Annotated in this window: 49 protein-coding genes, 1 tRNA gene and 1 pseudogene (1 of these 51 running past the window's edge); 21 read left to right on the forward strand and 30 right to left on the reverse strand. The window is 70.3% G+C overall.

Annotation, left to right across the window (positions count from 1 at the left end; translation table 11 throughout):
- A tRNA-Arg gene (locus B1L11_RS12890) sits at positions 1-66 on the forward strand; it begins 8 nt to the left of the window's first position.
- 2,694 nt (positions 67-2,760) lie between these two features.
- On the opposite strand, the gene B1L11_RS12895 is transcribed toward B1L11_RS12890, so the two are convergent.
- From B1L11_RS12895 to B1L11_RS53920, 3 genes are all read right to left on the reverse strand, one after another.
- Positions 2,761-3,273, reverse strand: a complete 513-nt coding sequence (locus tag B1L11_RS12895; RefSeq protein ID WP_079314684.1) for a hypothetical protein — start codon at positions 3,271-3,273, stop codon at positions 2,761-2,763.
- A 26-nt stretch (positions 3,274-3,299) separates the two neighbouring features.
- Complete coding sequence (locus B1L11_RS53915; protein WP_306291645.1) at positions 3,300-3,647, reverse strand: hypothetical protein; 348 nt, start codon at positions 3,645-3,647, stop codon at positions 3,300-3,302.
- A 127-nt stretch (positions 3,648-3,774) separates the two neighbouring features.
- Complete coding sequence (locus tag B1L11_RS53920) at positions 3,775-4,035, reverse strand: hypothetical protein (protein WP_306291646.1); 261 nt, start codon at positions 4,033-4,035, stop codon at positions 3,775-3,777.
- An 867-nt stretch (positions 4,036-4,902) separates the two neighbouring features.
- On the opposite strand from B1L11_RS53920, the gene B1L11_RS12905 reads away from it, so the two are divergent.
- The 4 genes from B1L11_RS12905 (at position 4,903) to B1L11_RS46760 (ending at position 7,071) form a co-directional block, all read left to right on the forward strand.
- The gene (locus B1L11_RS12905; protein WP_079314685.1) at positions 4,903-5,463 is read left to right on the forward strand and encodes a GNAT family N-acetyltransferase; all 561 of its coding nucleotides are present in this window, start codon (positions 4,903-4,905) and stop codon (positions 5,461-5,463) included.
- Positions 5,464-5,639: 176 nt separating this feature from the next.
- Entirely contained in the window at positions 5,640-5,801 is a 162-nt protein-coding gene (locus tag B1L11_RS46755) for a hypothetical protein (protein ID WP_179155114.1), read from the forward strand.
- Between the two features lie 717 nt (positions 5,802-6,518).
- The gene (locus B1L11_RS12910; RefSeq protein WP_079314686.1) at positions 6,519-6,833 is read left to right on the forward strand and encodes a hypothetical protein; all 315 of its coding nucleotides are present in this window, start codon (positions 6,519-6,521) and stop codon (positions 6,831-6,833) included.
- Positions 6,834-6,882: 49 nt separating this feature from the next.
- A complete protein-coding gene (locus tag B1L11_RS46760) occupies positions 6,883-7,071 on the forward strand; it encodes a hypothetical protein (protein ID WP_079314687.1) in 189 nt (62 codons plus the stop codon).
- Between the two features lie 22 nt (positions 7,072-7,093).
- On the opposite strand, the gene B1L11_RS12920 is transcribed toward B1L11_RS46760, so the two are convergent.
- The 4 genes from B1L11_RS12920 to B1L11_RS12935 all read right to left on the reverse strand — a co-directional run bounded on the left by B1L11_RS12920 (position 7,094) and on the right by B1L11_RS12935 (position 10,439).
- Positions 7,094-7,930, reverse strand: coding sequence for a MerR family transcriptional regulator (locus tag B1L11_RS12920; protein WP_079314688.1), 837 nt, complete (start codon positions 7,928-7,930; stop codon positions 7,094-7,096).
- Positions 7,931-7,989: 59 nt separating this feature from the next.
- Positions 7,990-8,481: a VOC family protein gene (locus tag B1L11_RS12925; RefSeq protein WP_079314689.1), complete on the reverse strand. Its 492-nt coding sequence runs from the start codon at positions 8,479-8,481 to the stop codon at positions 7,990-7,992.
- A 170-nt stretch (positions 8,482-8,651) separates the two neighbouring features.
- Positions 8,652-9,140, reverse strand: coding sequence for a hypothetical protein (locus B1L11_RS12930; protein ID WP_079314690.1), 489 nt, complete (start codon positions 9,138-9,140; stop codon positions 8,652-8,654).
- A gap of 384 nt (positions 9,141-9,524) precedes the next feature.
- The gene (locus B1L11_RS12935; protein ID WP_079314691.1) at positions 9,525-10,439 is read right to left on the reverse strand and encodes a DNA-3-methyladenine glycosylase; all 915 of its coding nucleotides are present in this window, start codon (positions 10,437-10,439) and stop codon (positions 9,525-9,527) included.
- A gap of 338 nt (positions 10,440-10,777) precedes the next feature.
- Here B1L11_RS12935 and B1L11_RS12940 point away from each other — a divergent pair, with 338 nt between their 5' ends.
- On the forward strand, positions 10,778-12,190 hold the full coding sequence (locus B1L11_RS12940; RefSeq protein ID WP_079314692.1) for a condensation domain-containing protein: 1,413 nt from the start codon (positions 10,778-10,780) through the stop codon (positions 12,188-12,190).
- Here B1L11_RS12940 and B1L11_RS12945 read toward each other — a convergent pair.
- The 6 genes from B1L11_RS12945 to B1L11_RS53925 all read right to left on the reverse strand — a co-directional run bounded on the left by B1L11_RS12945 (position 12,150) and on the right by B1L11_RS53925 (position 19,471).
- Positions 12,150-12,782 (reverse strand): LysE family translocator, encoded by a 633-nt coding sequence (locus B1L11_RS12945; protein WP_179155115.1) that lies wholly within the window; start codon positions 12,780-12,782, stop codon positions 12,150-12,152. The genes B1L11_RS12940 and B1L11_RS12945 overlap by 41 nt on opposite strands.
- Before the next feature lie 387 nt (positions 12,783-13,169).
- A complete protein-coding gene (locus B1L11_RS46765) occupies positions 13,170-13,706 on the reverse strand; it encodes a hypothetical protein (protein ID WP_179155116.1) in 537 nt (178 codons plus the stop codon).
- Between the two features lie 127 nt (positions 13,707-13,833).
- Complete coding sequence (locus B1L11_RS12955; RefSeq protein WP_179155117.1) at positions 13,834-14,631, reverse strand: IclR family transcriptional regulator; 798 nt, start codon at positions 14,629-14,631, stop codon at positions 13,834-13,836.
- Positions 14,632-14,768: 137 nt separating this feature from the next.
- Positions 14,769-16,139 (reverse strand): family 2B encapsulin nanocompartment shell protein, encoded by a 1,371-nt coding sequence (locus B1L11_RS12960; protein ID WP_079314695.1) that lies wholly within the window; start codon positions 16,137-16,139, stop codon positions 14,769-14,771.
- Positions 16,140-16,372: 233 nt separating this feature from the next.
- Complete coding sequence (locus B1L11_RS12965) at positions 16,373-17,485, reverse strand: polyprenyl synthetase family protein (RefSeq protein ID WP_079314696.1); 1,113 nt, start codon at positions 17,483-17,485, stop codon at positions 16,373-16,375.
- A 150-nt stretch (positions 17,486-17,635) separates the two neighbouring features.
- Entirely contained in the window at positions 17,636-19,471 is a 1,836-nt protein-coding gene (locus tag B1L11_RS53925) for an ABC transporter permease (RefSeq protein WP_079314697.1), read from the reverse strand.
- Positions 19,472-19,544: 73 nt separating this feature from the next.
- Here B1L11_RS53925 and B1L11_RS53930 point away from each other — a divergent pair, with 73 nt between their 5' ends.
- On the forward strand, positions 19,545-20,180 hold the full coding sequence (locus B1L11_RS53930) for a TetR/AcrR family transcriptional regulator (protein WP_079314698.1): 636 nt from the start codon (positions 19,545-19,547) through the stop codon (positions 20,178-20,180).
- A 3-nt stretch (positions 20,181-20,183) separates the two neighbouring features.
- Here B1L11_RS53930 and B1L11_RS12980 read toward each other — a convergent pair whose 3' ends face one another.
- On the reverse strand, positions 20,184-21,506 hold the full coding sequence (locus tag B1L11_RS12980; RefSeq protein ID WP_079314699.1) for an MFS transporter: 1,323 nt from the start codon (positions 21,504-21,506) through the stop codon (positions 20,184-20,186).
- A gap of 177 nt (positions 21,507-21,683) precedes the next feature.
- Between B1L11_RS12980 and B1L11_RS12985 the strand changes: the two genes are divergently transcribed.
- From B1L11_RS12985 to B1L11_RS13000, 4 genes are all read left to right on the forward strand, one after another.
- Positions 21,684-22,196 carry a VOC family protein gene (locus tag B1L11_RS12985; RefSeq protein WP_179155118.1) on the forward strand — a complete coding sequence of 171 codons (513 nt, stop codon included), beginning with the start codon at positions 21,684-21,686 and terminating at the stop codon, positions 22,194-22,196.
- Positions 22,197-22,271: 75 nt separating this feature from the next.
- Complete coding sequence (locus B1L11_RS12990) at positions 22,272-22,697, forward strand: Zn-ribbon domain-containing OB-fold protein (protein ID WP_079314701.1); 426 nt, start codon at positions 22,272-22,274, stop codon at positions 22,695-22,697.
- A complete protein-coding gene (locus tag B1L11_RS12995; RefSeq protein ID WP_079314702.1) occupies positions 22,694-23,821 on the forward strand; it encodes a thiolase in 1,128 nt (375 codons plus the stop codon). Before B1L11_RS12990 ends, B1L11_RS12995 begins: the two co-directional genes overlap by 4 nt.
- Positions 23,822-23,925: 104 nt before the next feature.
- Positions 23,926-24,183: a hypothetical protein gene (locus tag B1L11_RS13000; protein ID WP_372974669.1), complete on the forward strand. Its 258-nt coding sequence runs from the start codon at positions 23,926-23,928 to the stop codon at positions 24,181-24,183.
- 18 nt (positions 24,184-24,201) lie between these two features.
- On the opposite strand, the gene B1L11_RS13005 is transcribed toward B1L11_RS13000, so the two are convergent.
- Positions 24,202-25,653, reverse strand: coding sequence for a hypothetical protein (locus tag B1L11_RS13005; RefSeq protein WP_218671066.1), 1,452 nt, complete (start codon positions 25,651-25,653; stop codon positions 24,202-24,204).
- Positions 25,654-25,867: 214 nt separating this feature from the next.
- On the reverse strand, positions 25,868-26,317 hold the full coding sequence (locus B1L11_RS13010) for a DUF2690 domain-containing protein (protein ID WP_143737222.1): 450 nt from the start codon (positions 26,315-26,317) through the stop codon (positions 25,868-25,870).
- Positions 26,318-26,472: 155 nt separating this feature from the next.
- On the opposite strand from B1L11_RS13010, the gene B1L11_RS13015 reads away from it, so the two are divergent.
- The 6 genes from B1L11_RS13015 to B1L11_RS13040 all read left to right on the forward strand — a co-directional run bounded on the left by B1L11_RS13015 (position 26,473) and on the right by B1L11_RS13040 (position 34,199).
- Positions 26,473-27,045, forward strand: coding sequence for a hypothetical protein (locus B1L11_RS13015; RefSeq protein ID WP_079314704.1), 573 nt, complete (start codon positions 26,473-26,475; stop codon positions 27,043-27,045).
- Positions 27,042-27,923: a hypothetical protein gene (locus B1L11_RS13020; RefSeq protein ID WP_143737223.1), complete on the forward strand. Its 882-nt coding sequence runs from the start codon at positions 27,042-27,044 to the stop codon at positions 27,921-27,923. The genes B1L11_RS13015 and B1L11_RS13020 overlap by 4 nt, the downstream gene beginning before the upstream one ends.
- Before the next feature lie 598 nt (positions 27,924-28,521).
- A complete protein-coding gene (locus tag B1L11_RS13025) occupies positions 28,522-29,094 on the forward strand; it encodes a hypothetical protein (RefSeq protein ID WP_079314706.1) in 573 nt (190 codons plus the stop codon).
- An 88-nt stretch (positions 29,095-29,182) separates the two neighbouring features.
- Positions 29,183-30,985, forward strand: a complete 1,803-nt coding sequence (locus B1L11_RS13030) for a sensor histidine kinase (RefSeq protein ID WP_143737224.1) — start codon at positions 29,183-29,185, stop codon at positions 30,983-30,985.
- Complete coding sequence (locus B1L11_RS13035; protein ID WP_079314708.1) at positions 30,982-31,614, forward strand: response regulator transcription factor; 633 nt, start codon at positions 30,982-30,984, stop codon at positions 31,612-31,614. The genes B1L11_RS13030 and B1L11_RS13035 overlap by 4 nt, the downstream gene beginning before the upstream one ends.
- A 320-nt stretch (positions 31,615-31,934) precedes the next feature.
- Positions 31,935-34,199 carry a hypothetical protein gene (locus B1L11_RS13040; RefSeq protein ID WP_079314709.1) on the forward strand — a complete coding sequence of 755 codons (2,265 nt, stop codon included), beginning with the start codon at positions 31,935-31,937 and terminating at the stop codon, positions 34,197-34,199.
- A 93-nt stretch (positions 34,200-34,292) separates the two neighbouring features.
- On the opposite strand, the gene B1L11_RS13045 is transcribed toward B1L11_RS13040, so the two are convergent.
- Together B1L11_RS13045 and B1L11_RS13050 are read right to left on the reverse strand one after the other, a co-directional pair.
- A complete protein-coding gene (locus B1L11_RS13045) occupies positions 34,293-36,422 on the reverse strand; it encodes an acetate--CoA ligase family protein (RefSeq protein WP_256862491.1) in 2,130 nt (709 codons plus the stop codon).
- Positions 36,419-37,588 carry an acyl-CoA dehydrogenase family protein gene (locus B1L11_RS13050; RefSeq protein ID WP_079314711.1) on the reverse strand — a complete coding sequence of 390 codons (1,170 nt, stop codon included), beginning with the start codon at positions 37,586-37,588 and terminating at the stop codon, positions 36,419-36,421. Before B1L11_RS13050 ends, B1L11_RS13045 begins: the two co-directional genes overlap by 4 nt.
- 141 nt (positions 37,589-37,729) lie before the next feature.
- On the opposite strand from B1L11_RS13050, the gene B1L11_RS13055 reads away from it, so the two are divergent.
- The gene (locus B1L11_RS13055) at positions 37,730-38,404 is read left to right on the forward strand and encodes a TetR/AcrR family transcriptional regulator (protein WP_079314712.1); all 675 of its coding nucleotides are present in this window, start codon (positions 37,730-37,732) and stop codon (positions 38,402-38,404) included.
- Positions 38,405-38,443: 39 nt separating this feature from the next.
- Here B1L11_RS13055 and B1L11_RS13060 read toward each other — a convergent pair whose 3' ends face one another.
- Together B1L11_RS13060 and B1L11_RS13065 are read right to left on the reverse strand one after the other, a co-directional pair.
- Positions 38,444-39,289, reverse strand: coding sequence for a MaoC/PaaZ C-terminal domain-containing protein (locus B1L11_RS13060; protein WP_079314713.1), 846 nt, complete (start codon positions 39,287-39,289; stop codon positions 38,444-38,446).
- Position 39,290: 1 nt separating this feature from the next.
- Positions 39,291-40,214, reverse strand: a complete 924-nt coding sequence (locus B1L11_RS13065; RefSeq protein ID WP_079314714.1) for an SDR family oxidoreductase — start codon at positions 40,212-40,214, stop codon at positions 39,291-39,293.
- 117 nt (positions 40,215-40,331) lie between these two features.
- Here B1L11_RS13065 and B1L11_RS13070 point away from each other — a divergent pair, with 117 nt between their 5' ends.
- Positions 40,332-41,795 (forward strand): MFS transporter, encoded by a 1,464-nt coding sequence (locus tag B1L11_RS13070; protein ID WP_256862492.1) that lies wholly within the window; start codon positions 40,332-40,334, stop codon positions 41,793-41,795.
- Here the strand turns inward: B1L11_RS13070 and B1L11_RS13075 are convergent.
- The 3 genes from B1L11_RS13075 to B1L11_RS13085 all read right to left on the reverse strand — a co-directional run bounded on the left by B1L11_RS13075 (position 41,788) and on the right by B1L11_RS13085 (position 43,896).
- Complete coding sequence (locus B1L11_RS13075; protein ID WP_256862493.1) at positions 41,788-42,687, reverse strand: pirin family protein; 900 nt, start codon at positions 42,685-42,687, stop codon at positions 41,788-41,790. The genes B1L11_RS13070 and B1L11_RS13075 overlap by 8 nt on opposite strands.
- Before the next feature lie 76 nt (positions 42,688-42,763).
- The gene (locus B1L11_RS13080) at positions 42,764-43,102 is read right to left on the reverse strand and encodes a GNAT family N-acetyltransferase (RefSeq protein WP_079314717.1); all 339 of its coding nucleotides are present in this window, start codon (positions 43,100-43,102) and stop codon (positions 42,764-42,766) included.
- A 23-nt stretch (positions 43,103-43,125) separates the two neighbouring features.
- The gene (locus B1L11_RS13085) at positions 43,126-43,896 is read right to left on the reverse strand and encodes a pirin-like bicupin family protein (protein WP_079314718.1); all 771 of its coding nucleotides are present in this window, start codon (positions 43,894-43,896) and stop codon (positions 43,126-43,128) included.
- A 96-nt stretch (positions 43,897-43,992) separates the two neighbouring features.
- On the opposite strand from B1L11_RS13085, the gene B1L11_RS13090 reads away from it, so the two are divergent.
- Complete coding sequence (locus B1L11_RS13090) at positions 43,993-44,445, forward strand: MarR family winged helix-turn-helix transcriptional regulator (RefSeq protein WP_079314719.1); 453 nt, start codon at positions 43,993-43,995, stop codon at positions 44,443-44,445.
- Here the strand turns inward: B1L11_RS13090 and B1L11_RS13095 are convergent.
- From B1L11_RS13095 to B1L11_RS53935, 7 genes and pseudogenes are all read right to left on the reverse strand, one after another.
- Positions 44,442-45,047, reverse strand: coding sequence for a CBS domain-containing protein (locus tag B1L11_RS13095; protein ID WP_079314720.1), 606 nt, complete (start codon positions 45,045-45,047; stop codon positions 44,442-44,444). The two genes, B1L11_RS13090 and B1L11_RS13095, sit on opposite strands and share 4 nt — an antisense overlap.
- Before the next feature lie 12 nt (positions 45,048-45,059).
- Positions 45,060-46,196 (reverse strand): CapA family protein, encoded by a 1,137-nt coding sequence (locus tag B1L11_RS13100; RefSeq protein WP_079314721.1) that lies wholly within the window; start codon positions 46,194-46,196, stop codon positions 45,060-45,062.
- Positions 46,193-46,927, reverse strand: a complete 735-nt coding sequence (locus B1L11_RS13105; RefSeq protein WP_079314722.1) for a hypothetical protein — start codon at positions 46,925-46,927, stop codon at positions 46,193-46,195. The genes B1L11_RS13100 and B1L11_RS13105 overlap by 4 nt, the downstream gene beginning before the upstream one ends.
- 38 nt (positions 46,928-46,965) lie before the next feature.
- Positions 46,966-47,583, reverse strand: coding sequence for a ribose-phosphate diphosphokinase (gene prs / locus B1L11_RS13110; RefSeq protein WP_256862494.1), 618 nt, complete (start codon positions 47,581-47,583; stop codon positions 46,966-46,968).
- Between the two features lie 61 nt (positions 47,584-47,644).
- Positions 47,645-47,914, reverse strand: a pseudogene (locus B1L11_RS50600) (ribose-phosphate pyrophosphokinase-like domain-containing protein); the annotation flags it as partial.
- Between the two features lie 108 nt (positions 47,915-48,022).
- Positions 48,023-48,835 (reverse strand): methyltransferase domain-containing protein, encoded by an 813-nt coding sequence (locus B1L11_RS13115; RefSeq protein WP_079314723.1) that lies wholly within the window; start codon positions 48,833-48,835, stop codon positions 48,023-48,025.
- Positions 48,727-49,242: an MMPL family transporter gene (locus B1L11_RS53935; protein ID WP_079314724.1), complete on the reverse strand. Its 516-nt coding sequence runs from the start codon at positions 49,240-49,242 to the stop codon at positions 48,727-48,729. Before B1L11_RS53935 ends, B1L11_RS13115 begins: the two co-directional genes overlap by 109 nt.
- A gap of 158 nt (positions 49,243-49,400) precedes the next feature.
- Between B1L11_RS53935 and B1L11_RS13125 the strand changes: the two genes are divergently transcribed.
- Positions 49,401-49,518, forward strand: a 118-nt coding sequence (locus B1L11_RS13125) for a helix-turn-helix domain-containing protein (protein ID WP_256862501.1), incomplete at its 3' end; no start/stop codon positions are given.

The raw sequence follows: 49,518 nt of genomic DNA on the forward strand, positions 1-49,518 counted from the left end.
AGCTCAGCTGGATAGAGCATCGGACTTCTAATCCGACGGTCGGGGGTTCGAATCCCTCAGGGCGCGCTCCCCCACCCAGCCCAGATGCCCTCTGAGCTGGCCCTTCACATGATCGGGCTGTCGCCGAGGATGCAGCCGGACGCCACCAGATGCAACCTCAGGCGGCCACTCCCGGAATATCTCCGGAATGATCTTGGCCACGTTTCCGCAGGTCGCCAGGCGGATTCCGCCAACTTCCGGAACGATTCCGAGACCCCGAGCATTCGGAAGGGTGCCAACCCGAGTCGGCCACCCTGACGTTGTCCCAGCTTCAGAGGGGAACCTCCGGCGCTGCGGTGATCGGCAGGACGCATGGGCCCGTCACCGCACAGAAGGTGGCTACGGTAACGGCTGATCCCTCCGTCGTCGGCTTGGGACCTGCCGAGGCACCAAGGTCAGGCGATCAAGGGCGGCGCTACGCGCCGCTCGCGGCCCTACGCCCGGCCGCACGCTGCGCGTGCGGCCTGGAGGCCGTTCTCGCGCGCGGCCGGCTCGGGCCGCCCAGCGCGCGAGAACGCTCCTCTACTCCTGAGACTGGCTTTCAGGGGGCTCGATACCGAGCGCGGCTCTCACCGTCTTCGGGCCAGCCTGCCATCGCGCCAGTGAATCCATGACAGCGGGAACATCTGACGCCTTTGCCTTCTTCAGCGCCTTCGCCCCGAGGATCAGCCGAACAAGCTGTCCGGGTAGGACCCGAATCGACCAGACGACAACTCCCGCAAGGACTACAGGAACACCATCGAGGACATGCCCAACCAACTCGGGCATCATTTGAGCCTTCTCCCGGCCCCTGAGCCAAGGGCGCAGATCCCGAGAACAAGTTGGGCCAACGCGAAGGCCCGCACACCGGGGTCTGCGTACTCCCTATGGCTTTGGGACGTACGTGTCACGTACGACGTGGCAGCCGGGCAGCCACCACGAAACAGGAAGTAAGCGTTGAGATCAGCATAAGAGATCGCGGCCTCTGGCGGGGGCACTCCGGCTCCGGGGTGATCAACAGAGGCCTGCTCACCATGGCCGGCCGTAGCTGGTTGAGGTAGGAGCCTGATCACCCCGTCCGCCATCGACCCAGGACAAGCCGAGCAGACCAAGGCCGCCGGGTCCAGGTCGTTCGTCCAGTCGGGCGCTCCACCTGGACCCGGCGGCCTTGGCCCGCTTCCCCTTCGGGCGGGTCGACGGCAGACGGGGTGATCAGGAGGCGGAGGCGTGCGCACCGCGCGGGAAAGGCCAGGTCACGGGCTGATCGTCGTGCCATTAGGCAGGGTGACGAGGGGGCAACCACGGTCACTCATGATCGGCTTCACGCCCAGGTCAGCGCCCCTACAGACCTGATCCATGCAATTCCCAAGCTGACAGCCCGGGTTTGGTTCGGCCGAAACAGGCCACAGGCGGGCAAAGGGACAGCGTGTCCCTGCAGGCTATGCGATGCCCGCCGCCTCTCCTGTTCCCCGAGGCCGGTCGAGCTGCGCAGGCTCTGACAAGAGGTCCGGGGCATGCTATATGGGTGCCCCAGGCGTGCACTAAGTGCCATACTCCCGTTCCATGCCCCGCACCGATCGTGTCAGCCTGACCCGGGAAGCGCTTGCAATGCCCGCGGTAGATCACCTTTCGAATAACGGTACGCTCAACGTTCTCCTGGATCGTGCCCTCTCGGGTCTTCCGTCTGGCCTCCCACCGGATCGAACGACGGTTGGCCTATTCACGAATTTCGTCAGATTGACAGATAAAGCACTCCGGGAATACGACGCGGCACGAGCTGAATTGCTGGTCTTCGTCTCGCCTCATTCTGGACTGCGCACAAGCCCCTACCTTAGAGCTATCGACCACATGGAAAACTGTGTGAGCGCAACTCATCGTGCAGTTCTGACTGCGCGAGCACTTCGAGAGAATAAGGTAGGCCGAGGAGCGCCAACTCTAACGCAACGCCAGGAAGAGCGCCTGAAGTTCCTACGTAACGCCATGGAACACTCCGACGAAAGATTCTCGGTAAGCAGAAGTATAAAAATAGCCCGATTTTCGATAAGGCTGATCCATATTCACTTCGATTGTCGAATGCATCCATGGTGATCGGTCCACACATCCTAACGTACAAGGAGCTCGTGTCGGCGATGACAAAGTGTCACCGGACGATCGAGAAGATACGAGGGGTCCCTACAGGCACACCTAGTCCCGACTTTCCTAACGCGAAGCTACGTACTACAACCGTGGACGGCGCAACTCGAAGATCAAGCGGATTTCAACCTAGCGACTACCTTAGAGAGTTGACCCGACTCATCGTCACTCACTCCTGACAAGATCGTCGTGCCAACCTCTGGATCGTTCCTCTGGCCGGACCACAGACCAAGATCCGGAATGTGCTCGGAATCACCTTGCCCCGTCCGGAAGCATCGGAGAGATCACGCGCAGGTCAGCCCTGCACCGGGACGAGAAACGGCGATCCCACTTCTAATCCGACGGTCGGGGGTTCGAATCCCTCAGGGCGCGCTCCCCACCTAGCCTGGTTGGCCTCTGACCTGGGCTTCTGCTTGATCATGTGGTGATCGCGTACGCCGCCGAGAGCCGCCGCTTGTCGCCAGTCACGGGATATACGCGGGATGATGTTGGTCGCGTTCTCCCAGGTCGCGCGGCGCTTTCCGGAACCTCTGCGGGATGAGACCCACCCGAAGAATGCCGAAGGGCCCCGGAGTGACCCGAGACCCTTGGCTGGCGCGGTTCCCACTTCTACGAATCCTGATCTTTCAACGCCTCAAGCCGGTGGCTTGCGGCGTCGGCGATCTTTCGTGCTTGCTCGCGGAGTTCGTCGTCGCTCGGTGGAGTTGCCCGCCCTGCCTCCCAGTCGTCGATAAGCATCATCAGCCAGAAGATCCCCTCGGGACCGTCGCACTTGTCTCTGAGTTCGAGGATCAGGAAGTCCGCACCCTTACCGATGGGGAGTGTGCCTTCGGCTATGCCCTGCGCTACATCGCGGGCGACCTCCCACGGCTTGCGCTGCACATCGATGGGTGGGAAGCCGCTCTCCGTCATCACCTCGCGGATGAGCGGCTCAACCTCCGTCATTGATCCGGTGGACAGCGCACAGCCCGCCAGCTCCCACACCGCTGGAGAGTCGAGCCCCGCTTCGATCAGTTCGCAGGCCAGCCAACCGGCCTCCGGGGCGGTCCCGGAGAGGCGTCCCCAGAGGAGATCACCTCTCAGCTCAGCCAGACGATTCCTGAGCTCGGGGGAGAGTTCCACCAGATCAGTATTCCGCGATTGATCACTCATGAGGCCAGGGCGCCATCTATGCGCTGGTTGGCGATCTCACGTTGCCCGTCGATGCACTTGGCATAGACGCGCAGCATGACGTCCACGCCGTGACCGGCGCGCTCAGCCGCCTCCGGCGCGTGGACTCCTGCGTTGAGCCACAACGAGACGGCCGTGTGGCGCAGGTCGTACGGCCGGGCCGCGAGCGGCGAGGCGACCTGCTCTGGAGTGAAGGCGTAACTGCGGGCTTGCTTCCAGATCTTCGCGTACGCCGAGCCCGTGATCACGCCATCCGTCCTCGTCCGGAACAGCCGGCCATCCTTCGCCATCCCGAAGGTTTCCAGGTGCGTGCGCAGGATCTTCACCAGTTCCGGCGGCGGGAAGGGAACGTCTCGCGTCGTCGTCTCCTCCCGATACTGAGGCCCCGTTCGTCGTGGCCCTCTCCCGAATCGGTGAACCGCTTGTTGCTCTGGGGGCGAGCCTTCTCCAGCGTCAGCAGGCCCCATCCGGATTCGGGAAGGTGGCAGTCCTTCGCACGCAGCCCGGCCGCCTCGGCAGGTCGCCGAAGTACATGCAGGCGAACATTGCCACGAGCATCGGCCCACGCTTACGACCGCAGTAGGTGAGCGCGACGAGGAGTTCCCGCGCCTGGGCCGGATTGACGACGACGGGCCGGTCTATCTCGCCGTTCGTCTTGGTCCGGCGCAGCTTAAACCGGTCGAGCGGATTTGCCGAAAGCTCTTCCAGTTCCACCGCGTACTCCAGGGCGTGATGGAAGACCCGGGACAAGCCGAGCAGACCAAGGCCGGTCGACGGCGGACGGGGTGATCAGGAGGGCGGGCTGTACGCGCCGCGTTGTCAGGCCACGGGTCGGCTCCTTCTCGTACGCTGACCTTCGTGGATCTCCAATCCGTGGACTGGGCTGCAATTCCCGGCCCGAAGTGGTACTCGCCCCAATGTGTGACGGAGGCGTTCAGGGCCTTGATGCGGACGACATGGGCTGACAAGGATCGGGGCCGCGGTATTCGCTCAGTCGTCGGTAATGATCACGCCGGCACCCTCTACCCGGCCGCTGTCGCAGGCACAGACGTATTGCTGCACATCATTGCCACCTGCCCCGGCGCGCCAAGGAACACCGCCCTATGCGTCCTTTCGGATTGGTGGGGATGCTTCCAACCCGAACCGGGTTTCGAGGCGTACACAGATCAGGATGGACACCGAGTCGAGATCATCCCCGCAATAATGCAGCGGGTAGAGCAAGCAGCCGACACCATGCGCACCATCGCAGAGCACGACACACAGGCACGAGGGCTGGTCCAAGAACTGCTCCGCAGCCTCGGCCGAGGATGGACCGTCGAGGAGTAGCAGACGGCCGACAGCCAGATCGCCGGTACGGGGCATTAAGGAGGGTAACGAGGGGGCAACCACCGTCACTCGTGACCGACCCCACCCCAGGTCAGTGACCCTGACGGCCGTGATCCATGCCATTCCCAAGCTGACAGCGCGGGTTCGATTCCCGTCACCCGCTCCACACGGAAGCCGGGTCCCCAACGGTCCACGAATACAGGTTCTGATCCTGGCTGACCTGATCAAGTCCACCCCTGAGAAAATCGCTGGGTGATGAGCCCTTTGATCCGTTCAAGAACCATCAAGGATCTGCGTGCCTGCATCGATGCTCTCGCCACCGTGCATGCTTCCGATCGCTACCCGGTGGACTGGCCCGCCGATCCCGGGCGATGGCTGACACCTTCCAACCTTGTTCAAGCATGGGTGGCGGTTGAAGGCTCTGACGTCGTCGGACACGTGGGGCTCTCACAGCTGGACGCGGCAACGCTTGAACCGCCCCTCGCCCGGGCCATCGGTACGCCGGCCGGTCCGGTCGGATCGATCACCCGGCTCTTCGTCACTCCTCAGTGGCGAGGCTACGGGCATGCCACTCGCCTCCTCGACGTGGTCGGCAAGAAGGCCGCCGATCTAGGAATACCTCTCGTGCTCGACGTATCCGACGACGGCCACGCGGCCATCGCCCTGTACGAACGTGCCGGATGGCAACGTGTGGCAAGCGCCCGAGCCGAGTGGCTGAACGCAGCAGGCGAAAACGCTTTGCTGCACTACTACATGAGTCCCGAGACAACGCGGAAGCAGCATCGCCCCGATCCCCGCCTGGAGCGGCGACGATGACCGTCACCGCCCCAACTGCGGCGAAAACAGGCAACTCAACACCACATCGCATCGCATCGCCGTCACCCAGGCTCGTTGCCACGAAGGCACCCCTGCCCTGATCAAACGACGCCAGGAGACCACCAGGGATACCGGGAAAGGACAGCCTTAGCGTCCTGAAACGGCACCTTTCAGCCGTGATCTACCATGTCGTGTTCGACGCCCTCCTTCGCGTTCTCGATGACCTTGGACCCACCGCCCCAGACCATGCCTACCTCGACCATCCCGCATGGATCAGCGTCCTGCACGCGGCCAATGCCGCCCTCCAGATTCTGTCGCCGGACAAGGAGAACTCGTAACGGCCTTCCCGAACACACCGCAAGGCAACGATGAAGTATCTCCCCACCAGACCTCTTGCACGTAGGAGCGTCAGGCCAGAGCGACTGGTGCGGGAAGTATGACTGCCATAATCTTGCCCTCTCGCTGATCTTGCGCGGGGCATCAAAGGAAAAGTGTTACTTCATCACGTCGATGAACAGGGCCAAAACTCCGCCTGGAGCACAAAACTCAAGATGAGGGCGTCGTTTCGTCTCGCCCTCGACTGCGTCGGAGCAAGTGGGACGATGATTGTTCACGTAGATCAGTCTCGACTTCGGCATGATCCCTGACGACGTAGCCGTTCGTAGCATCAGGGTAGAGGTGCCCGCAGGCGCGAAGTGGGCCATTCTCATTTCGAGGCCGCCGCAGGCCTAGCATCAACCTGGACCGGAACGGCTTCGGCTTCTGAGCCGTGGAAGTTTGTGGCACGGGGAGTTCATCGGGTTCGCGGGGCTCGACCTGGTAAATGCGGGAATGCCGTTCACCGTGCGGATCCCAAGCTGTCGAGGCAGACCCGACGCTCGTTCCTCACCCGGGGCTCCCCCGAGTAACCTCCGCATGTCATACGAGGTGGTTCCCGATTCTCCTCAGAAGCCGGCAGGAGCACGAGAAAGAGCGTGGCGATGGCCCGGAACAGGACTGATGCACGTGCCCGGCTTAAGGGAGGAACGAGGGGTGGCCTCTGGAGTCCCGTTCTGGTGAACCTGGGGCTCGGCGTGCCCGCGATTGTGCCGCTCTATCTGGCGTGGTGGCTGCTGACCGAGTACATGCCGATGGACTGCAAAAGCACGGAGGACCTTGCCAAGCCGGATCTCACCAACTGTAACTACACCACTCTCGATCACGCGAGCATCGTCATGCTTCTCCTGGCTGCGACCGGCGTCCTCATGCTGGCATTGCTGGTGGTGATCGACGTGGTCTTCCCACTTGAGACCGGACGAAGGTTGGCGGCCTGGGCCGGCGCGGCTGTGCTCATCCCCGTCCCATTCGCGCTGTGCCTGGCGCTGGCCTGACGACTGACGTTCTTGCCACCCGCCACAGCGTCTTGGCCACTTTGTGGCAATGCCCGATCACTGGCCTCTGTTCAAGCTGCGCCTGAGCACGCCCCGGCTGCAACTGCGCCTGCCCACGCTGCGCGGCCGGCGAACCATCGGCCGGCGCCTGCGCCTGGACCACGGCGCGTTCACCAGCCCAATTCCCGTCGGCATCCACGGCCTGGAGCCCTGCCTTCCCCATTTCGGCCTGCGCTGACGACGCTGCCGGACCTCGCCCGCTACCGCCAGGTCGCGGACTCCGGGTCGACGCCGTGCGCCTCGGCGTTCGCGCAGATCGTGTCGCGCAGCCAGACGGCCAGGCCCGGCACGACCGCGTCGTAGTGGGCCGCGAACCTATGGTCGGCGGCGAACATCCGCCCGATGCAGGCGTGCATCGAGTGCGTGCAGTCGAAGTACCTCGACATCAACGCGCGGTGCCGCTCCGCGAGGGCGTTCGCGTCGGCGGACCCGGGCGTGACGCCCGCACGCTTCGCGGCGGCGAAGTCGGCGTTCAGGGCGCCGGTCTCGGCCGCGACCGTCTTCCAGTCCTCCGGTGTCATCTCGCCGGCCCGCTCGGCGTACTGCGCCCACTGCGCGCTGTCTCCCCACCGGTCCTCGGCCTCGTCGACCCAGGAGGGCTGCCAGTCGTCGCCGAAGATCTCGACCTGCTCCTCCGGGGTCAACCGCATGCCGGTGCTCGACGCCCCCAGCATGCGGTCGACCGCGCCGACCATCTTCTGCAGACGGGATATGCGCTCCACGAGCAGCGCCCGCTGCCGGCGCAGGTGGTCGCGCGCGCCAGCGCCCGGGTCGTCGAGGATCCGGCCGATCTCGGCGAGCGGAAACCCGATCTCCCTGTAGACGAGGACGCGGTGGATCCGCGCGACGTCGTCACCGGAGTACACCCGGTATCCGGCCCAGGTGCGCCCGCTCGGGCGTACGAGGCCGATCGCGTCCCAATGGTGCAGCGTCTTCACGCTGACCCCGACGAGCGCGGCCGCCCGGCCGACGGTGAGGCCGTCGGAACCGTCCGGGCCGGTGATGGCCGTTTCCCATCGGTGGGCGTCGCTCGTCACCGGCCCAGTATCGCCGACCTCGCCACAGGCCCAAGGCCGGAGACGGGCGTACGGGATGCTCACTCGGTTGGGACCTCGATGCCTATCGCCCGCAGGTCGTCCGCCCGGGCGCTGCGCGGATCGAGCGGCTGAGCGGCCGTCATCACGACCCGGGCGTTCTCGGGCGTGACGACCGTCAGCTCGATGGAGTTCCAGGGCATCTCCCTCGGGCCGCTGGTGCATCCCGGCACGAGTTCCTCGCAGCGGGCGGCGATCTGGTCGATCTGGCTGAGGACGCAGGCGAAGCTCACGCTCATCGCCGGAACCTCGCCCACCTGTTCCGCGGGCACGAGCAGGACGTCCTGGAAGGCCCAGCGCCGCAGGTGGGTCAGTCGATCCGGTACGGAGAACAGGTCGACGAACCCGAGCCCGCGAGTCCAGAAGTCCTTCGACGCCGCGAGGTCGCGGGTGGGGATGGTCACGAACATCGGCATGCCGTAGTAATCCCGGTAGATCTCGGGCGCGGTCGCGTCGAGCGCGGGCATGGGAACTGGACTGATGTACTCGCTCATGCCCTGATCGTCGAGCCTCCTGCTACGTCAGGGTCAAGGCGAACACCATGCCGGTCGAGACGGCCGGGCCCGCGATCCGGGACGCGATCGCCGCGGCCGGAAGACAGGGGGCGCGTTCCCGCTTCTCGTTCCCGCTTCTGGGAAACGCGCCCCCGGTCGTGGCGTGGGTGTCAGGCCACGTTCACCGTGGCCGAGCTCTGCTGCTTGGCCGACGTGCCCGCGAAGGCGGCCTTCCAGGTGCCCGTTCCGCCGTTGTCCACCTTCACGCTGTACTGCCCCCGCGATCCCGTACGCGTGGAGGTGACGTACGTGTAGCGCGTGGAGCCGGTCTTGCGGAAGTAGACGGCGATGGTCTGGGCGGACAGGCCCGACCGGCCGGAGGTCAGCGAGCCCGAGAGCGTCAACTGCTTGGCGCGCCGGTCATAACGGGCCCGCTTCGCCGTCTCCTCGCCCGCCGAGGCGGTGATGGTCAGCGAGGTGGCCACGGCCGGGCGGGAGTCCTTCTTGCCGTCATTCCGCCTGGAGTCCTGCTTGGAGTCCTGCTTGGGGTCCTGCTTCGCTTCCTGCTTGGGGTTCTGCTTCGGGTCCTGCTTGGGGTTCTGCTTCGGGTCCTGCTTGGGGGGTCGTGGTGGCCACGGGTCGCGGAGCGGCCGGCTCACCGGTCGCCGCGAAGGCCGACGCCGTCGGGACGAGCACGCAGGCGCCGACGGTGGCGGTCAGCAGTCCGGCGGTCACTTTTGCACGCATTGCTTCCTCCTCGAGAAAACCACCGGCACGGGATTCAATGGACAGAGAGGGTGCCCGCACCGGATTTCGCCTTCACCGAAGAACGTATCGGCCTTTTTCGCCGCCGAGACGATCCTTAAATATTCGCACGCCCATGGCGGCCCGCTTACGCGATTCTTATGACACCAGCTCAGCGCGGGCGCGTGGATGTTGATCGGTCCAATTCGGCAGAAGCGGTCCGGACGATGAAGTCTCATCCAATGTTCAGCCCGCATGAGAATACGATGAGACGGTTCCCCGGCCCGTTCATCGTTTTCTCAGCGGCCTCGCGCTGATCGGCTCGGGGGCCGGTCGTCGTCCATGACGCCGTAGCCGGACGCGCGGAACAGGAAGGAGGCCCAGGAGCGGTAGGGCCGCCACGCCTCGGCCACCTTCCGGTACGCGGCAGGCGGAGCGTCATCCGGCAGGCCGTACGCCTCGCGCAGGATCGCGAACAGGCGTGGTTCGTCGCCCGGGAACGCGTCCGGCGCGCCCGCGCCGCGGATCAGGATCAGACCGGCGGAGAACGGCCCGATGCCGGGCAGGGCGCGAAGTTCGGCCAGCGCCTCCTGGGGGTCGATCGCGCGCAGATGCTCCGCGGTGAGCACGCCGTCGAGCGCCGCGCGGGCCAGCCCGCGCAGCCACTCCTCCTTCTGCGCGGGCAGGCCGAGGCCACCGGCCTGCAGCAGCGTCATGGGCGGAGGAAAGGCGGCGTACGTCTCCCCGTCCACGACGACCTTCGCTCCGAATCGCTCCGCGATGCGCTGTTTGAGCCGGGCGGCGATGAGCATCGACGAACGCTGCACGATCACCGCCCAGCAGGCCGCCTCCCAGGGGGTCCAGAAGCACAGCGGGCGCAGGCCGGGACTCTTCCGCTGGAGGTCGCCGAGCACCGGGTCGGCCTCGCCGGCCTCGGCGAAGCCGGAGCCGTCCACGTCGAGGGACAGGATGCGCGCCACCTCGCCCCGGATCCGCGGCCCGGCTGCCCGCGTGGTGACGACGGCGACACCGTCCGGCGCGGCGGTCACGGTCACACCGATCGGCAGCCAGTCGGACTCCGCGCAGTAGGCGAAGCGCAGCGCCCGCCCGTCGGAGGGCAGCCCGCTGGTGGCCGGCCAGTCCTCGACGAAGCGCAACGTGGCGCCGAAGTCGAACGGGCCTTCTGCCGTGAGCGTGAAACCGTGGCTGGTCATGGGCGACATCGTACGAGGCCGGACAGACAAACGATCTTGCCGGGCGGCACGCCGCGGCCTCCGCCGGCCATACCGGATCCCCGCGTGCCGGACAAGTGGTGACCCCGAGCCTCGATCCTCCTCTTCGAAAGTTTCGGAGAGGGACTTTCGATTTTCACTGTTGCCTTTCCGTACCTGTTGCCTATTCTTCCCTTGCACGGGGACTTCCGGGGGCACCAAAACCGGACCGAGTGGCATTTCTATGCCGATCATGGAGTGGGCATCGTGTCGAAACTTTTCGGTGACGGCGTGGAGATCGGCCTCGGCGACGAGCCGGCGACCGGAGGGACGACGGGCTCGTGGTGACGGTGGCGTTCAGCGGCACACGGGACGGCGAGGCGCCGCTGACCTGGGGACAGCGACTGATTTGGCGGGCGGTCCACCTGATGGGCGACAGCCAGACGTTCCTGAGCTGCCCGTGGGTGCTCCCGGTGTACGGCAGACGTGACCTCGGCAGCGTCCTGGACGCACTGCGCGTGCTGCTCGAACGCCACGAGAGCCTGCGTACGACCTTCGCCCTCACGCCGGAAGGGCCGGTGCAGCGGGTCGGGCGGGGCGGCGAGCTGACCGTGGACCTGGTGGAGGCGGGACAGGACCGGGCGCTGCGGGTCGCCGAGCGGCTCGCGGGCGAGCTGGGCCGTACGGCCTTCGCCCACGACCGGGACCTGCCGCTGCGCTGCGCCGTCGTCGTCAAGAACGGCCGCCCGGTGGCGCTGGCGTTGGCCTTCTCCCATCTGGCGGTGGACTTCCAGGCGCTGAACACGCTGTCGGAGGAGTGGAAGGCCCTGCTGCGCGGCGAGGAACTGCCGCCCGCCGAGTGGCAGCCGTTGGATCAGGCGGCCGCGGAGCGCGAGGAGCCGTACCCCGCCCGCTCGGCCAAGTCCGTCCGATACTGGCACTCGGTGCTGGCGGAGGGACCGCTGGACGTGTTCGACCATCCGCCGCGCGAGGCGGAGGACCCGCGGTTCATCGAGGTCGGCATGGAGTCGGTGGCGCTCGCGACCGCGGCACAGCGGCTGGCGGAGCGCTGGAAGATGAGCACGACCAGCGTGCTGCTCGCCGCCTGCGCCACCGTGCTGGCCACCGTGAGCGGCCGTCCGCGCGCGGTCATGCAGCTCGTGCACAGCAACCGCCGCGACGCGCGCACCCGCACGATGGTCGGCACCGTGGAACAGGACGGCCTGTTCGTGCTCGATCTGCCCGCCACGGACTTCGCCGCCGCCTGCCGGGCCGCGCACCGCGGGGCGCTCAGGGCGTACCGCAACGCGCACTACGACCCGTTCGAGATGCAGGCCATGCGCGAGGAGATCGGCCGCCGCCGCGGCCGGGAGCCGGACCTCGACGCGTTCTTCAACGACAGGAGGACCGTCGGCACCTGGCCGGGCCTGCCTCCCGCCGGCCCCGACGAGGACGTGGCCCGCCTCACCGAGAAGACCCGGACGTACGTCACGAACGCCTGGCCGGGTGTCCGTTTCAAGGCGTTCTTCACGGTCGTCGCGGCCCCCGACACCGGCCGGCTCAGCCTCATCGTGGACACCGCCTACCTGCCCCCGGACATCGCCGAGGCGATGCTGCGCGGCGTCGAGGCCCTGCTGGTCCGCGCCCTCACCGAGGAGGTCCCGATGGCCGCCGTCCCCGAGGTGTGCGGGGTCGGCCCGTACGACGGGCGGCTCAGGACTGCTGGACCGCCAGGCGCAGACCGAAGCCGATGACGATGAGGCCGGTGAGCCGGTCCAGGGCGCGCTTGACCGACGGCCTGCGCAGCCAGCCGCGCACCATCCCGGTGAACCCGATGAGCACGGCGCTCCACACCAGCGCCTCGCAGACGTGAACGCCCGCCAGCAGTACGCCCATCACCGCGTGCGGCACGCCCTGGGGCATGAACTGCGGCAGCACCGCGACGTAGAAGGCGCCCACCTTCGGGTTGAGGAGGTTGGTCAGCAGGCCCCGCCGGAACGCCCGTCCCCATCCGGCGTCCGGCGGGTCCGGCGGCGCCGCGTCGTCCGCCCGGCTCGCGCGGCTGTGCCAGAGCATCCTGCCGCCCATCCAGATCAGGTACGCGACGCCCGCCCACCGCAGCACCTCGTACGCGACGTGGGAGGCGGTGAGGAGAGCGGACAGGCCGGCGGCCGTGAGCAGGCCCCACAGCAAGGTGCCGACCTGGATGCCGAGCACCACGGCCCAGGCCGACCTCCTGCCGGCGAGCAGCGACGTGCGCAGGATCAGAGCCGTGTCCAGGCCGGGGGTGAGCGTGAGCAGCGCCACGATGACGGCGAACGAGGCGATCGCACCATAGACGTCCACGAACGGCCACCGTAGCCCATACCCGGATACCTGGCTTGACCTTTTCCGCGTCCCCGTGCACCCTCCGGTGGTGATCCTCCGGATGAACGACGCCGCGGCCCGCTTTCATCAGAACGAAATGATCGTCCACAGCCGGTCACGCTCCCCAACGGCCGCAATCTGAAATGCGACACGTGCGAGAACGAATTGTTCGAGCACCGCCGGTGGAAACTCCAGACCACGGGCATGACGTTCATGAATCTCGACTGGGCCAACCGCGACGCCACCTGCTTCGTGTGCAGCAGTTGCCGTCGCATTCACTGGTTCCACTGGTGATCGGGGATCAGACGTAGCGCCAGGCGGCCGCGAACCGGTCGAGACAGTCCTGGGCAGGGGTCCCGCAGAAGGTCACGCCGGCGACAGGACCAACACCGCGTGGTCGGGCGCCACGCTCGCGAGCCGGAAGCGGATGTCGCCGATCTTGCCGGGGCGTCCCACGGCCAGCGTCAGCCCGCCCGCCGTCCGGCAGCGGCCGTTGACGCAGTCCTGACTGACGTCGGTGTTCATGCCCTCGACCTGGAAGGCGCCCGCGCCCGCTTCGAACCGCAGCCGCAACTCGCCCCGGTCGAGTGAGGCGATCGTGATCGCGTCGAGGCCGGTCTTCCGGTCGAGCCGCAACCGGTCCCCCGGGCGGACCGCCACCTCGCAGGCGCCGTCCCGGCACGCCTCGGGATGGCTCGCCGCCGAGACGACCGACGAGCTGGGCGAAGGCGATGCGGGGACCGGGGACGCGGGGACCGTGGTGGACACCGGGCCGCCAGTGGCCACGGGCCGCGGCCGCACCTGCGGCTCCGGGGTCCCGCAGGCCGTGAGCAGCACGGTCACCGGTACGGCGACGAGGCCGGCCCGGCCGATCAAGCGGGACGCGTACGGTCCTCGGCGCATGACTCTCCCTGAGACCACGACGGCTACGCCGGTCCTGCGCGCCGGCGGCCGGAGCGGCCCAGGCCCGCCGCCCTCGACTCGGTCGAGCCTTCCCCGAACCCGGCGGCCCCAACCCGCGAAGCGGGGATCACAGGAGGAGGGCGCCGGTGATCTGGTGGGCGGTCCTGCGTACGGCCGCGCCCATCCGCGGCAGCGCCGCCGCCCCCACCGGCGCGGCGACCGCGACGGCCATGCACACCCCGCCGTCCGGGCCGAAGACCGGCGCGGCGGCGCAGCACACCCCCTCGGCGAACTCCTCCCGCGCGTACCCCACGCCCTCCCCGCGGATGGCCGCGAGCTCGCGTTCCAGCACGGCCGGCGCGGTCACCGTACGGCGGGTCATCCGCCGCAGGGCCGGGGCGGCGAGGAACGCGGCGCGCAGACCGGGGTCGTAGGCGAGCAGCACCTTGCCCATGGCCGTGCAGTGCAGCGGCGCCCGGTCGACGCCGTCCGACGGCGACTTGACCCGGTTGTGCCCGTACAACCGCTCGACGTACGCGACCTCGAAGCCGTCCGGCACGGCCAGGTTGACCGTCTGCCGGGTGGCCTCGTACAGCTGGAGCAGGTGTGGCAGGACCGCCCTGCGGGAGCCGGGGAGGCGACGGCCCTGGACCGCCCAGCCGCGCGGCGCCACGATGTCGGCCAGGCGTCCGCCGACCGTGTAGTCACCACCCGTACGCGTGACCAGGCCGCGCCGCTGCAGCGTCCCGAGCAGGCGATGGGTGGTGGTCTTGGAGAACCCGGTGGACTGGTGCACCTGGGTGAGGTTCATCGGCCTCATGCCGGCGGCCAGGCACAGGAGGATCTCTATCCCGCGTTCCAGGCTCCCCAGGGCGGAGGCCGCCTCCGCCCGGCGGGCGCGATCCAACGGTACGAACAATCCCACCCCGCGACGCTCGTGGACCACATCCTGACCGGCCAGCGGCCACCTTAGCCGCGCCACCCCATGCATGAGGGGCGAACGGCGGAAGCCCGCCTCGGCCGGGACACTCCCCCGAGCGCCCCGGCCGGTCGGACGTGTCGTCAGTTCACCTCGACGCTCTCCAGCACGCCGAGGGCGTCGGGCACCAGGACGGCCGCCGAGTAGTAGGTGGTCACCAGGTAGGAGATGATCGCCTTGTCGTCGACGCCCATGAAGCGCACCGACAGGCCGGGCTCGTACTCGTCGGCCAGCCCCGTACGGCGCAGGCCGACGACGCCCTGTTTCTCGGCCCCGGTGCGCATCACCACGATCGAGCTGAGCCCGCCCTCGGTGATCGGAATCTTGTCGCAGGGCAGGATCGGCACCCCCCGCCACGCCATGACCGTCGCCCCGTTCACCTCCGTGACGTCCGGATAGACCCCGCGCCGGGTGCACTGCCGCCCGAAGGCGGCGATGGCCCGGGGATGGGCGAGGAAGTAGTGCGAGCTGCGACGGCGGGCGAGCAGCTCGTCGAGGTCGTCGGGGGTGGGCGGGCCGGAACGGGTGTGGAGGCGCTGCTTGAGGTCGGCGTTGTGCAGCAGACCGAAGTCGCGGTTGTTGACCAGCTCGTGCTCCTGACGCTCCCGCAACGCCTCGATCGTCAGCCGCAACTGCTGCTCGGTCTGGTTCATCGGCTCGTTGTACAGATCCGCCACCCGCGAGTGCACCCGCAAAATCGTCTGCGCCACACTCAGCTCGTACTCACGCGGCCCCAGCTCGTAGTCCACGAACGTCCCCGGCAGCGTCGCCTCACCCTCATGCCCCGCCGCCAGCGCGATCTCCGCCTCGCCATACCGGTTCACCGGCCGGTCCGGGTCCTCTCGGTATGCCTGCACGTGCTCGCGCAGGCCGTCCGACAGGGTGAGCAGCCGTTCGAACTCCTCCCTGCCGAGGGCGAGCACGGTGCACGACGTCACGGCCTTGACCGTCCACTCCCACCGCGCGTCCGCGTTCACCAGCATCTGCTCGCCGACGTACTCGCCGTCGGCCAGCACCCCGAGGCGCGTCTCGTTGCCGTACGCCCCCTCGCCGAGCCTGTCGACCTTGCCGTGGGCCAGGAGCAGGACCTCGTCCATCGGGGTGCCGGCCCGGGCGATGACCTGGCCGGCCTCGTACTCCCGCTGGGTGAACAGGTCGGCCATGGCGGCGAGCACGTCGGCGTCGCCGAACCCGCGCAGGGCGGGAAGCTCGCACAACTCGGCGGAGATGACCCGCACGTCCGCCCCGGTCGAGACGAACGTCACCCGCCCGTCGGCCATCTGGTAGGTCAGCCGCCGGTTGACCCGGTAGACGCCGCCCACCGCCTCGACCCAGGGCAGCACGCGCAGCAGATGACGGGAGGTGATCTCCTGCATCTGCGGCGGGGTCTTGGTCGTCGTGGCCAGGTTGCGCGCGGCCTTGGTGCTGAGGCTCAACCGGTTGTCGGTCGGCATGGTGTTTTCGGTCACGGCACATCACCCCATCTGTGATCGGCACGGCGGCCGGTTGTTCGGTGACTGGTCACGCTCGTCGCCGAGCGGCGGAGGGGGAAGGAAAGATCAGGGTCGTACCGGCCCGGACAGGGCCGCACCGCATGCGCCGGGTGCCCGTACGGCCGCACGCGAAGGCGGCCGGAGTGTCCCGGCGGCGGGAGTCGTGAGAGAGGCGGGCGTACCGATCGCGCGCCTCACCTGACGCGGCGGGTGAGCCGCTCGGTGAGCACCGTGAGCGCCCGCGCCGCATCCGGGGCGATCGCGCAGTCGCGCAGCGCGTCGAGCGCCTGCCCGGCCCGCAGCGCGATGAGGTCCTCGACCTCGCCGAGAGCGCCGGTGTCCACGATGATCTGCCGGAGCTCGGCCGCCCGCCGTTCGTCCAGGTCGGGGGCGCCGTGCCAAGTCCGCAGCCGGTCCCGTTCGGGTCCCCGCGCCCGCGCGTACGCGTACGCCATGAGCACGGTCCGCTTTCCCTCACGCAGGTCGTCGAGGACCGGTTTGCCGGTGACGGCGGGGTCGCCGAAGACGCCGAGGACGTCGTCGCGCAGCTGGAACGCCTCCCCGAGCGGCAGGCCGAACCGGGAGTACGCCTCCAGGAGGGCGGGCGGGGCCCCGGCGAGCGCCCCGCCGATCTGCAGCGGGCGCTCCACGGTGTATCGGGCCGTCTTGTAGCGGATCACCGTCAGGGCCTGCTCGACGTCCGCGTCCGCGCGGGCGTGCGCCAGGATGTCGAGGTACTGCCCGGTGACGACCTCCGTGCGCATCCGGTTGAACAGCTCGCGCGCCGCGCGTCCCCGCACGTCGCCGGTGGCGGCGTCCGCGAGCAGTTCGTCCGCCCACGCCTGCGCGAGCACTCCGAGCAGGATGGCGGCGGATTGGCCGAAGGTCTCCGCGCCCGTCCACCGCGGGGTTCCGGCGAGCCCCCTGTGGATGGTCGGGCGCCCGCGGCGCAGCTCGCTGCCGTCCATGACGTCGTCGTGGATCAGCAGGCCGGCGTGGTAGAGCTCGAGCGCCGCGCCGGTGAGGACGGCCCGGTCCTCGTGCGGATCCTCGCCGCCCGCGCCACGCCAGCCCCAGTAGCACAGCAGCGGCCGGATGCGCTTGCCGCCCCTGACCACGAACTCGCGCAGCAGCCGGTAGCCCTCGGCGACGTCCGGATCACCGACAGGGGGACGCCGGGCGTCGAGGAAACCGGCCAGCAGCTCGTCGACCCGTCCCCGGACGGCGCTCGTGACGGCGGCGTCGCCGCCGGTGTCACCGACGCCGGTGATCCCCTTGATGGACGTGTCCACGGTGTCCGCGGTCATGCACGGCCTCCTCGCTCGGCGAGCCGGTATCCCTTGCGGAAAGTTACTTAATGAACACGCAAAGTAGAACCGCTCGTTCCGATAGTCGGAACTTCTCGCCGAGCCGGACTCGGACCACCCAGCTCAGTCGGCTCTGCCGAACTGCGCTTTCTAGTCGGCTCTGCCGAACTGTGCGATCGCGGTCGCGAGCAGGGCGAGCCCGAGGACCGCGAGTACGGCCACCTCGACGGGGATGGGGACATGCCACCCGCCCCACGTCAGCCCCGGCGCGAGCCGGGCGCGTACGGCCGGCGTCAGGTTCAGATGCGCGAAGACCAGCCGCCTGATGGGATCCACGGCGTACGAGAGCGGGTCGATCCGGTTGAGCGCGGTCAGCCACGCGGGCAGGTTCGAGGCGGGGAACATCGCGCCCGACATGAAGTACAGCGGCATGATCAGCAGCTGGTTGAGCGCCATGAACGACTGCATCTGCCTGACGCGCACGGACATCGCGACCCCGAAGGCCGTGATGGTGAAGGCCAGCAGCACCTGGATGCCGAACACGCCGAGCATCAGGCCCGGCGCGTACGGCACGCCCACGGGACCCGCGATGCAGATGACGACCAGGCCCTGGAAGGCCGCGACGGTGGCCCCGCCCAGGCACTTGCCGAGGACGATGGCCCCGCGGGACACCGGCGCGACCAGCATCTCCCGCAGGAACCCGAACTCCCGGTCCCAGACGATCGAGGCGGCCGAGGACATGGCGGTGAACAGGACGGCCATGGCGAGGATGCCCGGGTAGAGGAAGGTCCGCAGGCCGAGCCCCCCGGTGCCGCCCGAGGTGAGCTGCGACAGACCGGTGCCGAGGACGAACAGGAACAGGAACGGCTGCACGAGAGAGGTGAGGATGCGCAGCGGGCCGGTGAAGAACCGGATGATCTCGCGCTGCCAGACCACCTTGACGGCGCGCAGCTCGCTCATCGCGCTGCGCCCGGGCACCCGGACCGCCGTGACGGGCAACGTCATCGCCGGCCTCCTCGCGCCGCGGCGAGCGCGGCCGGGCCACGCGCGCCGCCGTCGACTCCGCGTCGCGGATCGACGGCCGGTGTACGACATGAACACGTCGTCGAGGCTGGGCCTGGCCACGCTGACGGACCGGATCGGCAGCCCCGACCGGGAGAACAGCTCCGGGACGAACCGCTCCCCCTCGTCCACGTGGAAGACCACCACGTCCCCGGACGCGACGGCCCGGATGCCGAACCGCTCGTCCAGGGCGGCGACGGCCGCCGCGCCGTCGTCGGTCTCGATCTGGACGCGGTCCTTGCCGACGCCGGCCTTCAGCGCGGCCGGGGTGTCGAGCGCGATGATCCGGCCGCCGTCCATGATGGCGATGCGGTCGCAGTGCTCGGCCTCGTCCATGTAGTGGGTCGTCAGGAAGACCGTGATGTCCTCGGCCTCCTTGAGGTCCCGGATGTAGGACCAGATGGAGCTCCTGGTCTGCGGGTCCAGGCCCACCGTGGGCTCGTCGAGGAACAGCACCCGCGGCGAGTGCAGCAGGCCGCGGGCGATCTCCAGTCTTCGTCTCATGCCGCCCGAGAACGTCGCGACCTTGGCGCCGCGCCTGTCCCACAGCCCCACCATCTCGAGCACTCCCCGCAGCCGCGGACCGACGTCCGCGCGGGGCACGCCGTACAGCTCGGCGTGGAAACGCAGGTTGCGCTCGGCCGTCAGATAGCCGTCCAGCGTCGGGTCCTGGAACACCAGCCCGATCGAGCGCCGCACGCTGTCGCGTTCGCGCACCACGTCGTAACCGGCCACGCGCGCCTCGCCGGCCGTGGGCGTGGTCAGGGTGCAGAGCATGCTGATCGTCGTGGACTTCCCGGCGCCGTTCGGGCCGAGGAAGCCGAAGATCTCTCCTCTGTGCACGGTCAGGTCGATGCCGCGTACGGCCTCGACGTCGCCGTAATGCTTGGCCAGGCCGGTGGTTTCCACCGCCGGATGCGTCATCCCGCCTCCCCATTCATTACACTTGGTATAACAGTACACCAGGTGTAACCAAGGAGGCCGATACGCTGTGCCCATGAGTGCGGGCGGACTGCGGGAGCTGAAGAAGAACCGGACCCGGCAGCTCATCGCCGACACCGCGAACGCGCTCTTCCGGGCCCGGGGATTCGACGAGGTCACCGTGGACGAGATCGCGGCGGCCGCCCAGGTGTCGAAGAAGACGGTGTTCAACCACTTCCCGACCAAGGAGGACCTGGTCTTCTACCGGGCCGAGAACCGGGAGGCCATGTCGCTGGCGGCGGTCACCGACCGCCCGGCCGGGGTCTCCATCCTCGACTCCTTCCGGGCGCTGTGCCTGGCGCAGACCCGGTTCGTCGCGGGGATGCGGCGCGACCTCGTCCACCCGCGCAGCTTCTTCGACCTCGTCAGCGGCAACCCGTCCTTGGAGCGGAAGATGCACGAGGTCAACGAGCGCATCATCCGGGTCCTCGCCGACGCGCTGGCGGCCGAGGCGGGCGCGGAGCCCGGCGACCCGCTGCCCCGCATCGTCGCCTCGACGCTGGTCGGCGCGCAGCGGGCGCTCTACCGGCGGCTGCGTCAGCGGGTCCGGGAGGGCGGGCCCGACGAGGAGATCGAGCGCGCCCACCGCGCGGACGTCGAACGGGTCTTCGACCTGCTCGGCAAGGGCCTGGGCGGCTATCCGCCGGGATGACTTCTACTCGGCCACCGCGACCCTGGCCTCCGGGCCGTCCACGGTCTCGGCGCGCTCACGCCGCCAGGGGCCGTGGAACAGGAAGACGGCGGGCGCGAACAGCGCCAGGCACACCAGGGAGACCACCAGCCAGGTCTGCCAGCTCGTGGCCTCGACCACGTGCGGGATGACCAGCAGGCCGACCACGGCGATCGCCTTGGTGAGGAAGCCGAACAGTCCCCAGGCCGTGCCCTGCAGCCGGGGGTCGACGTCCTCGGCGTCCTCGGAGTAGTTGGCCATCCACGGCCCGTACGCCACGCCGAGCGAGCCGCCGAGCAGCGCGCCGACGATCATGAGCATGCCGCTGGAGACGCCCTGGCCACCGAGGAGCGAGGCCAGGTAGGCGGTGACGAGCACGGCCGCCACGGTGCCGCCGAGCGTGAACGGCTTGCGGAGCTGGGTGCGGTCGGAGAGGCGGCCGGCCACGATCAGGGTGATCAGGTTGAGGCTCCAGAAGCACGCCATGATCGTGGACGCCTCGGCGGCCGTGATGCCCAGCGCGCCGACCAGCATGGTCTGACCGAAGAGCGTGAGCGTGATGTAGAGCACCAGCCACAGCGAGATGCCGATCACGTGGGCCCAGATGTTGCGCCGGACGAACAGCGAGGAGACCCTGGCCGGCCTGGTCAGGTCGACGACGTCCGCGGACTGGCGCTCGGTGTGCTGGATCTGCGCGCGCAGTTCGGGCGACAGGTCGGCGATGTTGAGGGCGATGACGATCGAGATGACCAGCGAGAAGCAGCCCATGATGACGAACTGCGACCGCCAGGAGTCGTCGAAGATCGGCAGCGTCCAGCCCGCGACGGCGGCGGCGAGGAAGTTGGCCCCCACCGGACCCCAGGTCCAGAAGCCGAACGCCTGGGCCCGGCCGAGACGCGGCGAGAAGTCGCGGACCAGCGGCGCCGTGCTCGCCATCGCCACCCCGTCGACGAAGGCCAGCACGATCCTGGCGATCAGCAGGTCCCTTGAGCTGTGGACGAGCGTCATGGCGAAGCAGCACACGGCGGTCAGCAGCATCAGCGGGACCAGCAGGCGCACCCTGCCGAGCCGGTCGGTGAGCCTGCCGCCGACCGCCGACGCGACGGCCCCCGCGACCGCCGCCGCCCCGGACACCGCGCCGTACGTCGCGAGGGACATGTCGAGGTCCTTGAGGAGCAGCGGGACCACGGGGGCGATCTGCGCCTCATAGGAGCCGATGAGGACGGCCAGCACGGCCATCGTGAGGATCTTCATGCGACGAGCCCCGGTGGGGTACTCGTCGAGCTCGCGTACGTAGGACAGGCCCATTGACACGCCTTTCTCGTCAGCCCCCGTCCCAGCGATGAGTTCTAGAAGCCAGCTCTAGAATTCATTTCCACGAATGCTCCGCCCTCTCACGGCTGGAGTCAAGGGTTGTGAGCATGGTGTTTCCTGGGAATCGGATGCCTAGAATGAGATTCTAGGATTTCGATCGAAGGAGGACGGGTGGACATCGTCGAGGAGCTGGCCGGACTGGACGCGGCCTTCGACCACACGGCCGTCGCCGCGCCACGCATCAGGGACCTGCTGCCGATCTACCGCGACCTGCTGGGAGGCGTCTATCTCGGCGGGGGCGACAACGTGGTGAACGGCTACCGGACGCTCCAGCTCAGGTACGCCAACGGGAGCAAGATCGAGCTGATGGAGCCGCTGGCCGGATCCTCGTTCTTCGACAGCTTCTTCGACCTCACCCGTGGCAGAGGCGGGGTGCACCACCTCAACTTCCACGTCACCGACATCGATGCGGCCGTGGCCGCTCTGCGCCGGCGCGGCTACCGGTTGTTCGGCCTCAACCTCGCCGAACCCCGGTGGCGCGAGGTCTTCCTCCACCCCAAGGAGGCCCACGGGGTCCTGGTGCAACTCGCGCAGCCGGGGCCGCGCAACCCCGAGCCGGTGCCGTCCCTCGACGACCTGCTGGCCGGCCGCGGCCGGCGCGGCAACGGCGTCCCGAGCCCCTGACAACGAGCCCTCGCCAACTCTAGATTGGAGTTCTAGAATTCGACTCTAAGACTTCCTCCGCCTCGTAGGAGAACGATGACCGCATCGCACAAGCCCGTCCCGAAGCCGACGCCGGAGACCCAGCCGTTCTGGGACGGCACGGCGGAGGGACGGCTGCGGATCCAGCGCTGCCTCGCCTGCTCACGGCACTACTTCTATCCACGGCCCGCCTGCCCGCACTGCGGCTCGGACGACGTCACGTGGGTGACGGCCAGTGGCAGGGCCACCCTCTACTCGTACGTGATCAACCATCGCCCGGCTCCCGGCTTCGAGCAGGACGGGCCGTACGCCATCGCGGTCGTGGAGCTGGAGGAGGGCGTGCGGATGATGACGAACATCGTCGGCGTCGAGATCACGCCGGAGAACCTGCCCCTGGACATGGAGCTGCGCGTGGTGTTCGAACAGCGCGGCGACGTGCACGTCCCCCTGTTCACCCCCGCCTCGGCCGGGGCCGCCGTATGAACATCGTGATCGCCGGCGCGGCCGAGACCGACGAGCTCGGCAAGCTGCCCCACATGTCCACCGCGCAGCTCCACCTCCAGGCCGCGCGCAACGCCCTCGCCGACGCCGGGATGACCAAGGCCGACATCGACGGCGTCGCCACCGTCGGCATGCCCGGCCCGATCCAGATCGCCCACGAGCTCGGGATCACTCCCGCCTGGCTCGACGGCACCGGGGTGGGCGGCTCGTCCTTCCTCTTCCACGTACGGCACGCCGCGGCGGCCATCCGGGCCGGGCTGTGCACGACCGTGCTCATCACGCACGGCGAATCCGGGCGGTCGCGGGTCGGCGCGCCCCGGCCGGCCCTCGGTCCCGACTCGCTGATCGGCCAGTTCGAGCTGCCGTACGGCGTGCTCGGCCCGCCCACCATGTTCACGCTGACGGCGCTGCGTTACATGAAGGAGACCGGGCTCACGCACGAGCAGCTCGCGGAGGTCGCCGTCGCGCAGCGCCGGTGGGCGCACCTCAACCCGCGGGCCATGTACCAGGACCTGATCACCGTCGAGGACGTGCTCGCCTCCCGGATGGTCGCCTACCCCTTCCACCTGCTGGAGTGCTGCCTGGTCACCGACGGCGGCGGCGCGCTGATCGTGACGACGGAGGAGCGCGCCCGCAGGTCGCCGGTGTACCTGCTCGGCTCCGGCGAGTCCGCCGAGTCGCCGATCATCTCCCAGATGGAGGACTTCACCACCTCCGCCGCCTTCCGCCGCTCCGGCGAGGCCGCCTTCGCCGAGGCGGGCATCTCCCACGACGACGTGGACCACCTCATGATCTACGACGCCTTCGCGCACGTGCCGATCTACGGGCTGGAGGACCTCGGCTTCGTCAAGCGCGGCGAGGCCGGGCCGTTCATCGCCGAGGGTCACACCTCTCCCGGCGGCCGACTGCCGCTCAACACCAACGGCGGCGGCCTCTCCTACACCCACACCGGCATGTACGGGATGTTCGCCATCCAGGAGTCCGTACGGCAGTTGCGCGGCGAGGCGGCGGCCCAGGTGCCCGGCGTCGAGGTCGGCGTCGTCCTCGGCAACGGCGGCATGTTCGCCTCCGCCGCCACTCTCGTCCTGTCCAACCACCGCCCCTGACGCGGCACGGCGACCCTCGGGGCCCCCGCCGGAGGGTCCCCGCCCGTGGCGCCGGGCACGGACTGCGGCTGGCCAACCTGCTGGAGCGGCATGCCCGTGCTGCGATGAGCAAGGGGCATGAGTGCCTCACGGTGAACAACGACGTGGATCTACGCCTGAGAGACCTGCCGTTGCTCAACCGGAGTCCCGACGTCGCGCTCTGTCGGTGCCTGGACCGCGAGCGGGGCGAGCGTCTTCGTGCCGAGCACGCGCTGCTCGTCGTGGAGATCGTGTCTCCGGGATCGGAGACCCAGGACACGACCGACAAGCTCGGCGAGTGCAGATCCCTCGCCGATCACGTACCGCCCTCTCGACCCTGGTGAACGTCGGCGGACAGCGCGTCAGTCACGGTCCCCCGCGTCATCCTTCCGCGCGGGCCGGTGGACGGTGAGGTCGCCGTACGGGCGCAGGAGCGTGGCCAGGTCGCCGGGTTCGTCACGCAGGGTGGCGTCGAGGAAGGCCCTGGTGGCCGCCATGGTGACGGACAGGCCCCCGGTGCGGCCCAGGGAACCGACAACGGACGGCACCGGCGGCAGGTAGAGCGGCGCGTCGGCGAAGGTGAGGTGCGCCGCGCCGGGGACCGTGATCCGGTAGCTCTCCGACGTGCTCAGCGCGAGGATCCGGGTGAGACGAGGGATGTACGACGGGTTGTCGGCCGGGTCGACGGGATGGGTGAGCGCGAGCACCGGCTGATGGTAGGGCCGGGGCGCGGGGTCGTACGGGTAGCCGTCCAGATCGATCACCGCCGCGAACCGGGAGTCCTGGCGGGCGGCCCGCAGAGCGGCGCCTCCGCCGATGGAGTGCCCGGTCGCCGCCGCCCGCGCGGTGTCGAGCCGTCCGGTCAGCGGGCCGCGGATCTCGCCCCTGTCGAGGCGGCCGAGCTGGGTGAGGACGAAGCTGAGATCGGCGGCCCTGACCGCCGTCCAGCCGGTCGCGAGCCGTCTGTCCTCCTCGTCGTCGCCGGTGGCCACGACCCGCGTGCGGATCGTCCGTCCATCGTCGAGCACGACGGCGGCGGAGTCGTACGGGTGGTCGAGGGCCGCGACGACGTAGCCGTGGCCGGCCAGTTCCTCCGCCCACGCGGTGTTCTGGGTGCGCACGCCTCCCAGCCCGGGAGAGAACAGCACGATCGGGAACCGCCCGGCCGCCGCAGGCGCGTCGTACACGGCGCCGGTGCGGGCACGGACCGCGTCATCGAGCAGGAAGGCGGGCACGCCGATGTAGCCGGTCAGGCCGTCGGCGACCGTACGCGCCTCCCGCTCGGTGCGGCCGAGATACCGGGCACGGGGACCGGCCGTGCCCTTGGGCGCGGGATACCACAACTGGACCACGACCGTGCGTTGGTCGCCGGGCTCATCGGTGGCGGGCTCCGGGCGAGAGGCGTCGGTCCACTGCATCACGGCCGTGCCCACCGCGTACGGACCGGACGGCCCGGGGAACACGGGCACGGGCACCGCCCAGGCGGCGGCCGCGCTCGCACCGACCAGGCCGAGGCAGACCACGACTCCCGGCAGGGTGAGCCACCGTCTCACCCGCCGTGCCGGGCGTCCGGCGAGTACCGGCACGGCGAACGCGAGCGCGACCAGGACGCCGGCGAGCGCGGGCGCCATCTGCCAGCGCAACCCGCGCACGGTCAGCACGATCCCGGACAGGGCGACGACCGCCGCCGCGGCGAGCGCGACCGGCCGCCGGGCCGGGGGCGGGCACCACCGCGACGACAGCAGGCCGACGACGCCCAGCAGAAGCAGGATTTCCAGGGGCGACATGCCGATCTCCGCGATGGTTTCGATCACGCGACCAATCGTTGATCACGCAGGCCGCTCGCGCGTCCCCCTGGAGTCCCTGCTTTCGTGCGACCGCAGTCGCATCATCGTGCCGACGGTGATCCCGGAGTCTGATCACATCGATCTGGGTCCTTCCCCAGGGAGGTTGGTGACGCGGCTGATGGCCCGAACTGCGCAGCTTGCCGCCGCCGCGACGCCCGGCCCCGCCGGGGCCGGTGTCCGCTCAGGGGTGTGCGCAGGACGTCTGGACGGTGTCGGAAGCCTGACCGTCGATGACGATCTGGCCCCGCGCCACGACGCATCCCACGCGGGTGCTGAGCATGCCGGCCCAGTGCCGGTCGCGGACGAACTTCTCGTCGATCCGGCTCGCGCTGCCGTCGGCCGGCCGGAAGGTCTCCAGACGGACGCGGATGTCGTCGGAGGGGAAGTTGATGAGGGCGGCGTTCGGGTCGAGCCGCGCCCAGGCCTTCCCGCACTCGGCGTTGTAGCGCACCTCGATGTTGCCCAGCCGCTGCGGTCCTGACCAGATCTCCTGCGAGGTCAGCGTCACCGCCTCGACGCAGCCGGCCCGTGCCGGATCCGCCCCGTCGACCTTGCTCTGCCCCTGCTTGAAGGTGTAGGGCAGCACTTTCCTGGCCGGGGACCAGGCCATCGCGGGCCCGCGCGCGGCCACAGGACCAGGGCGAGCACGCCTGCGACGGCCAGGGAGAGGACGACGCTCGCAGTGATCCACATCCGGCGCACCCGGCTCCCCGGTTTCCGGCTCCCGCGCACCCGCCCGCGACCGGCCGGCACGTCTCCGGCACCGTCTTCGCCACCGTCTTCGATGTGGGCTTCCGCGACGGCGGTGCGCGGTCCCGCAGCCTCCTCCGGCCCGGGGGTGCCCTGCCGGCCGGCGACGTCCAGCCAGCGCTGCCGCCACTCCTCGACGTCGCCGTCGCACACGTCTACTCTCTGCCGGTCACCGTGGAGGTGGTGGACTCCTACAACCCCTCCCAGGGCTGTCCCGGCAGCGCGGCCAACCAGTACAAGACCGTGGGCGACGAGGCCGCCCTGGCCGCCTGGACGTACGCCAACGGCACCCATCGCTGCGTCGAGGTCAGCTACCGGCCGAAGATCCTCAACAAGCCCTGCGCGTTCTGGTTCGAGGCACCCCCCAGGCGGTTCGGCCAGTACGCCGGAAAGATCACCTTCCACTTCGAGTACGCCGACCCCGACGGCCACCCACGGGACGAGCGGGTGACGATCGACGAGGGCTCCGAGCGTGCCGGCAGGCTCGGTGAGCACAGCGGTGTGGAGCGCATCTGGTTCGGCGACGACACCGGCCAGCGCTACCCGACCAAGATCGCGTGGGGCCTGAAGGGCCACGCCGGGGGACTGACGCAGGTGTGCCCGGCATGAGCACCCAGGTTCCCACGACAGCCGGGGGCCGTCTGGTGGTCCCCGGAACCGTCCACGCCGCCGCCTTCCTCGGCTATCTGCTGGCCGGCGGCCTGCTCGTGCAGACGGCCACGCTGGAGCGCATGATCGAAAGCGGCCTGCTGGACGCCGACGACTGGGACGGTGTGCAGCCCATCGTGCTGACACTGGCCGTGCCGATGCTGGCCGCGGCGGTGGCCCTGCACTGGGGGCTGCGCCCCGCCCGGCTGGTGCTGGCCGTCTCGGGCTGGCTGCTGGCGGGCTTCCTGGCCGTGCTGACGCTCGGCATCCTGGGCCGCCCGTCGGTGCCCGCGACGGTGCCGCTGTCCATCGTCGCGAACGCCGTGGCGGCCGTCGTCATGGCCAGGCTGCCGTACGGGCAGCAGGCCGACGACTACCTGAAGGGGCACGGCCGGGCCCGGGCCGAAGTCCGTGCCGCCCGCCCGGACGGCCTGGCCGCGCCCGGCGGCGTCCGCCTCGTGGCCGGTTGTGTCGGCGTGGCCGCACTGGTGGGGGTCGTCGCCACGGTGGATCTCGTGGTCAACGCGAACGGTTCCCCGCTGCCGCCGCTCGCCATCGCGTGCATGGCCGTGGCGCTGGTCAGGGGACTGCTGCGCGGCCGACTCTGGGCGCGCGCCTACAGCGTCATCGTGTTCGCGTCCGCCCTGGCCGGCGGGCTGATCACGCTGATCGGGCTCTGGCGGGCCTCGATCCCGGAGGAAGGGTTCCTCGCCTCCGCCCCGCCGGACGTCGGCCCGGCCGTGACGGTCACCCTGCTGGTGATGGCCGTCGCCGCCGTGCTGCTGTACACGCTGGCATGGAAGGAGCGCAGCACCGCATTCTTCGATGAGGGCTGGTGACGCGCTTGTGAAGCGCGCCGGGGGACCGGCGCGCTTCACGGGTGCGCACAAGGAGGCCGGGGTCAGTGGCTGGGCCGGTAGCGCCAGTGATGAGGGCGTCCAGAGCTTCCACGTGGGAAGCCCCGTGCCCCTCCGGCACCCCCGCCGGAGGGACCCCTGGCGGCTCGCCTGGGATCGTCAGCGGAAGCGGCACCGGCTGGGAGCAAGTTGTTCGGTTCGCTAATTTCGGCCGCAGCGAACAACCGCATGCCGCCGCTGTGGCCGGAGGCCGATCACCACATGCGGGACTGGGTGAAGTCGGTCGAAGACCTTCGCGGCGAGTCCGGAGAACCCCTCCTGGAACGCTTGGCCCGTGTTCACGGTCCTGACGCATCTGCGCAAATCCCCCGTGACCGCTGCGACGGGCCCGCCGAATCTCGAGGGCCACACATCCAACCGTCGCCTCTGACCCGGCACGGCCACCCTCCGGCACGGCCGTCGGAGGGTCCCCGCCGGGCCGGTCCCGGTGGGATCTCCCGGCCTATCGGGAGCCGCGCCCGATGCCCTCCGGGAAGGTTGCGGAACAGCATCGGAGCCAACCGAACCAGGGAGGCAAACGATGCGAAAGCTCATCGATCGGCTGGCCTATGTACCGCTCCAGGTCGTCGGCGCCGCGCTCACGCTCGGCGCGGTGCTGCTCGCGACTCATTACGCGCTCATCGACCACGTCCGGGCCACCGGCCAGGAGGAGCCGGCGCAGTGGGTCGGCGGTCTCACCGTCAAGTGGTACTGGGTCCTCATCCCCGTGTCGCTCATCGCCCTGTGGGCCCGCCGCAGGGACCGGCAGGGACCGGCCGGCCGCGCCGGAGCGATCATGCTGGCGTCCGGACCGCTCATGCACGTCGCGGTGACCGTCGGCGCGATAGTCTGGGGCGCCCTCATGGGCAGGGGCGACCTGCCGAGCGGGTTCATGGTGGTCGAGATGCTGATGTACGTCTTCTACCTGGGGGTCCTGGTCATCGGCCTGGCCTTCCTGCTCGACGGCGGCGTGCGCTGGTGGGGGGCCGCCACCGTCGCGGGGCTGGTGCTCGAATTCCTCGTGCCGTACGGCGGGGCGGCCGCGTTCGCGGTGTTCGGGCTCTGCCTGGTGGCGTACGGCCTGCGCCGCCCGGTTCCCGCTGGACAGGTCTGAGGCCGGCGGCGGACGCTGATCTCGTGGAACGGGCGGCACAGACACTGGCGGCCGTGGTGCTCGCGAGCACGTCGCCGGCTGCGCCTTCGTGATCCGCGCGACGGGAATGGAGTGGGCGCTCGCGCAGAACGCCTCGCAGGCCGTCGTGCACACGGTCGCGGGAGTGGCGCTGATCCGGTCGCGCGAGGGCAGCCGCATCGGCCTCGTGCTGCTGTCCATGGGCACGGCCGCGGCCCTGGGGGTGCTGCTGTGGGGCTACGCCGCCGGCCGCTGGCCCGGCTGGAGCGCGGCCGAGTGGGTGACCGGCTGGATCTGGGCCTTCTTCTTCGTGCCGTTCTTCACGGTGCTGCCCGCGCTGTTCCCGGACGGACGCCCGGTCACGCCCCGGTGGCGGCCGGTGGTCTGGGCCGGGCTGCTGGTCACGGCGCTGGCCGCCGTCGGGCAACCCTGGGACCTCATCGCCGTCGCTGTGATCGTCGTGGCGCTGGTGAGCATCGCGTCCCTGGTCGTCCGGTGGATCAGATCGGGGCCGGACGCCCGGCGGCAGATCACGTACCTGCTGTACGCCGCCGGCTACGTGCTCCTGATCGAGATCGCCGGCGGCCTGCTGCCCCACCACGCGCGCCAGGCGGCGATCCTGCTCATCCCGATCGCGCCTACGGTGGCGATCGCGCTCGCAGTCCTGAGATACCGCCTGTACGGCATCGACCTCGCCATCCGGCGGACGTTCGTCTACCTGGCCGTCACCGGCCTCATGTTCTCCGGCTACCTCGCCGCGGTGGCGCTGCTCGGGACGGCTCTCAGCCGGGCCGTCTCCCCCCAGGTCGCGCTGGTCGCCGCCGCCGTCGTCGCGGCCCTGATCGAGTCCGGGCGCCGGGTGCTCCAGCACAGGATGAGCGGCCTTCTCTACGGCTACCGCGACCGCCCGCTGGACGCGCTGGCGGAGCTGCGGCGGCAGCTCGGCGGAGCGGCGACCTCCGTGGACATCGCGCGCCGGGCGGCGCCTCTGATCGCGAACGCTCTGCGCAGTCCGGGCGTGGCGGTCGCGCTGCTGACCGACGGCCTGCCCGAGGAGATCGCCAGGTTCGGTGAGCCGGGACCCCGCGCCGTCGAGGTGCCGTTGGTCGCCCACGGGGAGCGCCTCGGCACGCTGGTCGTCGGCCCGCGGGCGAGGCGGGAGCCGTACGGCGAGAAGGACCTGCGGCTCATCGCCGAGCTCGGTCACCACGTCGCGGCGGCCCTCGCGGCGGCGCGCCTGACCGCCGAGCTGGACCGGGCGCGGCAGCAGGCGATCCATTCCGCCGCGCAGGAGCGGCTACGGCTGCGGCAGGACCTGCACGACGGGCTCGGGCCGCTGCTGTCGGGAGCCGGACTGGGTCTCGACGGGGTACGCCGCGGGCTGGGACCGGGGAGCCGGGAGGAGAGGGATCTACAGCTCATCAGCGACCATGTGCGGATGGCGGCGCGCGAGGTACGCCGCATCATCGACGCGATGCAACCCGGTCCCGTCGCCGATCTCGGCCTGGCGGCCGCCGTCCGCGAGCACGTGGAGCGGTGCGCGGCGCTCGACGTGGAGTGCACGCTGACGGTCTCCGGGGCCGTCGAGCCGCCGCCCGCCGTGGCGGAGGCCGCCTACCTGGTCGTCCTGGAGGCGGTGGCCAACGTGCTCCGTCACGCCGGGGCACGCAGCTGCGCCGTGAGCCTGCGCCAGGAGAAGGGATCGCTGCGGGTGGAGGTCCGTGACGACGGCCGGGGCATCGGCCCCGGCTATGTGGCCGGCGTGGGCATCTCGTCCATGCGGCGGCGCGTAGCCTCGATCGGCGGCCGGTTCGCGATCAGGGCGGACCGCGGGACCACCGTCACGGCCGTCTTCCCGCTGGAGTTGCCATGAGAGTCGTGGTCGCCGACGACCATCCCGTGTTCCGGATGGGTCTGTGCCGGCTGCTCGAAAGCGTGCCCGACGTCGAGGTCGTGGGAGAGGCGTGGGACACGGCCTCCGCCGAGGAGACGACCGTGGACACGCGGCCCGACATCGTCGTGATGGACCTGCACATGCCGGGCGGCGGCGGGGTCGAGGCCATCGAGCGGATCCGCAGGCGGGCGCCGGAGGTCCGCGTGCTCGTCCTCACCATGCACTCCGACGACGCTCTGGTCAGGAAGGCCCTGCGGGCCGGGGCGCGGGGATACGTCCTGAAGGACGCGTCCTCGGAGGAGATCCTGCGCGCTCTCGCGGCGGTCCACGCCAACCAGGCGATTCTCGACGCCGCCGTCGCCGAACGTGTTTTCGCCGCGGCCCCGCGATCCGGGCCGTTCCCGCAGCTCACCGAGCGGGAGACGGAGATCCTCGAGCGGATGGCCGCGGGCCTGACCAACGAGGCGATCGCGCTGCGGCTGGGGCTCAGCGTGAAGACCGTACAGAACTACGTGTCGAACGTCCTGCTCAAGCTGGGCGCGCGGCACCGGGGTGAGGCGATCGCCCGCGCCCGCGACACCGGGCTCGGCGGCGAACCGCGGTTGTGAACCGCACCGATCACGGGTCTCGCACCCCATGTCCTCCGGCCGCACCGGGCGATGACGCATCTGCCCGGCACTTCGGCAAGACAGACCGGTCGCACCCGTCGAAGGTCTCTTTCTTCATCGCGCGATGAAGCATTGGCGCCGCCCGGCGTGATTCTCCGGGTCCGTCCGGGGGACGGCCGGGCTCTTGCACGGCGCCACCGCGAAGCCGCCCGGAATCGCTGTAATGGTCAGGACCGGCCCGGCGACTACGTATTGGACGGCCTTGACGCCCAGCCAGCCGACCGGACCTTCCGGAAGCCCGGAAGACACAGGAGCAATGGATGAGAGTTCAGAGGCGGCTCGAGAATTTCGCAGAGGCGATCGAGGACGTTCTCAAAGGAGAGGAGATCCCTCCGGACAAAGTGCTCCAGCCCAGACTCCGGCGACTCCTGGAGAGGATGCTGGTCCAGGAAGAAACCCGAAACTCAATGAAAGACGTGGGCGCCAGGGAACATCGGCTCTATGAAATCGCCTCCAGTCTGCTTGAGCGGATTCCACGTGAAGCTCCCGGTGAATACGACCGTTTCTGCACGGCGCTCAGTGACTACCAAACAGCATTGACCACCGCCGCCAAGCACGCCGCGGACGACAAGTGGAACCGTCTGTTGCCCCGGCTGACCAGATATGGAGGTGTCGCGGGTGGCGGCTTTCTATTAATCGGCCTGCTGGCGAGCGGGCTGTTCGACCTCCTCGGCGCACTCCGGTTCATCGGCGGCCTGATGCTCCTGGCCGCCGCGCTCGCCGCGGTTCATCTCCGCGCGCGGCAGACGATGCTTGGACAGCGGATCCTGTTCATCGTCGCACGCAACCCGGATCGAAGTACTTACATTTCTCGGCGGAAGGCCCTCCTCTCCGCCATCGTCAAGCGCGATCTGATCACCCCTACTCTCCACCTTGCCTTGAAGCAGGCGCGTGAAGACCGGCTGAGCCGGCGTTTCGCCGTTCAGGAGAGCCCGGGCCTCCGGGAACTACACAGCACGCGGTACTACGTGCCGACATCCACTGAACGGGAGGTGGGCGAGCTCATCCGCCAGTTCACCGGGGGGAGTATCGGGATAGCCGGGCCCCGTGGCTCGGGAAAATCATCGCTACTGCGACTCTACTGCGACCCTCGAAGCCGCGCCTCCTCCGCCGACATCTGCTGCATGGTGTCCGCGCCCGTTGATTACATGCCTCGCGAGTTCGTACTTCACGTGTTCGCGGCGCTATGCCGCTCCGTCGCCGTCAAGGTCGGGCGAAGAAGGCCGGGCAGAGTCCTATTCGCAGTGCTCGCACTGATCGTCTGCAGCGTACCGGTGAACGTGATATTCGGCGGCATGCTCTGGTTCGGTCTGCACAATTATTCGACGCCGGCCATGCGGACGCTGTCGGCCGGCGCGATAGCGCTCGGGGGCGTCCCCCTGGTGATCTTCTATGGCTCCTGCGGGCTGGTTTTTCTGGGACGACGACTGGGACTCCGCAGGGATCGCCGACTGAAGAGGGCCGCGCTGCGGAATCTGTCCCGGATCAAATATCTCCAGACACACAGTCAGTCGTGGTCCGGCAGCCTGAAGGCGAGCCTCGGGACCAAACTGGGCCTGGGACTTGACGGCCAAAAATCCCGCGGCGTCTCCCGCGCGGAACAGCCGATGGGATATCCCGAGATCGTTCGCCTGTTCCGAGTGTTCGCGAGCATGACGTCCGCGCATGTCAGGGGACAGGGAGGCCGCGTTTTGATCGGCATAGACGAGCTCGACAAGATCGCATCCGCCGACCAGGCAGAGAAGTTTCTCAACGAGATCAAAAGCATCTTCGGAGTGCCCCGGGTTTACTTTCTGATAACCGTGTCCGATGACGCGTTGACGGCGTTCGAGCGCAGAGGCACACGCCTTCGCGATGCCTTCGACAGCTCTTTCGACGAGATCGTGCGCGTAGAGCTCCTGGACTATCGGGAGTCACGGCGGATGCTCTACAGACGGGTGATCGGATTGTCGGAGCCGTATGTGGCGCTGTGCCACGCGCTGTCCGGCGGGCTGGCCCGCGACCTTATCCGTTCGGCTCGGCACGTCATCCGGACGGCCACGGAACACGGGGAGCCCGACGAGTTCAGGTTGATCGCCAGGCGGCTGATCAGAGATGACGTTCGCAGGAAGACGGGGGCGTTGAGCCGGATAGAGGCGATCGGAAACGACGCCGCACTACTCCACGTGCTACACAGAGCCAAGGTCGGATCTTATGCCGGTAAGGAGTTGTCCGATCTGCTCCACGACGTTCGTTCCGCACAGCCGGTAAATCACGAGAAGGCCGACTCCGAAGCCGGCTTCCTGCGCAGAGAACTGACGGCCTTCCTGTATCTGTCGATGACGCTGGAAGACGTGTTCAACGAACATCTCGACGAGGATCGAGTGAAGTTCGCCGCAGACGACTCACAAGGGCAGTGCGTATTCGACATGATGGCGTCCGCGCGCTGGGCGCTCGGGACGAACACCGAACTGGCGTGGAGACTGACGAGCGAGACGCGCCAGGCCTGGGGGCTGGAGAGCTGGGACGAAGGACGAGCCGGGTGAGGCTCGACGCACCCGTGAAGCGCGCCGGGGACCGGCGCGCTTCACGGGTGCGCATAGGCGGCCGAAGTCAGCGGCAGGGGTCAGCAGCAGGGCTCAGCGGCCTGGCCGGTCGCGCCAGGTGATGAGCGCGTCGAGCGCCTCCACATGGGAGCCGCGGACGAGCAACGGGTTGATCTCCAGCGACTCCAGGTCGTCGCCGAGGCTCTCGGCGAACGTGGCGACGCGGGCCACGACCTCGGCGACGGCGTCGAGGTCGGCGGGTTCGGTGCCGCGGGCGCCCCGAAGCAGCGCGGTGCCGCGCAGCTCGTCCAGCGCCCGCCGCACCTCGGCCGCGTCCACCGGCAGGACGCGCAGCGCCGTGTCGCGCAGCGCCTCCACCCAGATCCCGCCCAGGCCGACGGCCAGGGTGAGCCCCCACGCCGGGTCCCGTACGACGCCGACCAGCAGCTCCACACCGCCGCCACGCTGCGGCTGGACGAGCGCGCCGACGCGGCCCGCGCCGGGGACCGCCGCGGCGGCGGCCACGACCTCGCGGTAGGCCCGCTCGACGTCCCGCGCGTCGGACAGGCCCAGCCGGACCCCTCCGACGTCGCTCTTGTGGCCGAGTCCGTCGGCGGCGACCTTGAGGACGACCGGGTAGCCGAACCCGACCGCCGCCGCCACGGCCGACTCCTCGTCGTACACCAGCTCGCCGGGCACGACCGGGAGCCCGGCGGACGACAGCAGGGCGGCGGCCCGGTGCTCGGCCCACACGCCGGTCCCCGTCTCGGCCGCCGGGGCGCTCGCCACGGCCTTCGCCGGGACGGCTCCGTTCGCCTCGACGGCGGCGCGGTACGCCCGGGACCACCGGACCGCGGCCCCGATGGCGTGCATGCCGTGCTCGATGCCGCCCGCGACGTATGGGAATCCGGCCTCCCGCTGGACGTCGCGGCCGAACTCGGTGACGTCGGTCAGCACGTTGCTCACGACGACGACCGGCATCGGGGCCTCGGCGATGCGCTTGGCGCTCGCGGAGAACATGGCGTACACGGGCGCGGGGTCGGGCGGTGCGACGCGCGGGAGGTCCGACAGCAGCATGACCGCGTCCACGCCGGGGTCGGCGGTGACGGCCTCCAGGGCGCGGCCGAGCAGCGTACGGTCGATGAGCACATAGCCGGTGACGTCGAGGGGGTTCTGCACGGTCCCGAAGGCGGGCACGATCTCCCGCAGCCGGGCGACCGTCTCCGGGGCGAACGCCGGCAGCTCCAGTCCCTCGTCCTCGGCCCGGTCGGCGATGATCTCCGACGCGCCGCCCGAGGGCGTGACGACGCCGATCCGCGGGCCCGGCAGCGGGCCCACCTCGGCCAGCAGGCCCGCGGTGATGATGAGGTCCTCGAGCGACCGCACCCGCACCACCCCGAGCTGCCGGAACGCCGCGTCGATCACGTTGTCGTCGCCGACGAGCGCGCCGGTGTGGGCCTGGGCGGTGCGGGAGGCGAGCCGGCTGCGCCCGATCTTCAGCGCGACGATCGGCTTGCCCGCGAGCAGCGCCCGGCGCGCCGCCCGGGAGAACGCGGCCGGGTCGCGCACCGACTCCAGGAACAGCGCGATGGCCTTGGTCGCCGGGTCGTCCACCAGGTAGTCGATCACGTCGGTGACGGTGACGAGCGACTCGTTGCCCATCGAGGTGAGCAGGCTGATCCCGACGTTGCGGGCCTGGGCGAAGCCGAGCACCGAGCTGGCCAGCGCGCCGCTCTGCAGCACCACGCCGACCGACCCGCGCAGCAGCGGGGACGGGATCGGCAGGCCGTACGGCGTGACGTCCGCGGCGGCGTTGATGAAGCCGTTGCCGTTCGGGCCGAGCACGGTGAGGTCGTTCTCACGGGCGAAGTCGACGATCTCCGCCTCCAGGGCGGCGCCCTCCGGGCCGGTCTCGCCGAAGCCCGCGGTGAGGATCACGTAGTGACGGATGCCGAGCTTGGCCCCCTCGCGCAGCACGGGCAGCACGGCCGTGGTCGGCACCATCACGTACGCGAGGTCGACCTGGCCGGGGATGTCGGACAGGCTGCGGTGGGCCTGCTCGCCGTGCACCACGCCGCCGCGCGGGTTGACCAGGTGCACGGGCCCGCGGAAGCCGTGCGTACGGAGGTTGGTCAGCGTGCTGATCGACCAGCCGGACTTGTCCGTCGCCCCGACCAGGGCGATCGACCGGGGGTTGAACAGCTCTCCTACCGCCATGCTCATTCCCCGATCGTGCCGAGGCGAGCGTGGCCCTTGAGCAGGTTGCGGGCGATCGTCCTGCGCTGGATCTCGTCGGTGCCCTCGAAGATCCGCAACAGGCGCAGCTCGCGATACCACCGCTCGATGGGCAGTTCCTTGGTGTAGCCCATGCCCCCGTGGATCTGCAGCACGCGGTCGACGACCTGGTTGGCCATGACCGCGCCGTTCAGCTTGGCGATCGAGGAGGCGTGCCGGGCGTCCATGCCCTGCTGCACACGCCAGGCGGCGTGCAGCGTGAGCCACTTGGCCGCCTCGATCTCCACCTGCGAGTCGGCGATCATCCACTGGATCGCCTGGTATTCGGCGATCGGCTTGCCCATCGACACGCGGATCTTGGCGTAGTCGATCGCCATCTGGAGCATGCGCTCGGCCGAGCCGACCGCCCGTGCGGGGATCATGTAGCGGCCCTGTCCGATCCACTGCATCGCCAGCTCGAAGCCCCTGCCGAGCTCGCCGAGGATGTTCTCCTCCGGCACCCTGACGTCCTCGAACACCAGCGAGGCCGGGCCCCACTGCCCCATCGTCGGGATCGGCTCGGACTTCCAGCCCATGTCGCGGTCGGCCAGGAAGCACGTGACGCCGCCGTTCGCGCCCTTGTCGGGGTCGGTCACGGCGAACACCATCACGAAGTCGGCCTCGTTGCCGCCGGTGATGAAGGTCTTCTCGCCGTTGATGACCCAGTCTCCGCCGTCCTTGACGGCACGCGTACGGATGCTGCGGGCGTCCGAGCCGGCGCCCGGCTCGGTGATGGCGAAGCAGGAGCGGCGTTCGCCCTCGATGGTGGGGATGAGGTAGCGCCGCTTCTGCTCCTCGGTGCCGGCGTAGAGGATGTTGTCGGCCGACCCGCCGAAGCTGAACGGGACGAACGTCCGGCCCATCTCCATGGCGATGATCGCGGACATGACCGGGCCCAGGGCGGCCCCGCCGTACTCCTCGGGGGTGTTGATGCCCCAGAAGCCCATCTTCTTCGCCTTGAGCCGCAGGTCGCGTAGGACCTCGGGATCGAGCCCGGGGCCGCCGGCGCGCTCGCTGCGCAGCACCTCGGGTTCGAGCGGCATGACCTCCCGCTCCACGAACGCGCGGATGGTGTCACGGATCTGCAGTTCCTCTGGGCTCAGGGAGAAGTCCATCGACGCGACTCTTTTCTAGAATTGCTCTCTAGGAATCGGCTCCAGCCTGGTTCCCCGCCGGAGGGGTGTCAAGAGGTCTGGAATCAGTTTCTAGAATTCGACCCGTTACTATGGCGTCATCCAGGGAAACGAGGAGCCCAGATGGCACGCAAGCCCGGCGGCAGGAGCGGCTCGTGGGAGTGGAGCCGCACCGCCCAGACGCGCAAGAGCATGCTTCAGGCCGCCCGCGAGGTCTTCTCCGAGCACGGCTTCGCCGACGCCAACGTCGCGGACGTCGTCGAGCGCGCGGGCTCCAGCGTGGGCAGCCTCTACCACCACTTCGGCGGCAAGACCGAGCTGTTCCTCGCGCTGTGGGAGGAGCACCAGGCCGCCCACGAGGAGGCCGCCGCGTCCAGCGTCGCCGCGGCGAAGCAGGCGGGCGTGAAGGACCCCGTCGAGCTGTTCATCGCCGGGGCCAGGGCGTTCCTCGAAGGGTCCTGGCAGCGGCGCGACCTGGCCCGGCTGTTCATGGACGGCGACGGCCCGCCGGGGTTCGAGCTGATGCGGCGCACCCGCGGCCGGGAGTGGGTGCGGCAGAACGCCGTCCTGCTCGGCGCGGCGAACACGCCGACCGACCGCCTCACGGTCTCGGTGCTCACCAGCGTGATCGGCGAGGCCGGCCGCGAGGTCGCGACGAGCGAGACCGAGGAGGAGGCCAAGGAGGTCGTCGATGCGGCGATCGCGCTCATCCGCCGCTTCGGCGACCCCCTGGCCACCCATGACGACACCACCGGCGCCGCAGGTGGGGCGGACGACGCCGGGGCGGCGCTCAGCTGACCCCGGCGACGCCCCGCGCGCCGCACCTCCAGGTCAAGGTCAGGCGGGGCGGAAGGCGGCCCTGCCCCGGTCGATCACGACGGTGCCGTCCTCCTTCGCCGTACGGAACAGGGCCGTCGCGCCGTCGTCGGACGTCCAGATGGACACGGTCAGCGCCTCGCCCGGGTAGACCGGTTTGCTGAACCGTCCCGACATGGCCGCGAAGCGGGCCGGGTCGGACCCCGCCACGGCGTGCAGCAGCGCCCGCCCGGTGATCCCGTACGTGCACAGCCCGTGCAGGATCGGCCGGGGGAAGCCGGCGCGGGCGGCGAAGGCGGGGTCGGAGTGCAGCGGGTTGCGGTCGCCCGACAGGCGGTACAGCAGCGCCTGGTCCGGGCGGGTCTCGTAGGTCACCGTGTGGTCCGGCGGCCTGCCGGGCTCGGCCCACTCGTCGCGGGGGCCGCGCTCGCCGCCGAACCCGCCCTCGCCCCGGATGAACACCGAGCTGCGGCTCGTGATCAGCAACTCGCCGCTTTCGGCGTCGGACGCCCTGGCCTCGGTCGTCACCAACGCCCCCGAGCCCTTGTCGTAGATGCCGGTCACCGCCGAGGTCGTCCGTACGCGCCCGGCGGGCGGCAGCTCGCGGTGCAGTTCGAATGCCTGCTCGGCGTGCACGAGCATGGCCGGGTCGAAGTCGCCGAGCCGCCGCCCTGTCGGTGCCTGGGCGGCCAGGACCGCGAAGGTCGGCAGCACCCGCTGCCGGATCCCCGCCGAGTTCTCGGTGGTGAAGGCGAGCTCCTCGGTGCCCGCACCGACGCCCAGCGCGTACAGCAGGGTGTCGGCGGACGTCCACGACCGCTCGTGCGGCGCGCTCTCCACCCCGATCAGAGTGTGGTCGAGCGGCATGTCACTCCTCTCCGTTCGGGATGCGCCCGCTGGTGAGGGCGTTCGGCGCGGCCTTGTCCACCAGGGCGGGGATCACCTCGCCCAGCTCGGCCGGATCCCACCGGGCGTCCTTGTCCACGCCCGGCCCGGCGTGCCAGCCCTCCGCGACGCTGATGTGCCCGCCGCGCACGTTGAAGACCCGGCCCGTGATCCCCCGTGACTGGGCGCTCGCCAGCCAGACCACCAGCGGCGCGATGTTGTCCGGCGCCGCCGGATCGAAGCCGCCCTCGGCGGGCCGCCTCCCGCCCGGGATGAGGTTCTCGGTCATGCGGGTGAGCGCGGCGGGGGCGACCGCGTTGACCGTCACGCCGTAACGCGCCAGTTCCTTGGCCGCGATGATCGTCAGCGAGGCGATCCCGGCCTTGGCCGCGCCGTAGTTGCCCTGGCCCGCGTTGCCGTAGATGCCGGACGACGACGTGGTGTTGATGACCCGGGCGTCCAGCGCCTCGCCCGCCTTGGCCCTGGACCTCCAGTAGGCGGCGGCGTGCCGCAGCGGGGCGAAGGTGCCGCGCAGGTGCACCCGGATGACCGCGTCCCACTCGTCGGCGGTCATGTTGACGAGCATCCGGTCGCGCAGGATGCCCGCGTTGTTGACCAGGACGTGCAGGTCGCCGAAGGTCTCCACGGCCCGCTCGACCATGCGCCGCGCGCCGTCGAAGTCGGAGACGTCCTCGCCGTCGACCACGGCCTCGCCGCCCATGGCCCTGATCTCCTCGACCACCTCGCCCGCGGCGCCGGTGGACGACCCGGTGCCGTCGACCTCGGCGCCCAGGTCGTTGACGACGACCTTGGCGCCCTGGCGCGCGAACTCCAGCGCGTGTCCCCGCCCGATGCCCCGCGCGGCACCGGTGACGATCACGACACGGCCTTCCACGATTCCGCCCATGCGCAGCTCCCTTGATCAGACCTTGACCCGGCCCCGTGTGAACGTGATTCTAGTAATGGAATCTAGAATTCGGTAGGGAGGAGCCGTCATGATCCAGCTCGCCGTACGATGACGGCCGTGCCGCAGACCATTGCGGCGGACCCCGGCGAGCGGGAGCGGCTGCGCCGCGCCTGGCGGACGCTGTCGGTCGTGAGCATGGCCAGCGTCCTGACCGCGCTCGGCGGCAGCGCGCTCAACGTGGCACTCCCCCAGGTGGTACGGCAGACGCACGCGAGCGCGGACGCCGCGAGCTGGATCCTGCTCGCCTTCCAGCTCACGACGACCGTGCTCATGGTCGTGTTCGGCCGGCTCGCCGACCTGTTCGGGCGGCGGGCGATGTACCTCGGCGGCCTGGCCACCTACACGGTCGCCAGCCTGCTGGCCGGGCTCGCCCCGGACGCGTGGGTCATCGTGGCGCTGCGGGTGGTGCAGGCGGCCGGCGGGGCCATGCTGCTGACCAACAGCGCCGCCCTGGTGACCGCCGCCTTCCCCAAGTCGCGGCTCGGCGAGGGGATGGGCGTCTACACCGCGTCGTTCTCCATCGCCCAGCTCGCCGGTCCCGCGCTCGGCGGCCTGTTCACCGAGCACCTGGGCTGGCGCTGGGTGTTCTGGTACAACGTGCCCCTCGGCATCGCGTGCCTGGTCTGGGGCGCGGTGGCCCTCCGTCCCGGACCGCCGCAGGGCCGCGACCGGGGGCTCGACCTGCCCGGCAACGCGCTCGTGCTCGCGTGTCTCGGCGGCCTGCTGCTCGCGCTGTCGGAGGTGACCAGGCTCGGCTGGGGACATCCGATGGTGGTGTCCGGTCTCGTCGTGTTCGCGGTGACGCTCCCGCTGTTCGTCGTGCGGGAACTGCGGGCCCGTCATCCGGTGGTGGACATCCGGATGTTCCGCGATGTCACGTTCGCCCTCGGGACGCTGGCGTCGTTCCTCAACTCGACCGCCCGGGTCGGGGTGGTGCTCCTCGTGTCGCTGTTCTTCCAGGCCGTACGCGGGGAGGACCCGGTGCGCGCGGCGGTGAAGGTGCTGCCGCTCTCGATTGCGGCGATGGCAGCGTCGGTCGCGTCGGGCTTCCTGCTGCGCCGCCTCGGCCCGCGCACGGTGGCGGTCGCCGCGACCTCGCTGACGACGGCGGGCCTGGCCGTCCTGCTGTGGCTGATCTCCCCCGACGTCTCGCTCGCGGCGCTCACGGCCGCCCTCGTGCTGATCGGCGTCGGCTCGGGCATGTTCCTGCCTTCCAACACCACCGCGATCCTGGACGGGGTGCCGTCGCACCGGCTGGGGATCGTCAACGCCATGCGCCTGATGCTGCAGAACACCGGGGTGGTGGTCGGCACCGCGCTGGTCCTGTCGATCATCACGGTGCCGTTGCCCGCCGGGCTGCACGACGCCGTCTTCGCCGGGACGCTGTCCCACGTCTCACCCGCGGCGGTCGAGCGGCTCGTGACCGGCTACCGCTGGGCGCTGGCCTGCATGACCGCCGTCTCCGCGCTCGCCGTGTTCACCTGCTTCACCCGCAGACGCGCGGGCTCGCCCCTCAGCTGAGGACGCGGCCGTGCCGGTCGCGGGCCTTCAGCCGCACGGTGGGCATCTCGGGGGCCGGGAGCGGCCGCTCCCCGCCCGGGACGACGCCGAAGCGGTCGCCTCGCGTCCAGTCGTCGCGCGCCCGCGCGATCTCCTCGTGTGAGCGGCCGACGAAGTTCCACCACATCACCAGGGGCTCCTCGAACGGCGTGCCGCCCAGCACGAACAGCCGGGCCGGGCCGGCCGCCTCCATCGGCACCTCCGTACGGCCCTGGCCGAGATAGAGCAGCGAGCCCGGCGCCAGCGCGACCCCGGCCACGTCGGCCGTGCCCGACATGACCAGCACCGCCGTCTCGTACGCGGGATCGACCGGCAGCCGGTGTTCTCCCGCCCCGGTGAACAGCACCTCGGCCCCGAGCAGCGGGGTGTGGACGCGGGCGGGCGAGCGCAGCGGTCCGGCCTCGCCCACCACGACCGTCACCGTGACGTCCCCGTCGCGCAGCACGGGCAGCGCGGCGTGGTGCTCGAACCGCGCCTCGCCGTGCCGGGCCTCCTCCGGCAGCGCGACCCACAACTGCAGCCCGTGCATGCCCGGCGGGTGCTCGGGCGGCGACTGCTCCGAGTGGGCGATGCCGTGGGCGGCGGTCATCAAATTGAGCTGCCCGGGCACGATCGACTGGACGTTGCCGAGGCTGTCGCGGTGCAGGATCTCGCCCTCGGCGAGCCACGTGACCGTCTGCAGGCCGGTGTGGGGGTGCGGCGGCACCTGCATGCCCGGCCGGCCGCTCACGTCGTCGGGCCCGAAGTGGTCGACGAAGCACCACGCGCCGACCATCCGGCGGGGGCGCTGCGGGAGCAGCCGGCGCACGGTCGTGTAGCGGCCGAGCGGCACGTCGTGGCCGGGCAGGAGCACGCTCTCCGCGGTCGTTCCGTCGCGCCCGTGTAGCCGGACAAACTCGTGCAGCCGTACACCGCCGGTTCTGCAGGGCTCACTCCGATCCCTCCCCGCCGTCCAGGGAGAACCGGGCCTGCCGATCGGCCGGCACCAGGTCGAGGTACTCGTCCGGGTGCCGCTTGATGTACCGCTGCACGAACGGGCAGAACGGCAGGACCGACAGCCCGGCGTCCCTGGCGGCGTCGAGCGCCGCGCGGACCAGCGTCGAGCCGAGGCCCCGGCCTTCGAAGGCCGGGTCGATCTCGGTGTGGGTGAAGGAGATCGTCGGCCCGTGGAGCCGGTAGTCGGCGAAGCCTGCGAGCGAGCCGTCCACGGTGATCTCGAAGCGGCTCGCCTCCGGGTTGTCGGCGACCTGCGGTTCTGTCGTGTCCATCGGGATTCCTTCCAGGATCGTCGTCAGGCGGCGATCGTCGCGTGCATCTCCCACACGAGGATCTCGGCGGGCTCCGTCGCGGTGACCTTCTGCCCGCCGGTGGCGGTGAAGCGTACGGCGTCGCCGGTCTCCAGGGTGCCCGCACCCTCCAGGGTGACGTTCCCCCGGGGTACGAACAGGTGCAGGAACGGCGCCTCGGGCAGCTCCACGCTCTGGCCCGGCTGAAGCCGGGCGGCGTACAGCGCGGCGTACCGGTTCTTGATGCGGATGGCGGCCTCGCCCGCGTGCTTGTCCATGCCGCTGGCGACCGGCACCAGACCACCGGCCAGCAGCTCGTTCTCGATCTCCAGCTGCTCGTAGCCGGGGGTGATGCCCGGCTCGTCGGGGACCACCCACATCTGGACGAAGTGCACGGGCTTGTCGTGCGTGTCGCCGCCGGTGAGCCGCCAGGAGTCGTTCTTCTCCGAGTGCAGGATGCCGGTTCCGGCGCTCATGCGCTGGGCCAGGCCCGGGTAGATGACGCCGGAGTGCCCCTCGGAGTCCTGGTGGACCAGGGAACCCTGGAGCACCCAGGTGACGATCTCCATGTCGCGGTGCGGATGGGTCTCGAAGCCGGTGCCCGGGTGGACGACGTCGTCGTTGTTGACCAGCAGCAGCCCGTGGTGGGTGTTGTCGGGGTCGTAGTGGCCGCCGAACGAGAACGAGTGCTTGGAATCCAGCCAGGAGATGCGGGTGGCGAAACGCTCGGCCGCCCTGCGGACGTCCACACGAGGGGTCAGCCTGGTCGTGGTCATGAGTGCCCTTTCCTCGTCGCCATGTAGATGATGCGTCATCTACTGGTGCCCCTCAACATACATGACGAGTCATTCATTCCGGCTAGCCTGGGGACCATGAACAGCCCTCGGTGGCTCGACTCGGACGAGCAGCGCGCCTGGCGGGCGTACCTGCGCATGCAGGGCCGCCTCACGGCCCGGCTCAACCGGCAGCTTCAGGCGGACTCGGGTCTGTCCCTGGCGGACTACGAGGTCCTCGTGCACCTCACCGACCGGGAGGAAGGGCGGCTGCGGCCGTACGAGCTGCAGCGCGACCTCCAGTGGGAGCAGAGCCGGCTGTCCCATCACCTGACCCGGATGCAGCGCCGGGGGCTCGTCACGCGGGAGGAGTGCGCGGACGACGGCCGCGGCGCGTACGTCGTGATCACAGAGGAGGGCCGCCGGGCCATCACCGCCGCGGCCCCCGGGCACGTGGAGACCGTACGCCGCCTGTTCTTCGACGGGCTCACCCGCGAACAGGTCGCCGCGCTCGAACGGCTCGCCGCGGACGTGCTCGACCGGCTCGATTAGCTGACGAGTCCCTCGGGAAAGACGACGTCGGCCACTCCGGGGACGGTCCTGGCGACCAGCTCGGCGATGCGGGCCGACCGCTCGTCGCCGGGGCCGTACAGTTCGACGACGCCGTCCCGCACGGCCGCGCCGAACGCCGCCGTGTCGGCGCAGTCGCGCAGCGCCGCGAGCACGTCTTCGCGGATCCGCTCGTCCCCCTGGGCCAGCAGGCCCATCAGGTCGCGGCGGCTGACGATGCCCACGAGTTCGTCGTCGTGCAGGACCGGGACGCTCTTCACCCCCGTCGTGATCATCAGTTCGACCAGGTCCATGGTGTCGGCGCCGTCCCCGACGGTGGCGACGCGGGGCGTCATGACCTCCTCGACGAGCGCGGGCGGCCTGCCGGTGGGCGGCGCCTCGGGCCGCAGGAAGGCGCGGGGGTTGGCCCCGAACTCGCCGCGCAGCAGGTCCATCTCGCTGACGATGCCGATCATCCGCCCGGCCGCGTCGACCACCGGCGCGGCCGTGATGTCCTGCTCGTACAGCAGGCGGACGGCCTGCTTGATCGTCGCCGTGCGCCGGACCGTCACCACCGGCGTCGTCATGATCTCGCGGACCAGCATCGTGACCACCTCCTACGCGGCCGGTGCGAGGGCGAGCGTGCCGCCGGGCGCCGGCGCGACCCGTGCGCCGAACTCCCGGCTGACGCGGTCGAGCGTCGCCCGCAGCCACTCGCGGTCCTCGCCGCAGGCGTGCCGCAGCCGCATGCGTACGGCCCGCATCGGCGCCATCCGCAGCTCAAGCAGCCGCCCCGACGCCGCCTCGGCCGTCGCCTCGACGGTGACGAGGTACAGCAGCCGCAGGTCGTCGCGGTAGTCCTCGTAGCCGGCGATTCCCTCGTAGTCGTCGACGAAGTCCCCGCAGCCGTAGAGGATCAGCCGATCCCGGTACACCTCGATGGGGCGGGGATGGTGGGAGGAGTGGCCGTGGACGAGATCGACGCCGCCCTCGACCAGCGCGTGCGCGAACTCGACCTGGTCGTCCTCCACCTCGTAGCCCCAGTTGGAACCCCAATGGATGGAGACGACCGCGAGGTCCCCCGGCCGCTTGGCCCTCCGCACGCGGTCGACCGTCTCCGCCGCGGCGTCGCGGGACGGCTCCGGCAGGAAGGCCACTCCGGGCCGGTCGCGGGCCGCCGCCCACGCGCCGGGGACGCCGCTGGACGGCATCGCGACCGCGAACACCAGGACCCGCCCGCCGCCCGGAAGGGCCACGACCGCGGGCCGCCGTGCCTCGGTCTCGTCCCGTCCCGCGCCCGCCTGGTCGAGTCCCGCCCCGGCCAGCGCGTCCAGCGTCTCCGTGAGCCCGCGTACGCCGAAGTCGAGCACGTGGTTGTTGGCCAGCACGCACACATCGGGCCGGGCCACGGCCAGGGCGGGGATGTTGGCCGGGTTCATCCGGTAGTGCACTTCCTTGCCCGGCGCGAAGTCGCGGCTGCGGGTGACGCTCGTCTCCAGGTTCAGCACGCGTACGTCGGGGGCGGCCTCGTCCAGCACCTCCAGGGCGTCGCCCCAGGGCCAGGAGTAGCCGACCGGCCGCGGGATCGGGCCGTTCGCCTCCTCCGCCAGCTCGACGTACGCGCGGGCGTCCCGGACGCACGACTCCTCGAGAGCCGGATCGCCGGGGTGCGGGAGGATCTGGTCGACCCCGCGGCCCAGCATGACGTCGCCGCACAGGAACAGCGTCACCGGATCCCCCGCCGCCGACCTCATCTCGCCCCTCCTCGGTCAGCCCCCTCCTCGGTCAGCACGGCGCAACGGGCGCCGCCCGGGCAGTGGGGAAAGTCCTTGTGATGGGCCAGCCACAGGCGGACGAGAGCGGCTTCGAGGTCGCGTACGTCCAGCCCCGCCTCGCCGGCGATCTCCCGCAGCCGATCGAGAGGGTGGTGTCCCGCGCCGAGCAGCCCCGCGTGCCGTCCGGCCTCCACCGCCCGGTCGTCCGGCGGCGGGTCCACCCCGGGCCAGACGCCGCGCAGCTCGCGCAGGAACAGCGCGACCGTCACCGGGCCCCAGCCGGGCAGCGCGTCGAGCGCGGCGCGGGTCTCGTCCAGGCCGCCCCGGCGCAGGCCGCCCACCTCACCGCCCACCGCCTCGGCCAGGCGGAGCAGCCGCGTCGCCGTCCGATAGTCGTAACGGGCATAGCCGCCGCGGTCGAGGATCTCGACCAGTTCCTCCCAGGTGCGGCCCTCGACGTCGGAGAGCCCCCGCACCCCCGCCTCGGCCATCGCCCGGTAGGTCCGTACGGCGATCGCGGCGGAGATCCGGGCGCCGAACAGCGTCGCCGCGAGCAGCCACCGCTCGACCTCGCGGTCCCCCCGGTCGACGTCGATGCCCATCTCGCGGGAGAACCGGCCACCCAGGGTCTCGACGAGACGGCACGCGCGGTCCGGCAGGCGGGTCAGGTCCCTGTCCGCCGCCGTACGGCTCCGCGTCCTGGGCGTCACACCTCCATCCTTCCCCCTGGGCGGCTCCGCCACCTGTCTCAGGTGCCGGCCAGCAGGTCGTCCATGCCCTCGTCCCGGTGGAGGCGGCCGATCGCGCCGGCCAGCAGCGGGGCGACCGGGCACACCTCCAGCGACGGCAGGGCCGCCTCGTCCTGCGGGAGGGTGTCGGTGACGACCAGGCCCCGGATCAGGCCCCGGATCTCCGTACGGCGCAGCCGCTCCCGCGCGTCCCCCGCGAACAGGCCGTGCGTCGCGGCGACGGCGAACGGCGGCGCCGCCCCCTGCGCGAGCAGCGCCTCGGCGGTCGCCTCGATCGTCGCGCCCGTGCTGATCATGTCGTCCACGACCAGCGCGGGGCGGCCGGTCACGTCGCCGAAGACCTGCTCGGCCCGCACGTCCGCCCCGGTCAGCCGCTTCTTGCGAACCAGCGCGACGGGCCGTTCCAGCAGGCGGGCGTAGTGCCGGGCGAGCGTGACCGCGCCGAGGTCGGGCGCGACCACCACCGCCTCCTCCGGCACGGCGCGCCCGGCGGCGCGGGCGAGGGCGGGCACGGCCGTCAGCGTCTCCACGGGCATCGGGCACACCGCCTCCAGCGCGGCCGTGTGCGGATCGACCGCGATCAGGCGCTCGACCCCGGCCGAGGCGAGCGCGGCCACCCACCACCCGCAGCCCGATCGCCTCCCCCTCGCGGCGGCGCCGCTCCTGCCGGGCGTACCCCACGTACGGCACGACCGCCGTGAGCCGGGCCGCGCCGCCCCGCCGGCAGGCGTCGGCGAGCAGCAGCGCCTCCATGACGTGCTCGTTGACGGGCGGCCCGGTGGGCTGGATCAGGTAGACGTCCGCGCCCCGGACACCGGTGACGACCGGCCGCGACTCGCCGTCCGGGAACCGCTCGACCACCGGGACGGACGGCTCCTGGTCCAGCGCGGCCGCGACGGCGGCGGCGAGCGGGCGGTTCGCCGTCCCGGCCACGATCCGCAGCGTCATCGCCGTTCCCCCTCGATTGGCCCCACTGGCACCGTCCCCCGTGGACACCCGAGGCAAGCGCGGCGCGGCCGCGGGAGTCCGGGGGTCGTCCCCCGGGGGGGACGCTGCTCAGGTGACGCGGCAGAGGATCTCGCCGTGCAGGACGCTGAACCAGGCGTCCTCGCTCGCGGCCCACTCCCGCCAGCCGTCGGCGATCCGCCGCAGGTCGTCCGGCGTGGCGTGGCCGGCCTCGACCACGCGGTCCGCGTAGGAGGACTGGACCGTGCGGTCGGCCCACAGCCCGCCCCACCATTCCCGCTCCTCCGGGGTGACGTAGCACCAGGTGGACGACGACGAGGTGACGTCGGCGAACCCGGCCTCCCGCGCCCAGGCGCGCAGGCGGCGCCCGGCGTCGGGCTCGCCGCCGTTGGCGCGGGCCACCCGCCGGTAGAGGTCCAGCCAGTCGTCCAGGGCCGGGATCTGCGGATACCACACGAAGCCGGCGTAGTCGGAGTCGCGCACCGCGACGATCCCGCCCGGCTTGGTCACGCGCCGCATCTCGCGCAGCGCGCCCACCGGATCGCCAACGTGCTGGAGCACCTGATGGGCGTGCACCACGCAGAAGGAGGCGTCGGGGTAGTCGAGCGCCTGCACGTCACCGGTCGCGAAGCTCACGTTGCCCAGGCCACGCCCCTCCGCCTCGCGGCGCGCCTGCTCCAGGATGCCGGGCCCGGTGTCGAGGCCGATCACCTCGCCCTGCGGCACCAGTTCGGCCAGGTCGGCGGTGATCGTGCCCGGACCGCAACCGACGTCCAGGATCCGCATGTGCGGCTTCAGCGCGCCCAGCAGGTACGCCGCCGAGTTGGCGGCCGTACGCCAGCGGTGGGAGCGCAGGACGGACTCGTGAAAGCCGTGGGTATACACGGCCGTTTCTTGTGCCATGCGGACACCATTCCACATGTCTCGCTATATGAGCAATTACGTCTCATATTCAGAGACGGACAGCCACCGGCGCAGGCGCGCAGCGGTGCCGGAGCCCACCAGTTGGCCGGGCCCGCCAGCCGCATCAGCGCCGGCACGAGCACGCCGCGGATCAGCGTGGCGTCGACGGCGACCGTGAGCGCCATGCCGACGCCGAGCTGCTGCAGGAACACCACCCGTCCCGTGGCGTACGCCGCGAACGAGGCGGCCAGGATGGCGGCGGCCGCGGTGACCAGCGGAGCGCTGCGGGCGATGCCCGCGGGCACGGATGCCACGGCGTCGCCCGTCCGGTCCCACTCCTCCTTGATGCGCGCGAGCAGGAAGACCTCGTAGTCCATCAGCACCTCGGCAGGGGACGTCGCCTTCATCAGGTGACGGGGGAATGCCGTCCCTGACTGGTTTTTGTCTCCAGGCTCATCATGAGTTCCTTCCACTGACCGGTGATTCCGCGTTCGGGTTTTGTCGGCACCTTCCAGTAGCGTGGTGATCCGATTACTGAATGTAGGAACGAACGTGAGGGGTGGGTGTGCGCCGGTCGTTCACGTTCCTGCTGCGCCCCACCGGCAAGCAGGCCGCCTCGCTCGCCGCCTGCCTTGAGGATCACCGGCAGCTCTACAACGCCGCCTTGGAGCACCGGCGGACCG

The sequence above is a fragment of the Microbispora sp. GKU 823 genome (assembly GCF_002027145.1).
Taxonomy (GTDB): Bacteria; Actinomycetota; Actinomycetes; order Streptosporangiales; family Streptosporangiaceae; genus Microbispora; species Microbispora siamensis.

Excerpts from the sequence above, each read along its gene's own strand:
- B1L11_RS46760 (WP_079314687.1), top strand. The coding sequence starts at position 6,883 with ATGCCCGATCACTGGCCTCTGTTCAAGCTGCGCCTGAGCACGCCCCGG.
- B1L11_RS13085 (WP_079314718.1), bottom strand. The coding sequence starts at position 43,896 with ATGACCACGACCAGGCTGACCCCTCGTGTGGACGTCCGCAGGGCGGCC.
- B1L11_RS13095 (WP_079314720.1), bottom strand. The coding sequence starts at position 45,047 with ATGCTGGTCCGCGAGATCATGACGACGCCGGTGGTGACGGTCCGGCGC.
- B1L11_RS13100 (WP_079314721.1), bottom strand. The coding sequence starts at position 46,196 with ATGAGGTCGGCGGCGGGGGATCCGGTGACGCTGTTCCTGTGCGGCGAC.
- B1L11_RS12935 (WP_079314691.1), bottom strand. The coding sequence starts at position 10,439 with ATGACCAGCCACGGTTTCACGCTCACGGCAGAAGGCCCGTTCGACTTC.
- B1L11_RS12905 (WP_079314685.1), top strand. The coding sequence starts at position 4,903 with ATGAGCCCTTTGATCCGTTCAAGAACCATCAAGGATCTGCGTGCCTGC.
- B1L11_RS53930 (WP_079314698.1), top strand. The coding sequence starts at position 19,545 with ATGAGTGCGGGCGGACTGCGGGAGCTGAAGAAGAACCGGACCCGGCAG.
- B1L11_RS13040 (WP_079314709.1), top strand. The coding sequence starts at position 31,935 with ATGAGAGTTCAGAGGCGGCTCGAGAATTTCGCAGAGGCGATCGAGGAC.
- B1L11_RS13090 (WP_079314719.1), top strand. The coding sequence starts at position 43,993 with ATGAACAGCCCTCGGTGGCTCGACTCGGACGAGCAGCGCGCCTGGCGG.
- B1L11_RS13065 (WP_079314714.1), bottom strand. The coding sequence starts at position 40,214 with ATGGGCGGAATCGTGGAAGGCCGTGTCGTGATCGTCACCGGTGCCGCG.
- B1L11_RS13035 (WP_079314708.1), top strand. The coding sequence starts at position 30,982 with ATGAGAGTCGTGGTCGCCGACGACCATCCCGTGTTCCGGATGGGTCTG.
- B1L11_RS12990 (WP_079314701.1), top strand. The coding sequence starts at position 22,272 with ATGACCGCATCGCACAAGCCCGTCCCGAAGCCGACGCCGGAGACCCAG.
- B1L11_RS12960 (WP_079314695.1), bottom strand. The coding sequence starts at position 16,139 with ATGCCGACCGACAACCGGTTGAGCCTCAGCACCAAGGCCGCGCGCAAC.
- B1L11_RS53925 (WP_079314697.1), bottom strand. The coding sequence starts at position 19,471 with ATGACGCATCCGGCGGTGGAAACCACCGGCCTGGCCAAGCATTACGGC.
- B1L11_RS13000 (WP_372974669.1), top strand. The coding sequence starts at position 23,926 with ATGAGCAAGGGGCATGAGTGCCTCACGGTGAACAACGACGTGGATCTA.
- B1L11_RS12995 (WP_079314702.1), top strand. The coding sequence starts at position 22,694 with ATGAACATCGTGATCGCCGGCGCGGCCGAGACCGACGAGCTCGGCAAG.
- B1L11_RS13115 (WP_079314723.1), bottom strand. The coding sequence starts at position 48,835 with ATGGCACAAGAAACGGCCGTGTATACCCACGGCTTTCACGAGTCCGTC.
- B1L11_RS13055 (WP_079314712.1), top strand. The coding sequence starts at position 37,730 with ATGGCACGCAAGCCCGGCGGCAGGAGCGGCTCGTGGGAGTGGAGCCGC.
- B1L11_RS13025 (WP_079314706.1), top strand. The coding sequence starts at position 28,522 with ATGCGAAAGCTCATCGATCGGCTGGCCTATGTACCGCTCCAGGTCGTC.
- B1L11_RS13020 (WP_143737223.1), top strand. The coding sequence starts at position 27,042 with ATGAGCACCCAGGTTCCCACGACAGCCGGGGGCCGTCTGGTGGTCCCC.
- B1L11_RS12965 (WP_079314696.1), bottom strand. The coding sequence starts at position 17,485 with ATGACCGCGGACACCGTGGACACGTCCATCAAGGGGATCACCGGCGTC.
- B1L11_RS12980 (WP_079314699.1), bottom strand. The coding sequence starts at position 21,506 with ATGGGCCTGTCCTACGTACGCGAGCTCGACGAGTACCCCACCGGGGCT.
- B1L11_RS13045 (WP_256862491.1), bottom strand. The coding sequence starts at position 36,422 with ATGAGCATGGCGGTAGGAGAGCTGTTCAACCCCCGGTCGATCGCCCTG.
- B1L11_RS53935 (WP_079314724.1), bottom strand. The coding sequence starts at position 49,242 with ATGAAGGCGACGTCCCCTGCCGAGGTGCTGATGGACTACGAGGTCTTC.
- B1L11_RS13050 (WP_079314711.1), bottom strand. The coding sequence starts at position 37,588 with ATGGACTTCTCCCTGAGCCCAGAGGAACTGCAGATCCGTGACACCATC.
- B1L11_RS46765 (WP_179155116.1), bottom strand. The coding sequence starts at position 13,706 with ATGCGCCGAGGACCGTACGCGTCCCGCTTGATCGGCCGGGCCGGCCTC.
- B1L11_RS12925 (WP_079314689.1), bottom strand. The coding sequence starts at position 8,481 with ATGAGCGAGTACATCAGTCCAGTTCCCATGCCCGCGCTCGACGCGACC.
- B1L11_RS13080 (WP_079314717.1), bottom strand. The coding sequence starts at position 43,102 with ATGGACACGACAGAACCGCAGGTCGCCGACAACCCGGAGGCGAGCCGC.
- B1L11_RS13060 (WP_079314713.1), bottom strand. The coding sequence starts at position 39,289 with ATGCCGCTCGACCACACTCTGATCGGGGTGGAGAGCGCGCCGCACGAG.